This window comes from Burkholderia sp. Bp8992, from assembly GCF_003853705.1.
Classification (GTDB): Bacteria; Pseudomonadota; Gammaproteobacteria; order Burkholderiales; family Burkholderiaceae; genus Burkholderia.
Genome location: NZ_QTQI01000002.1, coordinates 286,546 through 343,488 on the forward strand (window position 1 = coordinate 286,546; position 56,943 = coordinate 343,488).

General features: G+C 68.6%; 49 protein-coding genes (1 of these 49 only partly in view). 27 read left to right on the forward strand and 22 right to left on the reverse strand.

All coding sequences use genetic code 11. The features are described from left to right. On the forward strand, positions 1-63 hold the final stretch of the coding sequence (locus DIE03_RS04150) for a hypothetical protein (protein ID WP_124447755.1). Its footprint begins 312 nt before the window's first position; 63 of the gene's 375 nt are visible here — the last part of the coding sequence; its start codon lies off the left edge, out of view; it ends in the stop codon at positions 61-63. Positions 64-174: 111 nt separating this feature from the next. Here DIE03_RS04150 and DIE03_RS04155 read toward each other — a convergent pair whose 3' ends face one another. After that, complete coding sequence (locus tag DIE03_RS04155) at positions 175-1,692, reverse strand: CoA-acylating methylmalonate-semialdehyde dehydrogenase (RefSeq protein ID WP_124447757.1); 1,518 nt, start codon at positions 1,690-1,692, stop codon at positions 175-177. Between the two features lie 49 nt (positions 1,693-1,741). After that, positions 1,742-3,097, reverse strand: a complete 1,356-nt coding sequence (locus tag DIE03_RS04160; RefSeq protein ID WP_124447759.1) for an aspartate aminotransferase family protein — start codon at positions 3,095-3,097, stop codon at positions 1,742-1,744. A gap of 105 nt (positions 3,098-3,202) precedes the next feature. On the opposite strand from DIE03_RS04160, the gene DIE03_RS04165 reads away from it, so the two are divergent. Further along, a complete protein-coding gene (locus tag DIE03_RS04165; protein WP_124447761.1) occupies positions 3,203-4,153 on the forward strand; it encodes a LysR family transcriptional regulator in 951 nt (316 codons plus the stop codon). Between the two features lie 17 nt (positions 4,154-4,170). On the opposite strand, the gene DIE03_RS04170 is transcribed toward DIE03_RS04165, so the two are convergent. Genes DIE03_RS04170 through DIE03_RS04180 form a run of 3 tightly spaced genes read right to left on the reverse strand, consistent with a single transcriptional unit; the run spans position 4,171 to position 6,252 of the window. Beyond that, the gene (locus DIE03_RS04170; protein ID WP_124447763.1) at positions 4,171-5,412 is read right to left on the reverse strand and encodes an MFS transporter; all 1,242 of its coding nucleotides are present in this window, start codon (positions 5,410-5,412) and stop codon (positions 4,171-4,173) included. After that, positions 5,409-5,744: a hypothetical protein gene (locus DIE03_RS04175; RefSeq protein ID WP_124447765.1), complete on the reverse strand. Its 336-nt coding sequence runs from the start codon at positions 5,742-5,744 to the stop codon at positions 5,409-5,411. The genes DIE03_RS04170 and DIE03_RS04175 overlap by 4 nt, the downstream gene beginning before the upstream one ends. Before the next feature lie 37 nt (positions 5,745-5,781). Next, on the reverse strand, positions 5,782-6,252 hold the full coding sequence (locus DIE03_RS04180) for a MarR family winged helix-turn-helix transcriptional regulator (protein WP_124447767.1): 471 nt from the start codon (positions 6,250-6,252) through the stop codon (positions 5,782-5,784). Positions 6,253-6,420: 168 nt separating this feature from the next. On the opposite strand from DIE03_RS04180, the gene DIE03_RS04185 reads away from it, so the two are divergent. Then, positions 6,421-6,912, forward strand: coding sequence for a 2,4'-dihydroxyacetophenone dioxygenase family protein (locus DIE03_RS04185; RefSeq protein ID WP_124447769.1), 492 nt, complete (start codon positions 6,421-6,423; stop codon positions 6,910-6,912). A gap of 102 nt (positions 6,913-7,014) precedes the next feature. Here DIE03_RS04185 and DIE03_RS04190 read toward each other — a convergent pair whose 3' ends face one another. Continuing rightward, positions 7,015-8,163 (reverse strand): epoxide hydrolase family protein, encoded by a 1,149-nt coding sequence (locus DIE03_RS04190; protein WP_124447771.1) that lies wholly within the window; start codon positions 8,161-8,163, stop codon positions 7,015-7,017. Between the two features lie 76 nt (positions 8,164-8,239). Continuing rightward, on the reverse strand, positions 8,240-9,199 hold the full coding sequence (locus DIE03_RS04195; protein WP_124447773.1) for a GlxA family transcriptional regulator: 960 nt from the start codon (positions 9,197-9,199) through the stop codon (positions 8,240-8,242). Positions 9,200-9,334: 135 nt separating this feature from the next. Here DIE03_RS04195 and DIE03_RS04200 point away from each other — a divergent pair, with 135 nt between their 5' ends. Continuing rightward, the gene (locus DIE03_RS04200) at positions 9,335-10,135 is read left to right on the forward strand and encodes an SDR family oxidoreductase (RefSeq protein WP_124447775.1); all 801 of its coding nucleotides are present in this window, start codon (positions 9,335-9,337) and stop codon (positions 10,133-10,135) included. Here DIE03_RS04200 and DIE03_RS04205 read toward each other — a convergent pair. The 3 genes from DIE03_RS04205 to DIE03_RS04215 form a co-directional block, all read right to left on the reverse strand. Then, positions 10,132-11,490, reverse strand: coding sequence for an MFS transporter (locus DIE03_RS04205; protein ID WP_124447777.1), 1,359 nt, complete (start codon positions 11,488-11,490; stop codon positions 10,132-10,134). The two genes, DIE03_RS04200 and DIE03_RS04205, sit on opposite strands and share 4 nt — an antisense overlap. Positions 11,491-11,576: 86 nt before the next feature. After that, complete coding sequence (locus tag DIE03_RS04210; RefSeq protein WP_124447779.1) at positions 11,577-12,929, reverse strand: MFS transporter; 1,353 nt, start codon at positions 12,927-12,929, stop codon at positions 11,577-11,579. 182 nt (positions 12,930-13,111) lie between these two features. Further along, on the reverse strand, positions 13,112-14,071 hold the full coding sequence (locus DIE03_RS04215; protein WP_124447781.1) for an MBL fold metallo-hydrolase: 960 nt from the start codon (positions 14,069-14,071) through the stop codon (positions 13,112-13,114). A gap of 177 nt (positions 14,072-14,248) precedes the next feature. Here DIE03_RS04215 and DIE03_RS04220 point away from each other — a divergent pair, with 177 nt between their 5' ends. Continuing rightward, positions 14,249-15,919 carry an IclR family transcriptional regulator gene (locus DIE03_RS04220; protein WP_124447783.1) on the forward strand — a complete coding sequence of 557 codons (1,671 nt, stop codon included), beginning with the start codon at positions 14,249-14,251 and terminating at the stop codon, positions 15,917-15,919. 229 nt (positions 15,920-16,148) lie between these two features. Beyond that, entirely contained in the window at positions 16,149-16,292 is a 144-nt protein-coding gene (locus DIE03_RS04225) for a hypothetical protein (protein ID WP_162999171.1), read from the forward strand. Positions 16,293-16,397: 105 nt separating this feature from the next. Here the strand turns inward: DIE03_RS04225 and DIE03_RS04230 are convergent, their stop codons facing one another. Continuing rightward, complete coding sequence (locus DIE03_RS04230) at positions 16,398-19,271, reverse strand: bifunctional YncE family protein/alkaline phosphatase family protein (RefSeq protein ID WP_124447787.1); 2,874 nt, start codon at positions 19,269-19,271, stop codon at positions 16,398-16,400. A gap of 209 nt (positions 19,272-19,480) precedes the next feature. After that, the gene (locus DIE03_RS04235) at positions 19,481-19,963 is read right to left on the reverse strand and encodes an Lrp/AsnC family transcriptional regulator (RefSeq protein WP_059240672.1); all 483 of its coding nucleotides are present in this window, start codon (positions 19,961-19,963) and stop codon (positions 19,481-19,483) included. 283 nt (positions 19,964-20,246) lie between these two features. On the opposite strand from DIE03_RS04235, the gene DIE03_RS04240 reads away from it, so the two are divergent. The 3 genes from DIE03_RS04240 to DIE03_RS04250 all read left to right on the forward strand — a co-directional run bounded on the left by DIE03_RS04240 (position 20,247) and on the right by DIE03_RS04250 (position 23,539). Then, positions 20,247-20,909, forward strand: coding sequence for a LysE family translocator (locus DIE03_RS04240; protein ID WP_124447789.1), 663 nt, complete (start codon positions 20,247-20,249; stop codon positions 20,907-20,909). Positions 20,910-20,984: 75 nt separating this feature from the next. Beyond that, entirely contained in the window at positions 20,985-21,416 is a 432-nt protein-coding gene (locus DIE03_RS04245) for a YqaA family protein (RefSeq protein WP_124447791.1), read from the forward strand. A 140-nt stretch (positions 21,417-21,556) separates the two neighbouring features. Then, positions 21,557-23,539, forward strand: coding sequence for a methyl-accepting chemotaxis protein (locus DIE03_RS04250; RefSeq protein WP_124447793.1), 1,983 nt, complete (start codon positions 21,557-21,559; stop codon positions 23,537-23,539). Positions 23,540-23,576: 37 nt separating this feature from the next. On the opposite strand, the gene DIE03_RS04255 is transcribed toward DIE03_RS04250, so the two are convergent. Continuing rightward, positions 23,577-25,229: an acyl-CoA synthetase gene (locus DIE03_RS04255; protein ID WP_124447795.1), complete on the reverse strand. Its 1,653-nt coding sequence runs from the start codon at positions 25,227-25,229 to the stop codon at positions 23,577-23,579. Positions 25,230-25,397: 168 nt separating this feature from the next. On the opposite strand from DIE03_RS04255, the gene DIE03_RS04260 reads away from it, so the two are divergent. The 7 genes from DIE03_RS04260 (at position 25,398) to DIE03_RS04290 (ending at position 35,150) form a co-directional block, all read left to right on the forward strand. Continuing rightward, positions 25,398-26,153, forward strand: coding sequence for a Crp/Fnr family transcriptional regulator (locus DIE03_RS04260; protein WP_124447797.1), 756 nt, complete (start codon positions 25,398-25,400; stop codon positions 26,151-26,153). A 186-nt stretch (positions 26,154-26,339) separates the two neighbouring features. After that, positions 26,340-29,507 carry an efflux RND transporter permease subunit gene (locus DIE03_RS04265; RefSeq protein ID WP_124447800.1) on the forward strand — a complete coding sequence of 1,056 codons (3,168 nt, stop codon included), beginning with the start codon at positions 26,340-26,342 and terminating at the stop codon, positions 29,505-29,507. Positions 29,508-29,543: 36 nt separating this feature from the next. Continuing rightward, on the forward strand, positions 29,544-30,773 hold the full coding sequence (locus DIE03_RS04270; protein WP_124447802.1) for an efflux RND transporter periplasmic adaptor subunit: 1,230 nt from the start codon (positions 29,544-29,546) through the stop codon (positions 30,771-30,773). A gap of 5 nt (positions 30,774-30,778) precedes the next feature. Then, the gene (locus DIE03_RS04275) at positions 30,779-32,284 is read left to right on the forward strand and encodes an efflux transporter outer membrane subunit (RefSeq protein WP_124448136.1); all 1,506 of its coding nucleotides are present in this window, start codon (positions 30,779-30,781) and stop codon (positions 32,282-32,284) included. A gap of 21 nt (positions 32,285-32,305) precedes the next feature. After that, positions 32,306-33,001 carry a heavy metal response regulator transcription factor gene (locus tag DIE03_RS04280; RefSeq protein WP_009688307.1) on the forward strand — a complete coding sequence of 232 codons (696 nt, stop codon included), beginning with the start codon at positions 32,306-32,308 and terminating at the stop codon, positions 32,999-33,001. Further along, positions 32,998-34,464 carry a heavy metal sensor histidine kinase gene (locus tag DIE03_RS04285; protein ID WP_124447804.1) on the forward strand — a complete coding sequence of 489 codons (1,467 nt, stop codon included), beginning with the start codon at positions 32,998-33,000 and terminating at the stop codon, positions 34,462-34,464. The genes DIE03_RS04280 and DIE03_RS04285 overlap by 4 nt, the downstream gene beginning before the upstream one ends. Positions 34,465-34,562: 98 nt before the next feature. Then, positions 34,563-35,150, forward strand: a complete 588-nt coding sequence (locus DIE03_RS04290; protein ID WP_124447806.1) for a LysE family translocator — start codon at positions 34,563-34,565, stop codon at positions 35,148-35,150. A 12-nt stretch (positions 35,151-35,162) separates the two neighbouring features. Here DIE03_RS04290 and DIE03_RS04295 read toward each other — a convergent pair whose 3' ends face one another. Next, entirely contained in the window at positions 35,163-36,008 is an 846-nt protein-coding gene (locus DIE03_RS04295) for an AraC family transcriptional regulator (RefSeq protein ID WP_124447808.1), read from the reverse strand. Positions 36,009-36,178: 170 nt separating this feature from the next. Here DIE03_RS04295 and DIE03_RS04300 point away from each other — a divergent pair, with 170 nt between their 5' ends. Then, a complete protein-coding gene (locus DIE03_RS04300; protein WP_124447810.1) occupies positions 36,179-36,973 on the forward strand; it encodes an SDR family NAD(P)-dependent oxidoreductase in 795 nt (264 codons plus the stop codon). A 39-nt stretch (positions 36,974-37,012) separates the two neighbouring features. Here the strand turns inward: DIE03_RS04300 and DIE03_RS04305 are convergent, their stop codons facing one another. The 5 genes from DIE03_RS04305 to DIE03_RS04325 all read right to left on the reverse strand — a co-directional run bounded on the left by DIE03_RS04305 (position 37,013) and on the right by DIE03_RS04325 (position 42,200). Further along, positions 37,013-37,387, reverse strand: coding sequence for a hypothetical protein (locus DIE03_RS04305; protein ID WP_124447812.1), 375 nt, complete (start codon positions 37,385-37,387; stop codon positions 37,013-37,015). Positions 37,388-37,609: 222 nt separating this feature from the next. Continuing rightward, complete coding sequence (locus DIE03_RS04310) at positions 37,610-38,680, reverse strand: AI-2E family transporter (RefSeq protein ID WP_124447814.1); 1,071 nt, start codon at positions 38,678-38,680, stop codon at positions 37,610-37,612. A gap of 138 nt (positions 38,681-38,818) precedes the next feature. Further along, positions 38,819-39,928, reverse strand: a complete 1,110-nt coding sequence (locus DIE03_RS04315) for an NADH:flavin oxidoreductase/NADH oxidase (RefSeq protein ID WP_124447816.1) — start codon at positions 39,926-39,928, stop codon at positions 38,819-38,821. A gap of 145 nt (positions 39,929-40,073) precedes the next feature. Beyond that, on the reverse strand, positions 40,074-40,760 hold the full coding sequence (locus tag DIE03_RS04320) for a type 1 glutamine amidotransferase domain-containing protein (RefSeq protein ID WP_124447818.1): 687 nt from the start codon (positions 40,758-40,760) through the stop codon (positions 40,074-40,076). Between the two features lie 411 nt (positions 40,761-41,171). Continuing rightward, the gene (locus DIE03_RS04325) at positions 41,172-42,200 is read right to left on the reverse strand and encodes a substrate-binding domain-containing protein (RefSeq protein ID WP_124447820.1); all 1,029 of its coding nucleotides are present in this window, start codon (positions 42,198-42,200) and stop codon (positions 41,172-41,174) included. A 187-nt stretch (positions 42,201-42,387) separates the two neighbouring features. Here DIE03_RS04325 and DIE03_RS04330 point away from each other — a divergent pair, with 187 nt between their 5' ends. Further along, a complete protein-coding gene (locus tag DIE03_RS04330) occupies positions 42,388-43,950 on the forward strand; it encodes a glycoside hydrolase family 68 protein (RefSeq protein ID WP_124447822.1) in 1,563 nt (520 codons plus the stop codon). Between the two features lie 194 nt (positions 43,951-44,144). Here DIE03_RS04330 and DIE03_RS04335 read toward each other — a convergent pair whose 3' ends face one another. Further along, positions 44,145-45,197, reverse strand: coding sequence for an RNA-guided endonuclease TnpB family protein (locus DIE03_RS04335; RefSeq protein ID WP_124448138.1), 1,053 nt, complete (start codon positions 45,195-45,197; stop codon positions 44,145-44,147). An 89-nt stretch (positions 45,198-45,286) separates the two neighbouring features. Between DIE03_RS04335 and DIE03_RS04340 the strand changes: the two genes are divergently transcribed. Next, entirely contained in the window at positions 45,287-46,909 is a 1,623-nt protein-coding gene (locus DIE03_RS04340; protein ID WP_124447824.1) for a glycoside hydrolase family 32 protein, read from the forward strand. A gap of 89 nt (positions 46,910-46,998) precedes the next feature. Here the strand turns inward: DIE03_RS04340 and DIE03_RS04345 are convergent, their stop codons facing one another. After that, positions 46,999-47,748, reverse strand: a complete 750-nt coding sequence (locus DIE03_RS04345) for an SDR family oxidoreductase (protein ID WP_124447826.1) — start codon at positions 47,746-47,748, stop codon at positions 46,999-47,001. Positions 47,749-47,870: 122 nt separating this feature from the next. Next, on the reverse strand, positions 47,871-48,788 hold the full coding sequence (locus tag DIE03_RS04350) for a LysR family transcriptional regulator (RefSeq protein WP_124447828.1): 918 nt from the start codon (positions 48,786-48,788) through the stop codon (positions 47,871-47,873). A 163-nt stretch (positions 48,789-48,951) separates the two neighbouring features. Between DIE03_RS04350 and DIE03_RS04355 the strand changes: the two genes are divergently transcribed. The 8 genes from DIE03_RS04355 (at position 48,952) to DIE03_RS04390 (ending at position 56,907) form a co-directional block, all read left to right on the forward strand. After that, positions 48,952-50,436: a PLP-dependent aminotransferase family protein gene (locus DIE03_RS04355; protein WP_124448140.1), complete on the forward strand. Its 1,485-nt coding sequence runs from the start codon at positions 48,952-48,954 to the stop codon at positions 50,434-50,436. Positions 50,437-50,531: 95 nt separating this feature from the next. Beyond that, a complete protein-coding gene (locus tag DIE03_RS04360) occupies positions 50,532-50,969 on the forward strand; it encodes a carboxymuconolactone decarboxylase family protein (protein WP_124447830.1) in 438 nt (145 codons plus the stop codon). A gap of 10 nt (positions 50,970-50,979) precedes the next feature. Beyond that, positions 50,980-51,405, forward strand: coding sequence for a cupin domain-containing protein (locus DIE03_RS04365; RefSeq protein WP_124447832.1), 426 nt, complete (start codon positions 50,980-50,982; stop codon positions 51,403-51,405). A gap of 245 nt (positions 51,406-51,650) precedes the next feature. Then, a complete protein-coding gene (locus DIE03_RS04370; RefSeq protein ID WP_124448142.1) occupies positions 51,651-52,349 on the forward strand; it encodes a TetR/AcrR family transcriptional regulator in 699 nt (232 codons plus the stop codon). After that, entirely contained in the window at positions 52,346-53,311 is a 966-nt protein-coding gene (locus DIE03_RS04375; protein WP_124447834.1) for an HlyD family secretion protein, read from the forward strand. Before DIE03_RS04370 ends, DIE03_RS04375 begins: the two co-directional genes overlap by 4 nt. After that, positions 53,308-54,255, forward strand: coding sequence for an ABC transporter ATP-binding protein (locus DIE03_RS04380; protein ID WP_124447837.1), 948 nt, complete (start codon positions 53,308-53,310; stop codon positions 54,253-54,255). Before DIE03_RS04375 ends, DIE03_RS04380 begins: the two co-directional genes overlap by 4 nt. Then, positions 54,252-55,406 carry an ABC transporter permease gene (locus DIE03_RS04385; RefSeq protein WP_124447839.1) on the forward strand — a complete coding sequence of 385 codons (1,155 nt, stop codon included), beginning with the start codon at positions 54,252-54,254 and terminating at the stop codon, positions 55,404-55,406. The genes DIE03_RS04380 and DIE03_RS04385 overlap by 4 nt, the downstream gene beginning before the upstream one ends. A gap of 22 nt (positions 55,407-55,428) precedes the next feature. Next, positions 55,429-56,907, forward strand: a complete 1,479-nt coding sequence (locus DIE03_RS04390; RefSeq protein ID WP_409364409.1) for an efflux transporter outer membrane subunit — start codon at positions 55,429-55,431, stop codon at positions 56,905-56,907. Positions 56,908-56,943 lie beyond the last annotated feature (36 nt).

The window sequence follows — 56,943 nt, forward strand, 5'->3', positions numbered from 1 at the left end:
ATGAAACAGGGCGACCGCAACGGCGACAACTTCAAGAACATGTGGCACGTGGTGGCGCCGTAAGCGTTCCGCTGCCTTCCGCCCCATCCGTGCAGACATGAAAAAACCCGCTCCGATCGACGATCGGAGCGGGCCTTTGCACGTCCCGCCGGCAGCACGCGGCCGGCTTGCGCGTCAGCGGCTCGACGGGAAGCTGAACACCGTCCCTTCGCGCACGCCGGCCGACGGCCAGCGCTGCGTGATCGTCTTGCGCTTCGTGTAGAAACGCACGGCGTCCGGGCCATACGCGTGCAGGTCGCCGAACAGCGAACGCTTCCAGCCGCCGAACGAGTGGTATGCGACCGGCACCGGCAGCGGCACGTTGATGCCGACCATGCCGATCTGGATGTTGTCGCTGAAGTAGCGCGCAGCCTCGCCGTCGCGCGTGAACAGGCACGTGCCGTTGCCGTATTCGTGCGCGTCGATCAGCGCCATCGCCTCGTCGAGCGACTTCAGGCGGATCACGCCGAGCACGGGCCCGAAGATTTCATGCTGGTAGATCGGCATGCCGGGCTTCACGTTGTCGAACAGGCACGGGCCGAGGTAGTAGCCGTCGTCGTGGCCGTCGACCTTCACGCCGCGGCCATCGACCACGAGCGTCGCACCGGCTTGCACGCCGGCTTCGACGAAACCCGTCACCTTCTCGAAATGCTGCTGCGTGACGAGCGGGCCCATGTCGACACCCGCGCCGTTGCCCGGGCCGACCTTCATCTTCTCGATCTCGGCCTTCAGCCCGGCGACGACCTGGTCGCCCGTTTCGTCGCCGATCGCGACGACCAGCGGAATCGCCATGCAGCGTTCGCCGCACGAGCCGTACGCGGCGCCCATCAGCGCATTCACCGCGTTGGGGATATCGGCGTCAGGCATCACGACCGCGAAGTTCTTCGCGCCGCCGAGCGCCTGCACGCGCTTGCCGTGCGCGCAGCCGGTCGAATAGATGTATTCGGCGATCGGCGTCGAGCCGACGAAGCTCACGGCCTTCACGCGCGGATCGGTCAGGATCGTGTCGACCGCCTCCTTGTCGCCGTTCACGACGTTCAGCACGCCAGGCGGCAGGCCGGCTTCGAGCGCGAGCTCGGCCATGCGCAGCGTCGACGACGGCGTGCGCTCGGACGGCTTCAGCACGAACGTGTTGCCGCACGCGACGGCCATCGGCCACATCCACAACGGCACCATCACCGGGAAGTTGAACGGCGTGATGCCGGCGGCAACGCCCAGCGCCTGGAACTCGCTCCACGAATCGATCGCGGGGCCGACGTTCTTGCTGTGCTCGCCCTTCAGCAGCTCGGGCACGTAGGTCGCGTATTCGACGTTCTCGATCCCGCGCTGCAGCTCGCCCATCGCATCGGCGAGCACCTTGCCGTGCTCGGCCGTGATCAGCGCGCACAGCTCGTCGGCATGCTCTTCGAGCAGCGTCTTGAAGCGGCTCATCACGCGGGCGCGCTTCAGCGGCGGCGTGTTGCGCCACGCCGGGAACGCGGCCTGCGCGGACGCGATCGCGGCTTCGACGGTCAGCTTGTCGGCGAGCGCGACGCTCTTGTTCGATTCGCCGGTGGCCGGGTCGAACACCGGCTGGACGCGGCTGCCGCCGTCGACGCGCTTGCCGTCGATCAGGTGGCCGATGGTGGAGGTCACATTGCTGTCGTGTTTCATCGTTGAGGCTCTTTCGTGAATTCGGTGATCGCGGGGAACGAGCGGCGGCTCAGTCCACTTCGTTCAGTGCGTCGGACAGCGCGTTGACGAGATTGTCGATCTCGCGCTTCTCGGCGATGAACGGCGGCGCGAGCTGGATCGTGTCGCCGCCGTAGCGCACGTAGAAGCCCTTCGCCCAGCAGCGCATCGCGATCTCGTACGGACGCCGTGCCGGTTCGCCCGGCAGCGCCGCGATCGTCAGGCCGGCAGCCAGCCCGTAGTTGCGGATGTCCGCGATGTGGCGCTGGCCCTTCAGCCCGTGCACGGCCGCCTCGAAATGCGGCGCGAGATCGCGCACGCGGGCCACCGCATCCTCCTTCACCAGCAGGTCGAGCGCTGCGACGCCGGCCGCGCACGCGACCGGGTGCGCCGAATACGTGTAGCCGTGCGGGAACTCGAGCATGTACTCGGGGCCGCCCGCGGCCATGAACGTGTCGTAGATCTCCTTGGTCGCGATCACGCCGCCGAGCGGCTGCGTGCCGTTCGTCACCTGCTTCGCGAAGTTCATGATGTCCGGCACCACGCCGAACGCGTCGGCGCCCGTCATCGCGCCGGCCCGGCCGAAGCCCGTGATGACCTCGTCGAAAATCAGCAGGATGTCGTGCGCGGTACAGATGTCGCGCAGGCGCTTCAGATAGCCCTTCGGCGGCACGACCACGCCCGCCGAGCCGGAGAACGGCTCGACGATCACGGCCGCGATGTTCGACGCGTCGTGCAGCGCGATCAGCTCGAGCAGGCGGTCGGCCAGCTCGGCGCCGTGCTCGGGCATCCCGCGCGAGAACTTGTTCTCGGCGAGTTGCGTGTGCGGCAGGAAATCGGCGTCGAGACCCTGGCCGAACAGCTTGCGGTTCGGCCCGATCCCGCCGACCGAGATGCCGCCGAAGTTCACGCCGTGGTAACCCTTCTCGCGGCCGATCAGGCGCGTCTTCGTGCCCTTGCCCTTCGCACGCCAGTACGCGCGGGCCAGCTTCAGCGACGTGTCGGCCGCTTCCGAGCCCGAGCCCGTGAAGAACACGTAGTCGAGGCCGGCCGGCGTCAGTTCCTTGATCTTGTTCGCGAGTTCGAACGATTTCGGATGGCCGAACTGGAAGGCCGGCGCGTAGTCGAGCTGCGCGACCTGGCGGCTCACGGCTTCGACGATTTCCGTGCGGCCGTGGCCGAGGCCCGTGCACCAGAGGCCCGACAGGCCGTCGAAGATCTTGCGGCCTTCGCCATCCGTGTAATACGCGCCCTTGCCCGACACGATCATGCGCGGATCGGCCTTGAACTGGCGGTTGGCCGTGAACGGCATCCAGTGCGCGTCGAGCCACGCGGCGTCGGTGCGGAGGTTGGTGTCGTCCTGCTGGGCGGTGGTGATGTCGGTCATGTCGGTCGGCGCGGCGCGCCCCTCCTCCTTGTGATGATGTTGCACATTGTCGGGACGCCAATTAGTCTTTTGAATATCGCAATATCAATGTTCACTTGCTCAACTATGCAAGCAAAGAAACCGAAGAGCCGTGCGCTGCTCGGGCAGCTCAGCGACATGGATCTCCGCCTGCTGCGGGTCTTCAAGGGCGTCGTGCAGTGCGGCGGGATGGCGGCGGCCGAACTGGAACTGAATATCGGCATCTCGACGATCAGCCGGCACGTGAAGGATCTGGAAACGCGCCTCGGCCTCGTGCTGTGCCGGCGCGGCCGCGCGGGCTTCACGCTGACGCCGGAAGGCCAGACGGTCTACGAGGAGACGCTGCGCCTGCTCGCGTCGATGGAAGCATTTCGCAGCAGGATCGACGGCATTCACGACAAGATGGGCGGCGAACTGCACGTCGCCGTGTTCGACAAGACGGCCACCAACCCGAACGCGCGCCTGGGCGACGCGATCCGCCAGTTCGCGGACGAGGCGCCCGACGTCGCGCTGAACCTGCATGTCGCCTCGATCAACGAGGTCGAGCGCGGGATCATCGACGGCAGCTACCAGGTCGGGATCATTCCCGCGCACCGCAACTCGGGCAGCCTCGAGTATGCGGAGCTGTTCGACGAACGGATGCTGCTCTACTGCGGCCGGCAACATCCGCTCTTCGATGCGCCGCACGGCAAGCTCACGTGGACGACGATCCGCAACCACGCGTTCGCGGGGCTCGGCTTCCATTCGCCGAACATGGAGCTGAGCCATCGCGCGAAGCTCACGCGCAGCGCGACCGCGTCGGACCAGGAATCGATCGCGACGCTGATCCTGTCCGGCCGCTATCTCGGCTTCCTGCCCGATCACTATGCGGAAAGCTTCGAGAACAAGGGGTTGATGCAGCCGGTCGCGCCGCACCGGTTCAATTACCGGTGCCGGTTCGTGAGCCTGTTGCGGCGCTCGCCGCGGCCGTCGCGGGCCGCGCTGCTGTTCCAGTCGTGCCTGGAAGCCGCGCATGCGGCGGCCCGGCCGGCGGCATAGCGCGGGCTTCGGGTCGGTCAGGCGCCGTCGCCGCCGGTGCGCGGTTGCGCGCGCTGGCGCGCGACGAAACGGGTCGCGACGAGTGCCGCGGCAAAGCCGGACGCCGCACCGACGCCGAGCGCCCAGCGCGGGCCGAGATGGTTCGCGACCCAGCCGGCCACCGGCGCGCCGATCGGCGTGCCGCCGAGCGCGACTGCAAGGCGCAGCGCCATCACGCGGCCACGCATCGCCGGCTCGGTAGACAGCTGCATCAGGCTGTTGGTGGAGTTCATGAAGGTGATCGCGGCAATCCCGGTCAGCACCAGCGCCGCGGCGAACGACCAGTAGCCGGGCGCCAGCGCGGCGAACGTGCAACCGAGCCCGAACAGCGTCGCGCCGATCCACAGATGACGGAACCGCGGCTGCTCGCGGCGCGCGGCGAGCAGCGCGCCCGAGATCGTGCCGACCGCCATCATCGACGAAAGAAACCCGAACCCGCGCGCATCGACATGGAACACGCTGGCGGCCATCGTCGAGATGTACAGCTGGAAATTGAGCCCGAACGTGCCGATCAGGAACAGCATCACGAGGATCGCCGTCAGGTCCGGGCGGTGCCATACATAGCGGAACCCGTCGAGCAGGCTGCCGCGCGAGCGGCCTGCCCGCATGTTCGCGCGCAGTTCGTCTTCCCGAAGCTGCGACAGCGACGCCAGCACCGCGAAGAAGCTGAGCCCGTTCGCGAGAAACGCCCAGCCGGTGCCGACCGACGCGATCAGGAAGCCGGCCGCCGCCGGGCCGACCATCCGCGCGGCGTTGAACGACGTCGAGTTGAGCGCGACCGCATTCGCGAGTTCGCGATCGCCGACCAGTTCGGCGACGAAGGTCTGCCGCACCGGCGCGTCGAACGCCGACGCGCAGCCGAACAGGAACGCGAATATGTACACGTGCTCGAGCCGCACGACGCCCGTGACCGTCATCACGCCGAGCACCAGCGCCAGCACGCCCATCAGCGCCTGCGTGGCCATCAGCAGCTTGCGCTGGTCGAAGCGGTCGGCCGCATAGCCGGTCCACGGCAACAGCAGCAGTTGCGGCCCGAACTGCAGCGCCATCACCGTGCCGACGGCCGACGCGTCGTGATGCGTGAGCTGCGTGAGCACGAGCCAGTCCTGCGCGGTGCGCTGGATCCACGTGCCGATGTTCGACACCAGCGAGCCGATCGCCCATACGCGATAGTTGAAACTGCGAAGCGAGCGGAACACGCCAGCTGCCGGCACGCTCATGGCCGCTTCCGATCGGGCGCGTTGCCGCCGTGCAGTGCGCCGAAGTGCCGCGCGAGGAACAGGCCGAGCATCAGGATGCCGAGACCGAGCGCTGCCGCGTCGGGCAAGCGCTTCAGGTCGAAATCGCCGACGCGGCACACGAGCGCATAAGCGATCGCGAGGTTCACGACACCCCACACGACATTCACCGCGGACGACGACAGCCCGCGGCCCGGCGGATTCGCGAACGGCGTCTGGAACGGCTCGCCGCGCAACCCGCTGACGAGATGCGGCACGGCGTTCGCGAGAAACGCGCCGCCGAAGAAATACGACACGAGAGGCAGGAGGTTCATGGGCGGGTTGTCCATTCGGCGTGCGGGTCGATGAGGTTCACGGGCGGGCGGGATCCTGGAATTCGGCAAGCCGCTGCAGCAGTTTCACGGCGGCGGCGAGCTCGGCCTGTTCCGCCTCCGACAACTGCGCGTGCAGCGCACGGAACAGCCAGTCGTCCTTGGCCGCGCGATTGGCCTGCAGCACCTTGCGGAAACCGGGCGTGAGCGCGATCAGCGTCTGCCGGCCGTCGGTCGGATCGGGCTCGCCGCTGACGGCACCGAGCGCCTCCAGCGTCGCAACCGTCACGCGCATCGACTGCGGGCGCACGCTTTCGGCACGGGCGAGCGCCGATACGGTCGCCGGACCGTCGCGGTCGAGCCGCAACAGCACCGACTTCTGCGACGAAGTAAGGTCGTTCGGATGGGTCTGCTCCCGCATCCGCCGGATCAGCTTGCCGACCGAGATACGGAGTTCGCCGGCGAGACCGGCGAGCGGGAGTGCGTCAGAGGGAGACGATGGCGTGTTCATGAAGCCACGATAGCATATCGACAGTTTAACTGTACAGTTTAGCTGCACATTTCGAGCTGTAAGGATCGGGGGTTCAGACTCGCCTGCCTCGATGAGTACAGCCGTGTTCGGCCGCGCGACCGGCCTCTGCGATAATGCGGGCTCCCCATTTCCGCTTCGCCTCCCGCCATGACGCAGCCGTCCGCCCCGCTCTCCACCGACCTGCCGCCGATCTCGTGCCTGCCCGGCGACGCGCTGCCGTGGCTGCCGATGAGCGCCGACCTGCCGGGGCTCGCGATCAAGTATCTGCACATCAATGCGGCCGAGGACACGCTGACCGCGCTGCTGAAGATGCCGGCCGGCGGCACGCTGCCGCGCCATCGGCACGACGGCGAGGTGTTCGTCCATACGTTGCAGGGTGCGTGGCGTTACCGCGAATACGACTGGGTCGCGCACGCCGGCTCGACGGTGCTCGAGCCGGCCGGCTCGGTGCATACGCCGGAAACGCTCGGCGCGCCGGGCGAGGATGTCATCACGCTGAACGTGATGCGCGGCGATCTCGTGCTGCTCGACGACGACGGCCGCGAGACCGCGCGCGAGAATTGCCGCGTCGCGCTGCTGCGCCAGCGCAAGCATGCGCGTACCGCGCCGGACGCCGCCGCGCCGTTCGTCACGCGATAACGCAGGCGACGTCGGCTCGGCGCGCTCCGCGTGGTGCGGGCGCGCGCCGTCGCCCTGATGGCCGGCGGTGCACGTCGCCCGCTTCGCAGGCCGACCCGCGCGTTACCGAAAGCGCCGGAAAAAACGCCGAATGTCGTCCGCCAGCCGATCCGGCTCTTCCATCGCCGCGAAATGGCCGCCGGCCGGCATGTCGGTCCATTGCACGACGTCGAACACGCGTTCGACCCAGCTGCGCGGCGGGCGGCCGATTTCCTTCGGAAAACGCGCGAACGCGACGGGCACCGCCACGCGTTGGCCGGCCGCGAAACGCATGGGCTGCAGCCGGTTTTCCCAATACATCTGCATGGACGAGCCGATGCAGCCGGTGAACCAGTAGAGCGAGATGCCGGTCAGCAGCGTGTCGTGCGAAAACCGCCGTGCGACGTCGCCGTCGCAATCGCTCCACGCGCGGAATTTCTCGGCGATCCATGCGGCCAGCCCGGCCGGCGAATCGTTGAGCGCGACGGCCAGCGTCTGCGGTTTCGTCATGTGCATATGCGCGTAGCCGCCTTCCAGCGCGGCCCACTCGCCGCGCTGCGTCACGAAGGCCCGTTCGTCCTCGGTCAGCGGCAACGCCGCGTCGGCCGGCGGCTCGTAGCTGCCGGGCAGGAAGTTCAGGTGGATGCCGTCCAGCCGGTCCGCATGTCGCGCGCCGAGCGCGATCGACACGCCTGCGCCGAGATCGCCGCCTTGCGCGCCGAAGCGTCGATAGCCGAGGCCGGACATCAACGCCGCCCAGCGGTCGGCGACCTGAAACGCCGACATGCCGGGTGCCGCGGGCGCGGGCGAGAACAGGAAGCCGGGCAGCGACGGCACGACGACGTCGAACGCGTCGTCAGGATCGCCGCCGAACGCCGCCGGATCGCAGAGGCGCTCGATCAGCGCGTCGAATTCGAACACGGAGCCCGGCCAGCCGTGCGTGATGACGAGCGGATAAGGGTTCGGTCCCGCCCCGCGCCGATGGATGAAATGCACGCGCTGCCCGCCTGCCTCCGCGACGAACTGCGGCAGCCGGTTCAGCCGACGCTCCACCGCACGCCAGTCGAAGCGCTCGGCCCAGTATTCGGCCAGGTCGCGCAGCCACGCGCCGTCCACGCCCTGCTGCCACGGCTCGGCGGGCGTGAGCGTCGGCGGGCGGTTGCCGCGCAGGCGCCGGCGCAGGTCATCCAGTGCGTGATCGGGTATCGCAATCTCGAACGGCTCGGCGTGCATGGTGTCTCCTCGCGACGAATGCCGGAGATTCTGCGCGATTTTTCCGCCCCGCGCTGGCGTCGCGCGCCGGTGGGCGTCAGCCCGTTTCGCGTTCGTCCGCCCGCGCGTCGCGCCGCATCGCCTGCGGCGGCACGCCGAATCCGCGCACGAACGCCTCGCGCATGTGCCGCCGGTCGCGAAAGCCGTTCTCCTTCGCGATCACGTCGAGCGGATGACGGCTCTGCTCGATCATCAGCCGGGCGGATTCGAGCCGCAGCCGCTCGATCGCCTTCGCCGGCGACTGCCCCGTTTCGAGCGTGAACACGCGGCTGAACTGGCGCGGGCTCAGGTGGACGGCTTCGGCCAGGTCCTCGACGGTCAGCGCGCGGCCGAGGTTCCGCCGCGCATAGTTCAGCGCGTTCTGGATCCGGTCGGATTTCGGCGCGAGGTCGAGCATTTCGGAATGCTGCGACTGGCCGCCGGCCCGGCGCTGGTGCATCACGAGCTTGTGCGCGACCGAGCGCGCGGCATCGGCGCCCAGATCCTTTTCCACCATCGCGAGCGCCAGGTCGAGCCCCGCCGTCATGCCGGCCGAGGTCCAGATCGGACCGTCGACGATGTAGATCCGGTCGTCCTCGACGCGAATCTCCGGGTGCTGCCGCTGCATGTCGCGGCCGAACGCCCAATGCGTGGTCGCGCGGCGCTGCGCGAGCAATCCGGCCTCGGCCAGCACGAACGCACCCGTGCAGATACCGGCGATCCGCCGCGCACGCGCATTCGCACGCCGCAGATAGGTGACGACGCCGGCCGGCGCCGGCGTGGCGAGCGGATCGTTGACGCCCGCGACGATCCACGTATCGACGTCGATCCGCCCGCGCAGCGCACGCGTGGCGACCGACAGCCCGAGCGACGAGCGCACGTCGCCGCCGTCGACCGAATAGCTGTCCATCGCGTAGAACGGCTCGCGCATGCCCATGTTCGCGTACTCGAACACCGACTGCGCGGCGAGCGCCATGATCTGGAAGCCGTCGCTGATCAGAAAGCCGATTCGGTGCATGGGGGTCTCCGGTCCCGGGCGCGGTGGTCGGCCCGATGTCCTGAATCATACCCATCTACGTCATTTGTGTCGCGGCGCTTCGGCGCCAGAATGGCTTCACGCCATCCGGCCATTCCCACCGAAACGGAGCACATCATGACGCAAGCACATCGCGGTACCGCCCTCATTACCGGCGCATCGTCGGGCATCGGCGCCGTCTATGCGGACCGCCTCGCGCGGCGCGGCTACGACCTGATCCTGGTCGCGCGCAACCGCGACCGGCTGAGCGCACTCGCCGAGCGCATCACGAACGACACGCAGCGCAGCGTCGAGATCGTCGACGCGGACCTCAACGACCGCACGGCGCTCGCCGCCGTCGAGGCGAAGCTGAAGCAGGACGCGAGCATCACGCTGCTCGTGAACAACGCGGGCATCGGCACGCATGCGCCGCTGCTCGACAGCGACGTCGACGCGATGACGCGGATGATCGACCTGAACGTGACCGCGCTCACGCGCCTGACCTACGCGGCCGTGCCGGGCTTCGTCGCGCGCGGCGGCGGCGCCGTGATCAACATTTCGTCGATCGTCGCGATCTCGCCGGAAACGCTGAACGGCGTGTACGGCGGCAGCAAGGCGTTCGTGCTCGCGTTCAGCCAGTCGCTGCATCACGAACTCGCCGACAAGGGCGTGCAGGTGCAGGCCGTGCTGCCGGGCGCAACCGCGACCGATTTCTGGCAGACGGGCGGCCTGCCGCTCGAACACCTGCCGAAGGAAATCGTGATGACGGCGACGGACATGGTCGATGCCGCGCTGATCGGCTTCGATCGCGGCGAACTCGTGACGATCCCGTCGCTGCACGCGGGCCACGAATGGGACGCTTACGAGACGGCACGCCGCACGATGGCGCCGCACCTGTCGGCCGATACGCCGGCGCCGCGCTACACCGCGGCGCGCTAGTTGCCGGCGGCGCCCGCGCCGTGCGGTGCGGCGCGCACGCCCAGCAGCATCGCGACCGCGCACGCGGCCAGCAGCGCGGCGATCATCCACATCGCCGGATCCATGCTGCCGGTTCGCGTGCGGATCAACCCGACGAGCCAGGGCGTGATCATCCCGCTCGACACGCCGATGCTGCTGATCAGCGCGATTCCGCCCGCCGCGCCGGCGCCCGAGAAATACGCGGACGGCACGGCCCAGAACACCGGATGCGCGGCGAAGATCAGCATCGCCGCGATCGACAGCAGCGCCATCATCGCGACGATGCTCGGCAGGTGCAGCGTCAGCAGCGCGAGCGCCACCGCGCCGCCGAACGCGCACGCGGCGAAGTGCCGGCGCCGTTCGCGCTGGCGGTCCGAGCGCCGCGCGATCGCGATCAGGCCGGCCGCGCCGATCGCGTTCGGCACGACCGACAGCAGGCTGATCTGCACGACGTCGTGGATGCCGAATTCGCGGATCATCAGCGGCATCCAGAACAGCAGCATCAACAGCGCGGTGGTCAGCGAGAAATAGATGAACGCGAACAGGTACGTGCGCGGTTCGGCCAGCACCTGCCGCAGCGAATGCGGCGCCTGCGTGCCCGCGCCGGTGCGGTCGGCGGCCAGGTCGGCCGCGAGCTGCCGGCGATCGGCGTCGGACAGCCAGCGCGCGTGCTCGGGGCGATCGCACAGCCGGAACCACGCGATCACGCCGAGCAGGATCGCGGGCGCGCCTTCGATCGCGAACATCCATTGCCAGCCATGCAGCCCCATCACGCCGGACATCCCGCGCATGATCCAGCCCGACAGCAGCCCGCCGACCATCCCCGCCACCGCGACGCCCGCGTAGAAGATCGACAGCACCGACGCGCGCCGCCGAGCCGGATACCAGTACGTCAGGTAGAACACCACGCCCGGGAAGAACCCGGCCTCGAACACGCCGAGCAGGAAGCGCAGCACGTAGAAGTGCCGCGCGCTGTCGACGCTGATCATCGCGACCGACACCGCGCCCCACAGGAACATGATCCGCGCGAACGTGCGGCGCGCGCCGAAGCGGCGCAGCAGCGCGTTGCTCGGCACTTCGAACAGCACGTAGCCGACGAAGAACAGCACCGCGCCGAGGCTGTACATCGCGTCGGTCAGGCCGAGATCCTGCCGCATCTGCAGCTGCGCGAAGCCGATGTTGCTGCGGTCGAGGATCGACACGATGTAGCAAATGAACAGGAACGGCACGATTCGCCTGCCGATGCGGCGGTAGAGCGCGTCGTCGCCGGTCGCGTCCGTCGTACCGGCGCCTGGCGCGACGGCCGGCGCGGCGTGTGCTTGAAGCGGGGCTGACATCGATCGTCTCCTCGATGGATTCGGGTGCGGGGCGGACACGAAGCGCCGGTCGCCGCGCCCGCGGGCAGCGACCGGCCGGTGCTCGTTCAGCCGCGCTGCGCGGCCTCGCCCTTCACGCCGAGCATCAGCGCGGCGCCGCTGGCCACCAGCAGCGCGGCCAGCAGGTACACGGCGAGATCCATGCTGCCCGTGCGCGTGCGGATCATCCCGATCACCCACGGGCTGACGATGCCGCTCGTGATCCCGATGCTGCTGATCAGCGCGATCCCGGCCGCGGCCGCGTTGCCCGACAGGTAGCGGGTCGGCACGGCCCAGAAGATCGGCAGCGCGGCGAAGATCAGCGTCGCCGCGATCGACAGGCACGCGAGCATCGCCGCGAAGCTGTGCAGGTGCAGCGTCAGCGCCGCGAGCGCGAGCCCGCCGCCGATCGTGCAGCACGCGAAGTGCTTGCGGCGCTCGCCGGTGCGGTCCGAGCGGCGTGCGATCAGGACCAGCCCGAGCGCGCCGACCGCGTTCGGCACGACCGTGTACAGGCTCACCGCGACGACGTCGGTCACGCCGAAGTCGCGGATCATCAGCGGCATCCAGAAGTTGAGCGTCAGCGACGCGCAGGTCAGCGAGAAATAGATGAACGCGAACAGGTACACGCGCGGGTTCGCCAGTGCGGCCAGCACACTGCGCCCGTCGTGTGCGCTGCCGTGCCCGCGGCCTTCGGCGCACAGCGCGGCGACCCGCGCCTTTTCATCGGACGTGAGCCACGCGGCGTCCTGCGGCCGGTCGACGAGGAACGTGAAGGCGGCAAACGCGAGCAGGATCGCCGGCGCGCCCTCGATCGCGAACATCCACTGCCAGCCGTGCAGCCCCATCACGCCGCTCATGTCGCGCATGATCCAGCCCGACAGCAGGCCGCCGAGCACGCCGGCCACCGCGACGCCCGCGAAGAACACCGAGATCGCCGCCGCGCGCCGGTTCGCGGGAAACCAGTAGGTCAGGTACAGCACGATGCCGGGGAAGAAGCCGGCCTCGAACACGCCGAGCAGGAAGCGCAGCACGTAGAAATGCGACGGCTGTGACACGAACATCATCCCGGTCGACGCGATGCCCCACAGCAGCATGATCCGCGTGAACGTGCGGCGCGCGCCGAACCGCGCGAGCAGCATGTTGCTCGGCACTTCGCAGAACACGTAGCCGACGTAGAACACCGCGGCGCCGAGGCCGTACATCGCATCGCTGAAGCCGAGGTCGTGCTTCATCTGCAACTGCGCGAAGCCGATGTTGATGCGGTCGAGAAACGACACGACGTAGCAGAGGAACAGGAACGGGACGATCCGCCACGCGATCTTGCGGAACAGCTGCGCGTCGCTGAATTCGGATACGGAAGCCGGCGCCGAGGCACGCGCGTGCGCGTGCGCCGCTTCGGCGGGAAGCGATTGGGACATGTCTCTCTCCAAACGCGCGCGTATCGAGCGCGCGGCAGTCTCCGAGGGCGTGCACGCGCCCTGCTTTCTTGTGAGACCGGATACGGCTGCCGGCACCGCGGCGCACTGCCGCCGCGGAAGCCGCAGCCCTCAGGGCAACGACGAGGCGATCATGAGAACGCCGCCCCGCCGCCGCGTGCCGCTCAGTCCTGCAGCGCGGCCCACATTTCCTTGTCGCGCTGCGCGGTCCAGATGCGCGGATGCGTGATGCCGCTCGCTTCGTCGAACGCGCGCGACACGTCGAACGGCAGACAGTGTTCGTAGATGAACACGTGGCCGAACTTCGGGTCCATCGCTTCGCGCGTGAGCGCCATCGACGCCTTCAGGTCGAGATTGCGCTCGACGGCCTTGCGGCCCTGCGCGAGCAGCGTCGTCACGAAATCCTTCGTGTAATCGAGGCCCTTGTTCACGTCGGCCGGATTCAGCAGCGCGGGGCCGCGGCCGGGCACCAGCTTCTCGGCGCCGAGCGCGCGCAGCGCCTCGAGCGTGGCCGGCCACTGTTCGAGCTGCGCATCGCCGCAGTAGCACGCGGCGTCGTATTCGACGAGATCGCCCGAAAACAGCACCTTCTGCGACGGCAGCCACACGATCGTGTCGCCCTTCGTATGGCCCGAGCCGACGTGCATGATCTTCACTTCGAGCTTGCCGAGGAACAGCGTGATCTCGCGCTCGAACACGAGCGTCGGCCAGGTCAGGCCCGGCACCGTCTCGACGCCGGCGAACAGGCGCGGGAAGCGTTCGATCTCCGACTTCATGTCGGCCTCGCCGCGCTCGACGATCATCTCGTAGGTGCCGCGGCTCGCGATGACGTGCTGCGCGCCTTCGTCGAAATACGCGGACGCGCCGAGCACGCGCACCGCGTGGTAGTGCGACAGCACCACGTGCTTGATCGGCTTGTCGGTCACGCTGCGGATCTTCGCGATCAGGTCCTGCGCCATCGCGGGCGTCGCGGTCGTGTCGACGATCAGCACGCTATCGTCGCCAATGATCACGCCCGAGTTCGGGTCGCCTTCGGCGGTGTACGCGTACGCGTTCTCGGACAGCTTCGTCCAGGTGACTTTCTTCTCTTCCAGATCGGCTTGGGAGGCGAATGCTTTGGCCATTGTGCGTTCCGTGGCTGCGAGCCATGTGTTGAGGGGAATGAGCGGATCATCTTCCCGCCTCGAATATTTGTCAATGACAAAGTCGCTTGCTATTGTTTAATTCTGGTAAACCTGCGGGCTGGCGCGAGAAATGGCGTCGGATACCATGCGGGGTTTCGTCAACGGAAGAATCATCGCGTGCAGAACCACGAAGTCAGCGCAGACGACGCGCCGCCCAAGGCGCAGCGCGGGATCCAGAGCGTCGAGGTCGGCGGCCGGCTGCTCGACGCGCTCGCGCGCCGGCGCAAGCCGCTCGGGCTGTCGGAGCTGGCCGCGGCGGCCGACCTGTCGACCGCGCAGGCGCACACCTATCTCGTCAGCCTGACGCGGCTCGCGCTCGTGAAGCGCGATGCGATCACCGGCAACTACGAGCCGGGCCCGCTGTCGCTGCGGCTGGGGCTGATGTCGATCGAGCGCCAGCCGGCCTATCGCGCGGCGCTGCCGCACGCGGCGCAGCTCGCCGAAGCCGTCGGCCTGAGCGTCGCGCTGTCAGTGCCGGGCGCGCTCGGCCCGACGATCGTGCGCATCGAGCACGGCGGCTATCCGTTGCACGTGAACCTGCACGTCGGTTCGGTGATGTCGCTCGACACGACGGCGACCGGCCGCGTGTTCCACGCGTTCGGCGACGCCGCGCAACTCGACGCGATGGCTGCGAGCCAGGCCGGCGCGGGTGCGACGCTCGCCGGCGCCGAAACCGCGCAAGCCGCACCGGACGCCGAGGCGCAACAGGCCGAACGCGAAGCGATCCGCGCGCGCGGCATCGAACGCAGCATCGACCGGCCGAGCCCCGGCGTCAGCGCGATGTGCGTGCCCGTATGCGACGCGCACGGGCATCTGCAGCTTGCGTTGACGGTGATCGGTTCGAGCGGGTCGATCGACGTCGACTGGGACGGCCCGATCGCGACGGCCTTGCGCGAAACGGCGCGGCAGGCCACCGCGTCGCTCGGCGCGCAAGGGTCGAGCGCGGCCGAATCGCCGCCCGCGTCCGCGCCCGTGCCGGCAGCTGGCGCGGCGCGCGTGCCGCCGGCCCTGGCCGACGACGCGAAGGCGCAGCGCGGGATCAACGCGCTCGACAGCACCGGCGAACTGCTGCTCGCGCTGGTGTCGGCGGGCCGCGCGCTGCCGCTGCGCGATCTCGCGGCGGCGGCCGGCATGCCGGCCGCGAAGGCGTTTCCGCATCTGGTCAGCCTGCAGAAGATCGGCCTGCTGGGCCGCGACGACGCCGGCTGCTTCGACGGCGGCCCGCTCGCGCAGGCGCTCGGCCTGATCGCGATGCAGCGCGTGTCGCCGACGCGCGACGCGGAAGCCGAGATCGTCGCGCTGGCCGCCGCGACCGACATGAGTGTCGCCGCCGCGACGCTCGGCCCGCTCGGCCCGACCGTGATCCGGCTCGAGGAATCGGCGCGGCCGCAGCACGTGAGCCTGCAAGTCGGCACCGTGATGTCGCTCGTCAATACGGCGATCGGCCGGATCTTCGCATCGGGCATGTCCGACGACGTGCTGGCCGACCTGCTCGCCAACGAGCCCGTGCGTCTCGCGGGCACCCGCGCCGCGCCGGACGACGCCGCATTCCGCGCGCGGCTCGCGGCGATCCGCGCGGACGAACTCGATTTCGCGTTCGATGCGCCGGTGCCGGGCATCGGCACGGTCGCCGCGCCCGTGTTCGATCACACCGGCAGCATCCGGCTCGTGATCGCGATCATCGGCTCGTCGCGCGGCTTTCCGCGCGGGCCGGACAGCGACCTCGCGCAGACGCTGCGCGCCGCGACGCGGCGGCTGTCCTGGCGCTTCGGGTGGATTGGCCGGTAATCGCGCCCTTTTCCCCGACGTTCGACTCCCCCTGTTTTTCTTCCCGCGAGGCCGTGCCGGCACGGCCTCGGCACGCCTGCGCGTCACACGACGGCGCCGATATTCATGTTGCGTGGCAGCAACATAAAATGTCAGTAATTCTCATATAACGAAATCGAATTTCACAAGGCGGTGACGTTTCGCTATGATTAGGGTTATCCCTAACTCGCCACCTATATGGGGCTTCGTCATGCAAACGTCTAATGTCTCCGATCGTTCCACCCAATCCACTGGCTGGCTCGCACGTGTGAGCGAGCTGCTTGCGGAAGCGTGGGCGCTCCACCTCGAGAACTGCGAAGTCATCGCTGAAGCACACGCGCGCCTGCCGCGCTGAGCGGAACGGCCAGGGCGGACTTGAAACGAACGACGGTCCGTCGAGCGGCCCGCCGTTCGTATGCCGGCGGCCCGTTCGCCGCCGGTTTTTCGTCAAGCGAGGGCGTCAGCCCTTCACCGCGTGCTTCGCGGGCGCCGTCGCGGGCACGTCGTCATCGTCGTCATGCCGGCGCGTCGCCTGCTGCGTGTCGCCCGGCCGCACCGGATACGCCTTCGCGCCCATCAGCCCCTTCCACAGCACCTTGTTGTAAGCGACCGCATCGAGCCGGTCCTCGACCGAGAAATCCATCCCGCGCGTGACCGCCGCCCAGTAGCGCATCCCGTGCGTCGGCTTCAGCGCGGCCGTCTTGATGTCGCCCGCCGGAATCGGCAGCTGGGTGTTCGCGAGCAGCCCGGACGCGACCGCCTTGTACGTCCACTTCGCCTGGCTCAGGTCGAACACGTCGGTCATCGGCCCTTGTGTCGCATCGAACAATCCAAGGTGATCGAGATTCAACACCTCGGTGATCGTGCGGATCATGTTGACCGTCGTGTAATGCGTACTGACGACCGCGTTCTGCTTCACGTACGGCCCGATCACGAATGCCGTGCTGCGATGTGCGTCGACGTGGTCCGGTCCGTCCTGCGCATCGTCCTCGACGACGAAGATCAGCGTGTCCGACGCATACGGGCTGTTCGCGAGCGCCTGCGCAACGCGGCCGACCGCATAGTCGTTGTCGGCCATGTCGAGCTCCGGCGTGTTGACGCCGTCCAGCGACGACGCGAAGCTGCCGGTATGGTCATGCGGCAGGCGCAGCAGCGTCAGCGCGGGCAACTGGCCGTTGCCGACGAACTGGTTGAATTCGCGCTCCCACTCCAGCTCGCGGTACAAGTCCGGATACGCGTTGTCATAGCCGCGGAAGTACGGATCCGTGCGATCGACGAGCGCGGGCGTCACGCTGTACCCCTGCACCTTGTTGTCGGCGAACGGCGCCCGGTCCATCGGAATCGCGTTCGGGCCGCTGTTGCGCGAGATATCCATGAAGAAGCCGTAGTTGCGCACCGTCAGGCCCGCACGCAACGCGGCGTTCCAGATATAGCCCTGCTGTACGGCATCCGACGGGCCGTCCGGTGCCGACACGTCGGCCGTGCCGGGCAGCAGATCGGGGTCGCTCGGCGTGAGCGGGTTCGCCGCCGTGCGTTGCGCGCCGGTGAGGCCGACGTCGACGTTCCGATTCTGGCCTTCCCAGTCGTAAGAGCCGCCGCGCGCGCCGCTGCGCGCCGGGCTGCTCGCATAGTTGACGGGCAGCATCTTCGCGCCGGCATCGGACTCGCGTGCACCGGTCGACCACGGCCAGCCGTTGCCGCTCACGTCGCCGGAATCGTGGAAGTTGTCGAGCGTGACGAACGTCTTCGCGAGCGCGTGCATGCTCGGCGTCGTCGCGTCCGGAAACTCGGCCAGCGACGGGTCGCCGTTCCCGCGGCCCAGATCGCCGAGGATCTGGTCATACGTGCGGTTCTCCTTGACGATATAGATCACGTGCCTGATCTTCTGCCGCAGCGCGTTCATCGTCGCGACGTCGGCGGCGGAGAGCGCCGCATTGAAGCTGTTGTTGTCGGCGACCTGCTTCGTCAACAGATCGAGCGTCGCGCTGTCCGGCGCGGGCATCCACATGAATCCGCCCTTGCTCAACTGCTCGATGTACTGGTTCTCCACCAGGTGCACGGGCGAGTTCTTGACCGGGCACGGTACGGTCCTGCCGCTGTCCTTGCAGTTGCCTGGATTCGGCCCCGGCATGTTCTTCGTGTAGACCACGTAGAGCGCGTTGTTCGCGCCGACCGCGACATCGGACGGATACCATCCGGTTGGAATCAGTCCGCTCACTTTCGCCGTATCGCCGGACAGCGAGACGACCGCGACGTCGTTGGTGCCGCGATTGGTCACGTACAGTGCGGTTTCGTCAGGCGACAAAGCAAGCCCGTTCGGCGACGCGCCGCGATACTGCATTTCCGTGACGAGCCCGGTGGGTGCGACCGTCGACACGCTCGACACGACCTTGTTCGATGTCGTATCGATCACCGACACGATGTCGGCGTTGTCGGACGCGACGTAGAGGCGAGTCTGCGCCCGGTTCAACACCATCTTGTTCGGGTTGCCCTTGACCGCGATACGCGTGACGATCTGCGGCGCATCGGTCGAGATGTCGACGACGACGATCTCGCGATCGCGTTCGCTCGACACGTAGGCCGTCTTGTTGCCGACGATGCGCACCGCGTTCGGATATTCGCCGCCCGGCGTGCCCGACGCGCCGCCGCTCTTGCCAGGACGGAGATCGCGTTCGGCCAGCACCGCGCGCCCGGCCAGATCGACCAGCGTGACGCTGTCGTGATAGCGGTTCGCCACGACCGCGCGCTTGCCGTCGGCCGTTACGTCGACGCCGGTCGCGAGCGGCGCGCTGCCGAGGCCGTTACCGCCCTTGTGACTCAGCGCGATCGACGCGCCGGCTTCACCCCAGGCGCCCTGCGACAACGCGAATACGTGCAGGTTGTCGTCGCCGCCGCCGGTCACGTAGAAATGCTGGCCGTCCGGCGCGAATGCGATACCGACGTAGGTATCGGGCACCGGCAGCACCTGCTTCTTCACCGGCGTGCCGCCCGACACGTCGAATACGAACACGTACTCGTTCGAATCGGCATTGATCAGCTTGCCGCCGGCGTCCAGCCTGTTGTTGTAGCCGCTCGTCAGCACCAGCAGCGTCTTGCGGTCCGGGCTGAGGGCCTCCGACACCGGCTGGCCGGCGATCAGGTCCGGCACGTCCTGCAGCCCGGGATTCAGCGCGACGAGCGTCGTGCCGGGCGCGGCCAACGGCGTGATGCGCTGCCCGGTCGACAGCAGCGTCGATGTCGTGTCGCCGAGCGTCGCAGCGGTATTGACGGAATCGCTGTTGCACGCGGTCAGGGTCGCGGCAATCGCAGCGGCAAGGACGAGAATCTTGTACACGGATGCTCCTGTTCGTCGGACAAAAACGTTTCCATGCGCCACCGTAATGAGGCGTAATGATTCGTAACGAACGGGAGAATAGTGACCGGCAGTGAATCGCCGGTGACGGCAACCTTGCTAAAGGCGCTGCATTTCCTTTCTTATTGCTTTCGATTTTCGGTCGACCGCACGCGCGGGCGACCAACAGCGAACCGTGGCAGCCCGCGCCGTCACACCTGGATCGAAGGCACATCCTTCATGCACCGCAGCGCGAACATCGAGCGGCTGTGACGGATGCTCGAAATCCGGTACAGCTTTTCGCGCAGGAAGCGTTCGTAGCCGGCCGTGCCGTCCACCGCCACCTTGATCCAGTAGTCATACTCGCCCGACACCAGGTACGCCTCGAGCACTTCCGGCAGCGCCGCCAGTTCCGAGCCGAAACGCGCGAGCGCGTCGTCCTCATGGCGATCGAGCGTGACTTCGAGGATCACGATGTCCGCATAGCCGAGCATGCGCTGGTTGACCAGCGCGACGTAACCGTCGATGTAGCCGTCGAGTTCGAGTTGCCGCGTGCGGTTCCAGCAGGCGGTGGTCGACATGCCGATCTGTTCGGCGAGTTCGGCGTTCGACAGGCGCGCATTTTTCTGCAATGCACCCAGGATCTTGCGGTCCTGGTTGTCGAGCGTTTTGGGCGTGCGTTCGCGGGTAGCCATGGCGAGAAGAATCTTCTACTGAAAATCGGCATTCTATCTGAACAGGATTCCGGTTTCAGGCCCGTTTTGCTGGAAAACAGGAAGCCTTTTAACCGAGCCGCTTGATACATTTTCTCCATGCCTGCTGCCCGGCACGCTCCCCGCGACACCCCTTCGCACCGGGACGCACGGCCGCAATCACGAGTTGCGGTGCCGGGCGGCAGGCATGCGATTCCCCGCCGCCCCGCACGCCTATCCGACCGCGTGCGGGGCCGGTGCCTGCGGCCCTGTTCCTGCTTCCGTCATGTCGTTCAAGCTTTATCTGTCGTTCCTCGCTGCTTCCGTCGTCCTGATCTACGCTCCCGGTCCCGTCAACCTGCTCACGATGAACCAGGCGCTGCGCACCGGCTGGCGCCGCGCGCTGCCGTGCGTCTGGGGCGGCACGCTCGCCGTGCTGCTGCAACTCGCGCTGACCGCGCTGTGCCTGAATTCGCTGGTGCATCTCAACGAACACGCGCTGACCGTGCTGCGCTGGGCCGGCGCCGCGTATCTCGTGTGGCTCGGGGCCAGGCAATGGCTCAGCCGTGCGCCGGCCGGCGCTCCCGCCGCCACGACCGCAGCCGGCACCGGGGCCGCGGCCGCCGTGGCCCCGGCGGACACCGACACCGGCCGCGCGCTGTTCTGGCGCGGTGTCGCGACCTCCGGCCTGAATCCGAAAACGCTGCTGTTCTTTCCGTCGTTCTTTCCGCAGTTCATCAGCCCGGATTCCGACTGGAGCCTGAACCTGCAATTCCTGCTGCTCGCGACGACGTTCGCGCTGCTGTTCGCGGGCGGCGTCGCGTCGATGGCGCTGTTCTCGCACCGGCTGAGCCGGGCGTTGCAGCGGCCGGCGCGGATGCGCGCGATGAATCGCGTGACGGGCGGGCTGCTCGTCGGGATGGGCGCGATCATGGCCGGCTGGAACTGAGGACACCGACGCTTTCCGTTCCGCGCGACCGCCACGCCCCCGCGCCGACGGCGACGCCGCCGGTACAATCGCGCGATGTCCGAATTGCTCACTTACGGCGGCCTGTTCGCCGTGTCGATGGTCGCCGCGACCCTGTTCCCGCTCCAGTCCGAAGCCGTGCTCGCCGGCCTGCTGCTCGCCGGGCGCGAACCCGTATGGGCGCTGGTGCTCGTCGCGAGCATCGGCAACGTCGGCGGCTCGGCGATCAACTGGGCGCTCGGGCGCGGCATCGAGCACTTCCGCGAGCGCCGCTGGTTTCCGGTCAAGCCGTCCGCGCTCGCACGCGCCGAGCGCTGGTACAGCCGCTACGGCCGCTGGTCGCTGCTGCTCAGCTGGGCGCCGGTGATCGGCGATCCGCTGACGATGATCGCCGGCGTGCTGCGCGAGCCGCTGCCGACCTTCCTCGTCATCGTGACGATCGCGAAGGTCGGCCGCTACCTGGCCGTCGCGTGGCTCGTGACGCACTGACATCCGCTGTCCTTCGCACGCCTGCCGGCCCGCCGGCGACGACGCTCCGCTAAAGATTTCGCCAGAGTTGCCGTATTTAACGGACGACTAGCGGTGACGCGTGCGTTCCGCCCCCTCTCCCTCCCCACTCAGGATGCTTCATGAGATTGACCCAATTGGGCCGGGTGAGCGTCGGCGCGCGTCTCGCCGCGCTGGCGTGCGTGCTCGTCGCCCTGCTGTTTACCGTGTTCGCATGGACGCTCGCCCATTTCGCCGGCCGGCAGCTCGCCGAAGAAGCGCACATGCGGATCGTCGACAAGGAGCAGTCGATCCGCGCGATGGTCGACCTGTTCGACAAGGCCCTGACCGCCGAAGCCAACCGCTCGATGTCGCTGTTCGCGAGTTTCCTGCCGGCCGATTTCGCGCTCGACCCGGCACGACCGGTCGACATCGGCGGCGTGGCCGCGCCGACGCTCCTCGCGGGCGGCCAGCCGCTCGACCTCGATTACTCGATTCCCGACCAGTTCCTGAAGAAAAGCGGCGCGATCGCGACGATCTTCGCGCGCGACGGCGACGATTTCGTGCGCATCACGACGTCGCTGAAGAAGCAGGACGGCGCGCGCGCCGTCGGCACCAAGCTCGACCGCGCGGGCCCCGCATATGCGCCGCTCGTCGCCGGGCGCAGCTATACGGGCCTCGCGAAGCTGTTCGGCCGGTCGTACATCACGCAGTACAAGCCGGTGACCGACGCGACCGGCCGCGTGATCGGCGCGCTGTTCGTCGGCCTCGACATCGGCGCCGAACTCAAGCTCGTCGAAGACGGCATCCGCGCGCTGAAGATCGGCGACAACGGCTACTACTTCGTGCTCGACGCGTCGCAGGGCCCGTCGCGCGGCACCTTCGTCGTGCATCCCGATGCGGCCGGCCGACCCGCCGACGACACGCGTGCGCCCTATGCGCAGATGCTCGCGGCCGGCCAGGGCCGGCTCGCGTACACGTCGACCGACCCGGCCGCGCACGACGGCGGGCCGACCGCGAAATTCGTGTCGTTCACGACGATTCCGCAGTGGCAGTGGCTCGTCGGCGGCATCGCGCTCGACGACGAGCTGCTCGCCAGCATGCGCGCCACCCGCAACCGTTTCCTGATGATCGGCGCCGTGCTCGTCGCGGCGTTCGCGACGCTGTTCGTCATCGTGGTGCGCCGCGTCGTGAGCCGGCCGCTGGAAGCCGCTGCGCGGGCCTCCGAGCGCTATGCGGCAGGCGATCTCAGCGTGCGCATCCGCGACGGTGCGCCCGCGCAAGGCAGCGCGGGCAACGACGAGATCGGCCGGCTCGTGCAGGCGGTCGACGGGATCGGCGACGGCCTTGCGCGAATCGTCGCGCAGGTGCGCAACAGCTCGGCCGACATCGCGCACGGCACGGTCGGCATCGCGGCCGGCAGCGGCGACATCGCCGCGCGGATCGCGACGCAGGCGAGCAGCGTCGAACAGACGGCCGCCAGCATGGAGCAGATCACTGCCGCCGTGCAGCAAAGCGCCGAGCACGCGGCGCAGGCCAACGCGCTGGTCGCCGACGCGTCGGCCGCCGCGACGAACGGTGACGCCGCGGTGCAGCGCGTGGTCGCGACGATGGACGACATCGGCCGCGCGACGCGCCGGATCGCCGAAATCACCGGCGCGATCGAAGGCATCGCCTTCCAGACCAACATCCTCGCGCTGAACGCGGCCGTCGAAGCCGCACGCGCGGGCGAACACGGCAAGGGTTTCGCCGTGGTCGCGGCCGAGGTGCGCGCGCTCGCGCAGCGCAGCGCGGCCGCCGTCAAGGAGATCGATGCACTGAGCGCCGAATCGTCGGCGACCGTCGAACAGGGTTACCGGATCGCGGACGCCGCACGCGGCACGATGCGCGACATCGTCGCGCGGGTCGACCAGGTCCGCACGCTGATCGGCGAGATCAGCGCCGCGTCGCGCGAGCAATCGACCGGCATCGAGCAGGTGAACCTGGCCGTCACGCAGATCGGCGAAGCGACGCAGCAGAATGCGACGCTGATCTCCGACGCCGAACGCGCGGCCGTCGCGCTGCGCGACCAGGCCGCGCAGCTGTCGGACGCGGTCAGCGTGTTCCGGCTCGAACGCACCGCGTGACAGGCACCGGACGATCGGCCAGGGCCGGGCGACTCGCCTACTTCTTGTCGCCCGCCAGGTCGATCGCCTTGTCCGAGCCGACCGCATTGCGCAGCTGGAACTTCTGGATCTTGCCGGTCGACGTCTTCGGCAGCTCGCCGAAGCGCACGGCCTTCGGCACCTTGAAGCCCGCGAGCAGTTGCCGGCAGTGCGCGACGATCTCCTCCTCGGTCGCGCTCGCGCCTTCGCGCAGCTCGACGAACGCACAGGGCACTTCGCCCCATTTCGGATCGGGCATCGCGACGACGGCCGCGACGGCGACGGCCGGATGACGGTACAGCGCGTCCTCGACCTCGATGCTCGAGATGTTCTCGCCGCCGGAGATGATGATGTCCTTCTTGCGATCCTTGATGCGGATATAGCCGTCCGGCATCAGCACCGCGAGATCGCCGGTATGGAACCAGCCGCCGTGGAACGCCTCGTCGGTCGCCTTCGGGTTCTTCAGGTAGCCCTTCATGCAGATGTTGCCGCGGAACATGATCTCGCCGAGCGTCTCGCCGTCGGCCGGCACCGGCGCCATCGTGTCGGGATCGAGCACCGTGGCACCCGCTTCGAGGTGGTAGCGCACGCCCTGCCGCGCATTCAATCGCGCGCGTTCCTCGTCGGACACCGCGTCCCAGTGCGCCTGCTTCGCGCAGACGGTCGCCGGGCCGTAGACCTCGGTTAGCCCGTACACGTGCAGCAGGTCGAAGCCGATCTCCTTCATCTTCGCGATCACGGCCGGCGCGGGCGCCGCGCCCGCGACCATCGCGTGCACCGTGTGGTCGATCCCCGCGCGGAATTCGGCCGGTGCATTCGCGATCGCGCTCTGCACGATCGGCGCGCCGCAGTAATGCGTGATGCGTTCGCGGCGGATCAGGTCGAACACGGTCTTCGCGTCGAACTTGCGCAGGCACACGTTCACGCCCGCACGCGCCGCGACGGCCCACGGGAAGCACCAGCCGTTGCAGTGGAACATCGGCAGCGTCCACAGATACACCGCGTGCTTCGGCATGTCCCATTCGAGGATATTGCTGATCGCCGCGAGATACGCGCCGCGATGGTGGTAGACGACGCCCTTCGGGTCGCCGGTCGTACCGGACGTGTAGTTCAGCGCGATCGCCTCCCATTCGTCGGCGGGCGGCGTCCACGCGTAGTCGGCGTCGCCGCCGGCCACGAACGCCTCGTAGTCGGTCGCGCCCGCGAAACGGTCGGGATCGGCCGGCATCGCGTCGGCGACGCTGACGATCTTCAGGCCCGGCACCTCGAGCGCCGCGCGATGCGCGAGCTCCGCGTATTCGGTATCGACGATCAGCACCTTCGCCTCGCCGTGACGGAGCATGAACAGCACCGACGGCACGTCGAGCCGCGTGTTGATCGTGTTGAGCACCGCGCCGGCCATCGGCACGCCGAAGTGCGCCTCGACCATCGCCGGGATGTTCGGCAGCATCGCCGCGACCGTGTCGCCGCGCTCGACGCCGGCCTGCGCGAGCGCGCTCGCCAGCTGCTTCGCACGCGTGTAGGTCTCGCCCCACGTGCGCCGCACGTCGCCGTGCACGATCGCAAGGCGCTCGCCATAGACTTCGGCCGTGCGGACCAGGAAATCGATCGGGGTGAGCGGTACGTAATTGGCGTCGCGGCGGCCGAGTCCGGCCTCGAACATCTGCGTCATGATCCTGTCTCCCGTTTACTGTCGACCGGCGTGCATGCACCCCGGATCGTTTTGATGTGGTTCAATTGCCGACAGCCTAACGGGCGCTATTGTGAGCCGTCTGTCATCGAAACGACAGAGTGCCGCTCCAGCGCTGCGCGTTATCCCTATCCTCGCAAACCCGCACCCATGCACGACGACTCCGTTGCGCCGCCCGACGCGGCCGCCCGCCCGGCCGACACGCTTCCCGAACCGGGCCCGCTGCCGCCGCTCGCGACGCTGTTCGCCCAGTGCGCGTGGTTCCGCACGCTCGCGCCCGAGCACCAGGCGCTCGTGCTCGCGCAGTCGCGCGTCGAGCAGTGCGAGGCCGGCGACGTGATCGCGCACCGGCTCGCGCCGTCCGAGTACTGGATCGGCGTGCACCAGGGGCTGCTGAAGCTCGCGATCTTCAACGTGTCGGGGCGCGGCTGCACGTTTTCCGGCGTGCCGTCGGGCGGCTGGTTCGGCGAAGGCAGCGTAATCAAGCGCGAGCTGCGCAAGTACGAAGTCGTCGCGATCCAGCGCTCGACCGTGCTGTTCGTGCCGGTCGACACCTTCCATGCGCTGCTCGATACCAGCCTGCCGTTCACGCGCTTCGTGATCCATCAGTTGAACAACCGGATGGGCGAATTCATCGCATCGATCCAGAACAGCCGGCTGCTCGATGTCGACGCGCGCGTCGCGCAGGCGCTCGCGCAGCTCTTCAACCCCGACCTGTATCCGGATACCGGCCCGTCGCTGTCGATTTCCCAGGAGGAACTCGGCATGCTCGTCGGTGTGTCGCGGCAGCGGATCAACCAGGCGCTGCAGCAGCTGGAAAAGCTCGGCGCGTTGCGGCTCGCGTACAACCAGATCGAGGTCGTCGATCTGCAGGCGCTCGCGCGCTTCGGAATGGAACAGCTGTGAGCGCCGCACGATCGGCACAACCGTCGCCATCGCGACACGTGCATTCCGTCTGCGGAATCGGCGCGCAGCGCGCGCGCCTCAACCTGACCGTTCCGCCAGTTTCGCGACAGTAACCCGTTCCACGCCGACGCCTATCATTCGGGTTCCCTTCACCGACGCCTGATCACCGCCCGTCCCGCTGCCTCCATGTGGATCGTCAATCTCGCGCTCAAGCGCCCCTACACGTTCATCGTCATGGCCATCATGATCGTGCTGGCCACCCCGCTTGCGCTGATGCGCACACCGGTGGACGTGCTGCCCGCGATCAACATCCCCGTGATCAGCGTGATCTGGAATTACAGCGGCTTCTCCGCGACGGAGATGACCAATCGCATCACGTCCGTCCATGAGCGGATCCTGACGACGACCGTCAACAACATCCAGCACGTCGAATCGACGTCGCTGCCGGGCATCGCCGTCGTGAAGGTGTTCCTGCAACCGGGCGCGAACGTGCAGACGGCGATCGCGCAGACGGTCTCCTCCGCGCAGGCGATCGTGCGGCAGATGCCGCAGGGCGCGACGCCGCCGCTCGTGATCACCTATTCGGCGTCGAGCATCCCGGTGATCCAGCTCGGGCTGTCGAGCACGACGCTCAGCGAACAGTCGCTCGCCGACATCGCGCTCAACTTCCTGCGCCCGCAGCTGATCACGGTGCCGGGCGCGCAGATCCCGTTCCCGTACGGCGGCCGCACGCGCGTGGTCGCGATCGACCTCGACCCGCAGGCGCTGCAAGCGAAGGGGCTCACGCCGGCCGACATCGTCAACGCGGTCAACGCGCAAAACCTCGTGCTGCCGACCGGCACCGCGAAGATGGGCCAGACCGAATACCGGATCGACACGAACGCATCGGCCGACACCGTCGCCGACATCAACAACCTGCCGGTCCAGACCGTCAACGGCGCGACGACCTACCTGCGCGAGGTGGCAGCGGTGCGCGACGGTTTCGCGCCGCAGACCAACGTCGTGCGCCAGAACGGCCAGCGCGGCGTGCTCATCTCGATCCTGAAAAGCGGCGACGCGTCGACGCTCAAGGTCGTGTCGGACCTGAAGGCGCTGCTGCCGAAGGTGATCCCGACGCTGCCCGAGGGGCTCACGATCACGCCGCTGTTCGACCAGTCGGTGTTCGTCGACGCGGCCGTCCAGGGCGTGATCCACGAGGCGCTGATCGCCGCCGTGCTGACCGCGATGATGATCCTGCTGTTCCTCGGCAACTGGCGCAGCACGCTGATCATCGCGATCTCGATCCCGCTGTCGATCTTCACGTCGCTGATCGCGCTGTCCGCGCTCGGCGAAACCATCAACATCATGACGCTCGGCGGCCTCGCGCTCGCGGTCGGCATTCTCGTCGACGATGCGACCGTCACGATCGAGAACATCGAGCGGCACCTGCACCTCGGTACCAACCTGCACGACGCGATCCTCGAGGGCGCCGGCGAAATCGCGGTGCCCGCGCTCGTGTCGACACTGTGCATCTGCATCGTGTTCGTGCCGATGTTCTTCCTGACGGGCGTCGCGCGCTTCCTGTTCGTGCCGCTCGCGGAAGCCGTCGTGTTCGCGATGCTCGCGTCGTACGTGCTGTCGCGCACGCTGGTGCCGACGCTCGCGATGCTGCTGTTCCGCCCGCAGCAGGCGAACACCGGCCCCGAGCATTCGATGTCGCGCTTCGCGCGCCTGCATCACGCGTTCAACCATGCGTTCGAACGGCTGCGCGCGTGGTACATCGTGCTGCTCAGCATCCTGCTCGTGCGCCGCCGCTTCTACGCGATGTGCTTCCTCGGCTTCTGCGTGCTGTCGACGGGGCTGGTGTTCGTGCTCGGCCGCGACTTCTTCCCGAACGCCGATTCCGGCAACATCCGGCTGCACATGCGCGCGCCGACCGGCTACCGGATCGAGGAAACCGCGCGCCTCGCCGACCGGGTCGAGCGCGTGATCCGCGAAACCGTGCCGCCCGACGAGCTCGGCGCGATCGTCGACAACCTCGGCCTGCCGGTGAGCGGCATCAACCTGTCGTACAGCAACGCCGGCACGATCGGCACGCTCGACGGCGAGCTGCTGATCGCGCTGAAACCCGGCCACCGCGCGACCCGGCACTACGTGCAGACGCTGCGCACGCTGCTGCCGCAACGCTTCCCGGGCGTCGAGTTCTTCTTCCAGCCGTCGGACATCGTCACGCAGATCCTCAACTTCGGCCAGCCGGCCGCGATCGACGTGCAGGTGCTCGGCAACGATCTCGCGAGTAACATGACCATTGCGAGCAGCCTGATGAAAAAGATCAGGCAAATCCCCGGTGCCGTCGACGTGCACGTGCTGCAACGGAACGACGAGCCGACCCTGCTGGCCGACATGGACCGTACGCGCATGCAGCAGCTCAACCTCTCCGCGCAGAACGTCGCGCAGAACATGCTGATCTCGCTGTCCGGCAGTTCTCAGACCACGCCCTCGTTCTGGATCAACCCGCGCACCGGCGTGCAGTACCCGCTGCAGATCCAGACCCCGCAATACAGCATCGCGTCGGTCGACGACCTGCTCGGCACGCCGATCTCGGCGAGCGGCCGCACGGGCGTGCCGCTGCAATTGCTCGGCAACCTCGTGCAGGTGCGCAGCACCGTGAACCCGGCCGTGATCACCCACTACAACATCCGCCCGGCGGTCGACGTGTACGTGAGCGTCGAAGGCCGCGACCTCGGCGCGGTCGCGGGCGAGATCGACCGCATCGTGTCCGGCGCGCGCGCGACGTTGCCGCGCGGCACCGACCTGACGATGCGCGGCCAGGTCGAGACGATGCGCACGTCGTACATCGGCCTCGGCGCGGGTGTCGCGATGGCGATCGTGCTCGTCTACCTGCTGATCGTCGTCAATTTCCAGTCGTGGCTCGACCCGCTGATCATCATCAGCGCGATGCCCGCTGCGCTCGCCGGCATCGCGTGGATGCTGTTCATCACCGGCACGCACCTGAGCGTGCCCGCGCTGACGGGCGCGATCATGACGGTGGGCGTCGCGACCGCGAACAGCATTCTGGTCGTGTCGTTCGCGCGCCAGCGCCTCGCGGCCGGCGCGCCGCCGCTCACGGCCGCGCTGGAGGCCGGCGCGACGCGGATCCGGCCGGTGCTGATGACGGCGCTCGCGATGATCATCGGGATGGTGCCGATGGCGCTCGGTCTCGGCGAAGGCGCCGAGCAGAATGCGCCGCTCGGCCGCGCGGTGATCGGCGGGCTGCTGTTCGCGACCGTTTCGACGTTGCTGTTCGTGCCGCTCGTGTTCGGCGGCGTGCATGCGCGGCTGGCCCGCCGGCGCGCGCGCCAGGCCGGACACTGACTTTCGCCCCACTACCCGGTTGAATTGGTTGAATTCATGGAAGAGAAACATCACAGCGCCGTCGGCATCCAGGTGGACGAACACGGCATGCACCTGCCGACGCGCACGTCGGTGTCGCGGCGCGGGCGCATCGTCCTGGTCGTGATCGGCGTGCTGCTCGCCGCCGGCGCCGCGCGCACGATCGTCGTCAACGTGCTGAACGGCAACCGGCTCGCCGCGGTCGCCGAGCAGAACACGCGCCAGTACGTGAGCGTCGTGCATCCGGTCGACGCGGCCACCGGCGGCAAGCTGACGCTGCCCGGCACGCTGCGCGGCTTCGTCGAGGCGCCGATCTACGCGCGGGCGAGCGGCTACGTGCTGCGCTGGCAGGCCGACATCGGCGCGCACGTGAAACAGGGGCAGACGCTCGCCGAACTCGACACGCCCGAACTGAACCAGGAACTCGCGCAGGCCACCGCGCAACGCCAGCAGGCGCAGGCCGCGCTCGCGCTCGCGAAGACGTCGTTCGACCGCGCGCAGCAGCTGCGCCAGCGCGATGCCGTCTCGCAGCAGGAACTCGACGACCGGCAAGGCGCGTTCAGCCAGGGCACCGCGAACCTCGCCGCGGCCGACGCGAACATGCGCCGGCTCACCGAGCTGAAGGGTTTCCAGCGGATCGTCGCGCCGATCGACGGAATCGTCACGCAGCGCAACGTCGACGTCGGCGATCTCGTCAATTCCGGCAACGCCGGCCGTTCGCTGTTCACCGTCGTGCAGGCCGACCGGCTGCGCCTCTACGTGCAGGTGCCGCAGGCCAACGCGCAGCAGGTGAAGATCGGCCAGCACGTGAGCGTCGCGCAGGCCGAGCTGCCGGGCCGGACCTTCGACGGCACGATCACGCGCACGTCCGAGGCGATCGACGTCGCGACGCGCTCGCTGCAGATCGAGATCACGCTGCCGAACCCGGACGGACGGCTGCTGCCCGGCGCTTACGTGCAGGCCACGCTGCCGATGACGCCGGTCGGCCGCCTGCAGGTGCCCGCCAATACGCTGCTGTTCCGCGGCGAAGGCCCGACGGTCGCGACCGTCGACGCGAACGGCCAGGTCCACCTGAAGCAGGTGACGGTCGTGCGCACGATCGGCCAGACGCTCGAAGTCGATGGCCCGCTCACGCCGAGCGACCGCCTCGTCGCGAACCCGAGCGACGCGCTCGCGAACGGCGACAAGGTCGTCGTGCAGGCGCCGGCCGCGCAACCGGCGTCCGCGGTTGCCGGAGCGAAGTCGTGAGCGCGATGCACGCCCGCCTGCGGCCCGCGGCGCTCGCCGCCGTCGTCGCGGCAACCGCCGTCGCCGGCTGCGCCGTCGGCCCGGACTACCAGCGCCCGGCCGTCGACACGCCGGCCGCGTGGCGGCTCGCCCCGGCCGATGCGTACTGGCATCCGGCCGCGCCGGCCCGCGCGCCGCTCGATCCCGCGTGGTGGACCGCGTTCGGCGATCCGCAACTCGACGCACTCGAAACCGACGCCCTGCGCAACAACCAGAACCTGAAGGCCGTGGCCGCGCGCTACGACCAGGCGAAGGCGACGCTCTCGTCGGTCGCGTCCGCGCAGTATCCGGCCGTCGGCCTGACCGCGAGCGGCCAGCGCTTCAAGATCTCCGCCGACCGGCCGCAGACCAACTACGCGACGAAGAGCATGTCGACCGTGCAGAACGAGATCCAGGTCGGCGCGGCCGTCAGCTACGAGCTCGACCTGTTCGGCCGCGTGCGGCGCAGCGTCGAATCCGCGCAGGCCACCACCGAGCAGGCGCGCGACGATTTCGCGAACGCGCGCCTCGTGCTGACCGCCAATCTCGCGTCGAGCTATTTCGCGCTGCGCGAGCTCGACAGCGAAATCGACGTCGTCAAGCGTTCGATCGACCTGCAGCAGAAGGCGCTCGACTACGTGAGCGCGCGCCACGACCTCGGCGCGGTGTCGGGCCTCGATCTGTTGCAGCAGCGCTCACAGCTCGACGCGACCCGCACGCAGGCGCAGTTGCTGCTCCAGCAGCGCGCGCAGGTCGAAACCGCGCTCGCGACGCTGGTCGGCGCGCCGGCCCCCGAATTCTCGCTGCCGCCGCGCGTGGTGCCGATCAACGCGCCCGCGCTGCCGACCGGCATGCCGAGCGACCTGCTGCAGCGGCGGCCCGACGTCGCGTCGGCCGAACGCGCGATGGCCGCCGCGAACGCGCAGATCGGCGTCGCGCGCGCCGCGTATTTCCCGCGCATCACGCTGTCGCCCGACATCGGCTGGGATGCGACGCGCTTCGCGGGCCTGTTCACCGTGCCGGCGCTGCTGTGGTCGGTCGGCGGGTCGCTCAGCCAGCCGCTGTTCGAAGGCGGCCGCCTGAAGGCCGGCGTCGATTTCGCGCAGGCCGGCTACGTCGCCGCGCAGGCCAGCTACCGGCAGACCGTGCTCACCGCGTTCCAGGAAGTGCAAAATGCGGTCACGGGCCTGTCGATCCTCGCCGACGCCGCGCAGCAGGCAGCGGCGGCCGTCGACGACGCGCGCAAGCTCGTGTCGCTCGCGCAGGACCGCTACGCGGGCGGCCTGACGCCGTTCATCGACGTGCTGACGGCCCAGCAGCAACTGTTGACGAGCGAACGCCAGGCCGTGCAGATCCAGGGCCAGCGCGCGGCGCTCGTCGTGTTTCTCGCGAAGGCGCTCGGCGGCGGCTGGGACGGCGCCGCGACGAACGGCGCCCCGCCATCCGACGTCGCGGCGGCGGCCCCGCAGCGCACCGCGGGCGTCGGCCCTTAACCCGGTTAGCGGAAGACAAACATGAAAGTGCTGATCGTCGAAGACGAACCGAAAGTCGTCGAATACCTGAAGAGCGGCCTGACCGAGGAAGGCTGGGTCGTCGACACCGCGCTCGACGGCGAGGACGGCGCCTGGAAAGCCGTCGAATTCGACTACGACGTGGTCGTGCTCGACGTGATGCTGCCGAAGCTCGACGGCTTCGGCGTGCTGCGTGCGTTGCGCGCGCAGAAGCAGACGCCCGTCATCATGCTGACCGCGCGCGACCGCGTCGACGATCGCGTGCGGGGCTTGCGCGGCGGCGCCGACGACTACCTGACCAAGCCCTTCTCGTTCCTCGAGCTGATCGAACGGCTGCGCGCGCTCACGCGCCGCGCACGCGTGCAGGAATCGACGCTGATCTCGATCGGCGACCTGCGCGTCGACCTGATCGGCCGCCGCGCGACGCGCGACGGCACGCGGCTCGACCTGACCGCGCAGGAATTCCAGCTGCTCGGCGTGCTCGCGCGGCGCAGCGGCGAGGTGCTGTCGAAGACGACGATCGCCGAACTCGTGTGGGACGTGAACTTCGACAGCAACGCAAACGTCGTCGAGACGGCGATCAAGCGACTGCGCGCGAAGCTCGACGGCCCGTTCGCGGACAAGCTGCTGCACACGATCCGCGGCATGGGCTACGTGCTCGAGGCACGCGAGGACGGCGACACGGAGCGGCGGGCATGAAACGCTCGATCATCCTGCGGCTCTCGGCGATGTTCGGCATCGTGTCGCTGCTCGTGTTCACGCTGGTCGGCTGCGGGCTGTTCGTGATGATGGAGCGCCAGCTGTTCGCCGAATTGCGCGCGACGCTCGACACGCGCGCCAAGGTCGCCGCGATGATCGTGTCGCACGCGACCACGGCCGAGCGCGGCCGCCTGATGCAGGAAAAGCTCGCCGACCTCGAACCGCCCGACGGCTCGACGCACTACCAGGTCGTCAGCGACAACCCGGCGTTCCGCTTCGGCAAACCCGTCAACGGCGTGCCGCTCGACCCGCCGTTCGGCGCGTTCCAGCGCTACCAGCTCAACGACAGCAGCTATGCGGTGATGACGAAGACCGTCACGCTGGCCGGCGCCGGCGAGCGGCCGGAGCTGCAGCTGGTCGTCGCGTCGTCTTGCGAGCGCACGCAGCGGATGCTGCGCCGCTTCGGCTGGACGCTCGCCGCGCTGATCGCGACGGCCACCGTCATCACGCTGCTGCTGAGCCGCGCGGTCGCGCGCTTCGGGCTCGCGCCGCTCGACCGGCTGTCGCAGGATGCGGCGAGCGTGAGCGCGACGAACCGCCGCCAGCGGCTGCACACCGACGCGCTGCCGACCGAGCTGCGCGATCTCGCCACGTCGTTCAACGGCGCGCTCGAGCGCATCCAGCAAACCTACGCGCGGCTCGAGGCGTTCAACGCGGACGTCGCGCACGAGCTGCGTACGCCGATCAGCATCCTGATCGGCCAGACCCAGGTCGCGCTGACGAGCCGCGACCGCTCGGTCGACCGGATGCGCCAGACGCTGCAGTCGAACCTCGAGGAATTCGAGCGGCTTCGCGTGATCATCAACGACATGCTGTTCCTGTCGCGCAGCGATCGCGGCGAACGCGCGACCGACCTGAAGGACGTGTCGCTCGCCGACGAGGTGCGGCGCATGCTCGACTTCCTCGAAATCCCGCTCGACGAGGCGCAATTGCGCGCCGAATTGCACGGCGATGCGCGTGCGGCCGTCGATCCGTCGCTGTTCCGCCGCGCGATGACGAACCTGCTGATCAACGCGATCCAGCATTCGGCGCCCGGCGCGACGGTGAACGTGACGATCACGCGCCGCGACACGCTCGTCGAGATGGCCGTGTCGAACCCCGGCGAGCCGATCGATCCGGTGCAGCGCTCGCACGTGTTCGAGCGCTTCTACCGGCTCGAGGAAGCGCGCGCGAACAGCAAGGAGAACCACGGGCTCGGGCTGTCGATCGTCAAGGCCGTGGCCGAGATGCACGGCGGCGGCGTGTTCGTCGCGTGCGTGGGCGGCATCAATACGTTCGGCTTCTCGGTATCGACGGAACCCTGCGCGAGCGGACCGCTGCGCGCGGCCGACGCAGCCGGATCGGACGGTTCGGGCGAGTCGGCGGAGCCGCGTCCGGCCCACGCGCCGCGCGCGCTGCACTGACGGCGGCCGCGCCAGCCGAGGGCAGTTTTCTTCAATACGGGCCGAAACGGCTCCCGTAGTCTCGATGCGACTTTCGACATTTCGCATGGAGACACCTGATGAGCATGCTGGTTTCGATGGCCGCGTTCGCGCTGGCCTCGTCGATCACCCCCGGTCCCGTCAACATCGTCGCGCTCGGCGCGGGCGCCCGTCACGGCCTGGGCGCCGGCCTGCGCTACGCGGCCGGCGCGACGCTCGGCTTCGTCGCGCTCTTTCTGCTGATCGGCCTCGGCCTGCACGCGGCGCTCGCGCGCTGGCCCGTGCTGACGACGGCCACGCAGTGGTCGGGGATCGCGTTCCTGCTGTTCATGGCGTTGCGGCTCGCGCTCGACGACGGCCGGCTGTCGGCCGACCCGGACGTGGCCGGCCCGTCGGCGGCATCCGGCGCCGCGATGCAGTGGCTCAATCCGAAGGCATGGCTCGCATGCGTGGCCGCGATGGGCGCGTATGCGGCCGACGGCGACCGCGCGCAGGTCTGGCAATTCGCCGCGCTGTATCTGGTGATCTGCTTCGCGTCGATCGCCTGCTGGGCGTATGCGGGCGCGTCGCTGCGGCATCGGCTCGCGAACGCGCGGCGCATGCGCGTGTTCAACCGGCTGATGGCGCTGCTGCTGGCAGGCAGCGCGTTGCTCCTGCTCGACGTCTAGCCGCGTTGCCGCTCAGCGCATCGCGCTGCGGTACTGCCCGGGCGTCGCGGCCGCGATGCGCCGGAATGCGCGCTGGAAATGCGCCTGGTCGGCAAAGCCCGCATCGAGCGCGACTTCCGCGATCGGCCGGCCGCGGCGCAGCTCGGTGCGGCCGTACTGCACGCGGCGATCGACCAGGAATGCGTGCGGCGTCATCCCGTAGCGCGCGTTGAACGCACGGATCAGGTATGACGGCGACAGGTCGGCCGCCGCGCAGATCGCATCGAGCGTCACGCCCTCGCGGCAATGCGCGGCGATGTAGTCGGCCGCGCGCGCGAGCTTCGCGTTGTCGTCGCCCGGCCGCGGGTCGGGCAGTTCGCGATCGAGCGCGCCGTGCAGTTGCGTGAAGAACTCGACCGCCGCGCTTTCCTTGCCGAGCGGATCGACCGAAGGCGAAACAAGCGTGCGATAGAACCCGCCAAATTGCGCGAACAGGTCGCCGCGCTCCGTCAACTTCGGCGAAAACCCGTGAAAATCGCCGTTCGGATCGCGCCCCAGCGCATGCTGCAGCCGCGCGAGCCACGGCACGTCGACATAGACCATCCGGTACGCCCATGCATCGGGGCCGTACGGGTTGCACGCATGGACCTGTTCCGGATCGATGATCACGAGCACGCCGCGCCCGACATGTTCGTTCGTCGCGCCGTTCACGTAGGTGCTCGTGCCGCCGACGATCGCGCCCACCGAGAACGTATCGTGCGTGTGCTTCGCGTAGCAGATCTCGCGGCCGTCGTCGACGGTGCGCGCCTCGATGAACGGCAGCGCGGCGTCGCGCCAGAACGGCGACGGGTCGATCGATCGGTTGGCGGTACGGCTCACGCGGCGGGCTCCCGGTTCGGACGGCGAACGCTCACCGTACAAGACTGTGCGCCGGCGCGCAACCGGGCCTGCCCGCGTCGACGCGGGATCGCGCCATTTCGCCTAAGCTTTGAATTCCGGCCGCCGCGGCACGCGCGGCGGATCCCGTTCACTCCTCTCCCGTCACGCTCATGCACATCGATCTGAAAGGCAAGACCGCGGTCGTCACCGCCTCCACCGCCGGCATCGGGCTCGCGATCGCCGAAGGGCTCGCGCGCGCCGGTGCGCACGTCGTCGTCAACGGCCGCAGCGACACGTCGGTTCAGTCTGCGCTCGCGCAGTTGCGCACGGCCGTGCCCGGCGCGAGCTTCGACGGCGTCGCCGCCGACCTGTCCGATGCGGCCGGCGTCGCGCGCATCACGCAGCACACGCCGGATGCCGACATCCTCGTCAACAATGCGGGCATCTACGGCCTGAAGGCGTTCTTCGAGATCGACGACGCCGAGTGGGAACATTACTTCCAGATGAACGTGATGTCCGGCGTGCGGCTCGCGCGGCATTACCTGAAGGGGATGATCGAACGCAATGCCGGGCGCATCGTGTTCATTTCGTCGGAATCGGGCCTGAACATCCCGGTCGACATGATTCATTACGGCTTCACGAAAACCGCGCAGCTGTCGATCGCGCGCGGCCTCGCGAAGCTCGCGGCCGGCACCAGCGTGACGGTCAACTCGGTGCTGCCGGGGCCGACGATGTCGGAAGGCGTGCGCGCGCTGCTGAAGGCGCAGGCCGAGGAAACGGGCCGCAGCATCGACGACATCGCGGTGGAGTTCGTGCGCAGCGCGCGCGCGAGTTCGATCATCCAGCGGCCTGCGACGACGGAGGAAGTGGCGAACCTGGTCGTATACGTGTGCTCGCCGCAGGCATCGGCCACGACCGGCGCGGCGTTGCGCGTCGACGGCGGCGTGGTCGACACGATAGCGTGACAGCCGCATGACGCGCGCTTGCCGCGCGTGGCGGCCGCACTATCGCGACGCGCTCTTGCCCGGCTGAAGCGTGCCCTTGCGGTCGGCGTCCATGCAGGAATCGAAGCCGTATTGCGTGACGACGCCGGCCCGGTCGAACACGACGAAATACTCGCGGTGATCGTTGCCGTGCTCGATGAAGTAGTTGTAGCAGACGCCGCTGCCGTTGCGGACCATCCACACGCTGCGCGGGTTGCCGCCGGCGCGGACGACGTCGGCGCGCGTCGCGCCATGCCGCGAGGCGGCGCGTGCGAGCGGCGTGCGCGAATACGAGAACGGCAGCCACGAGTCGAACCACGCGCAGCCGTGCAACATCAGGCAGCCCGCGGCCAGGGACAGCATCGCCGCGGGTCGGGACATCGGAATCAATCGCATGCTTGGGGAAATCTGCTGCGCCATGCCGGCGTGATCGAAAGCCCCATGCTACTAGACCTTTGGGTCCGGATCGAAAAGAAATGTAGAGATCTTTATACGAATCCCTGCGTGGCAGGCCCGCGCGCAAGCCAGATGGTGGCCGAGCGTTGCGGCCGGCGCATGCTTGCGCGCGCATCGAATCCGTTGCGCCGCTCCGTCAAATCGGCGCAACGGCGTGCATCGTCACGCAATCCATTCGGCCCACAGCATCGTCAGCACCGTCATCAGCGCGGGGCCGACGAACAGCCCGATCAGGCCGAACGTCTCGGCGCCGCCGAGGATGCCGAACAGCACGAGCAGGAACGGCAGCCGCGCCGAGCTGCCAATCAACACCGGCCGCACGAAATGCTCGGCGACGAACACGACGATGAAACCGAGCACGGCCACCACGACGGCCCACACGGTCGCGCCCTGCACGAACAGCCAGAGCGCCGCGCCGCAGAACACGAGCGGCGCGCAGAACGGCAGCATCGCGGCAATCGCCGTGACGAGGCCGAGCAGCGCCGCGTGCGGGACGCCGGCCAGCGCATACGCGATGCCGAGCAGCGCGCCCTCGCCGAGCCCGACGACGACGAGCCCCGTCACCGTGCCGTACACGGCCTTGACCATTCGGTCGATCAGTTCCGCTCCGTTGTGCCCGAACGCACGCCGCGCGCCCTGCAACAACGCGCCCGACAGCTTGTGGCCCGCGCGCAGGATCACGAACAGCGTGACGAGCATGAAGCCGAATTCGAGCAGCGCATGCGCGAGCCTGGTGCCGAACTGACGACCGAACGCGAGGAATTTCTCGCTGTTCACGCCATGCATCGCGGTGGACGCATGCAACGGATGGCCGAGATTGGCTTGCCACCATTCGGTGACCTGCGCCGAGCCGTAAGGCAGCCGGGCGACGACGTCCGGCAATGGAATGCCGTTGTCCTGGACCGTCCGCAGCCACTCGCGCAGGTCGTGCGCCTGGCCGATCGCCTGGGTGGCCGCGACCGCGACCGGCAGCACGACGAGCAGCGAGATCGCGGCCGTGATGACGGTGGCGATGAGCGTCGGCCGGTCACGGAACAGCCGGTGCGATTCGAAGCATTTGAGCAGCGGCCACATCGCGATGGCGGTCACGCAGGCCCATGCAATGGCGGGAATGAAGTCGCGGATCACCCACAGCGCGAGCACCAGCAGCGCCGCATACAGCACGATGCGGGCGATCTGCTGCGCGCGCGGCCGTGCGGCGGAATCGTGAGACGACGGGACATGTGCGCCCATGGCACCTCTGTCGAAATGAAAAAATGGCGGGTCGCGCAGGCAACCGGCCTGCACGAACCGCCATTCTATCCATCGGCGCCGGATCGGCGGCGCGCATCATGCGCGGGCCGCGCCGGCACGCCATGCCGCCACGGCCGCTCAGGCCACCTTGTCGGCGATCCGGTAACGCTCGAGCCAGTGCGCGTACGGCGCGGGCAGCGTCCACGACGGACGCTCGACGCCGAGCTGCTTGGCCGCATAGTACGGCCAGTGCGGATCGGCCAGGTGCGCGCGGCCGACCATCACGAGATCGAGCTGCCCTTCGGCCACCACGCGGTTCGCCAGTTGCGGCGTGTCGATCCCCCATGCGGACGACACCGGCAGTCCGGCCTCGCGGCGCACGCGCTCGGCGATCGGTGCAAGGAACGCCGGGCCCCACGGAATCCGTGCGGTGGGCGTCGAGAAGCCGACCGACACGCTCAGCATGTCGAGCCCTTCCCGCTTCATCCGCTGCGTGAGCGCGATCGACTCGGCGAGCGTCTCTTCGTCGCGGCCGTCGTATTCGATCACGCCGAGCCGCGCGGTCAGCGGCAGATGCTCGGGCCAGACCTTGCGGACGGCCGCGAGCGTATCGACGAGGAAGCGGCCGCGATTCTCGGCCGAGCCGCCGTATTCGTCGGTGCGCTGGTTCGCATGCACCGAGAAGAAGCTCTGGCCGAGATAGCCGTGCGCGAAATGCAGTTCGAGCCATTCGAACCCGAGATCGCGCGCGCGCTTCGCCGACGCGACGAAGTCGGCCTGCACGCGGGCGATGTCGTCGTGCGTCATTTCACGCGGCACCTTCGGCAGGTGCGCGCCGAACGGCACGGCCGACGGGGCGATGGTCTGCCAGCCGCGCGGATCGCCGTCGGCGATATGGTCGTCGCCTTCCCACGGGCGGTTCGCGCTCGCCTTGCGGCCGGCGTGCGCGATCTGGATGCCGGGCACCGCGCCGGCCGCCTTGATCGCCGCGACCGACGGCGCGAACGCTTCGGCCTGCGCGTCGTTCCACAGCCCGGCGCAGCCCGGCGTGATGCGCCCTTCCGGCGACACGGCCGTGGCCTCCGCGATCACGAGGCCCGCGCCGCCACGCGCGATGCCGGCCAGATGCACGTGATGCCAGTCGTTGACGACGCCGTCCTCGGCGACGTACTGGCACATCGGCGGCACCGCGATGCGGTTGCGCAGCGTGACATCCTTGAGTTTGAACGGTTCGAACAAGGCAGACATCCACGACTCCTTTGCTTGGTTCTGCAAAACGACTGGGGATTCGCCGCGCGGTGCGCGCGGCGGAGCGATCGGGGCCGTCGACGGGCCGGCCATGCCCGGCGACGGAGCGGGAACGGCGCCGGCCCCGCCGGCGCCATGCCATCAATTACCGGCGGCCGAGCTTCGCGAGCAGTGCCTCGGCAGCGGGCTCCGACGACGCGGGGTTCTGCCCCGTGATCAGCAGCCCGTCGGTGACGACATGCGGCGCCCAATCGGCGCTGCGCTCGAATTCCGCGCCGTTGGTCTTCAGCATGTCCTCGACGAGGAACGGCACGACTTCCGTCAGTTCGACGGCGGCTTCCTCGCTGTTGGTGAAGCCCGTCGCACGCTTGCCGCGCACGACCGATTCGCCGGTCTGCGAGTTCTTCACGTGGCGCAGCACGCCGGGTGCGTGGCAGACGGCCGCGACCGGCTTGCCGGCGGCGAGCGTGCGCTCGATCAGGCCGATCGAGTGCAGATCCTCGGCGAGATCCCACAGCGGGCCGTGGCCGCCCGGATAGAACACGGCGTCGTAGTCGTCCGCCGACACATCGGCCAGCTTGCGCGTCGACGCGAGTTCGGCCTTCGCCGCCGCATCGGCCTCGAAGCGGCGCGTCGCATCGGTCTGCGCGGCCGGATCGCTGCTTTTCGGGTCGAGCGGCGGCTGGCCGCCCTTCGGCGACGCGAGCGTCAACTCGACGCCCGCATCCTTGAACGTGTAGTACGGCGCGGCCAGTTCCTCGAGCCAGAAGCCGGTTTTCTTGCCGGTGTCGCCGAGCGTGTCGTGCGAGGTCAGGACAACCAGAATCTTCATGATCGGACACTCCTTCGAAAATGGACGGGGGGAACGGGGCCGCGCAACCGGGGCGCCCGGTCGGCGCGGCACGCCTGTCGGTTAGTCAGCGTTGGCGCGTCAACGTGCGATTCGTTGCACCGAATGCCGCGCGCATCTATTAGACCAGTCGTCTAGAAACCGGCCAAATAAAACGACGGCGCCTCGCTGCCCGAACAGCATCGCAGCGCGAAATGGCATTTTCGCGTCCTTGTTGTCCAGGCCCGAATACGTCGTCGCATTCACGGAACGGATGATAGCGCTGGATTAGACCGGTCGTCTAGTAAAACGGGCATTCGCCCCTGTCGACGTCATGGCCTTTTCGTCGCTACGACGCGGGGCACGATCCGGCAACGTCCGCGGCCGAGCGCGCCCCTTCCGCTGGCGCGCCGGCTAGTCGCGCAGCGGGCCATCCGTGTCGCCGGCCTCGATGGCCGGCGCCTCGAGCCGATGCTCGCGCACGCCATCGCCCAGCAGCCGCAGCATCAGCTCCGCTAGCGCGCGGCCCGACGCATGCCCGGTCGGCTGTACGACAGCCGTGACGCGATACGGATGCGCGATGTCCGGCGGCACGCCGTCGTAGACGATCAGCGACATGTCGTCGCCGAGGCGCAGGCCGCTGTCCACGAGCGCGCGGAACGCCCCGCCGCCCGCGATGTTGTTGTCGACCAGCAGCGCGGTCGGCCGCGCATCGCGCGCGAGCAAGGCCCGCACCGCCTGCTGCCCGCCGTCGTGCGTAAACGGGCACTCGACGAGCAGCGCCGGATCGGGCTCGATGCCGGCTTCGCGCAACGCCGACAGGAAGCCGGCGCGCCGCTGGGCGGCGAAATTCAGCGCCAGCGGCGCGCTGATCATCGCGATGCGCCGATGCCCGAAGCCGAGCAGGCGGCGCACCGCGTCGCGCGCCCCGGCCTCGTTGTCGAAATCGAACCACGCATACGGTTCGGCGCACTGCGTGCGGCCGTACGCGACGTACGGAAACGCGCTCGATTGCAGGTACGCGATGCGCGGATCGTCGACGAGCGTGCGCGCGACGATCAGCCCGTCGGCGAGCTTGCCGTCGACGATCCGCCGATAGGTGTCCAGTTCCGCGTTCGGTCGCGCAGACGCGATGATGAAATCGAGATTGCGCTCGGCAAGCCGCTCGGTGATGCCCGCGACGACCTCGCCGAAGCGCGGATCGCCGAGATCGCCCGCGCCGAACGGATAGACGATCCCGATCATGTCCGCCCGACCGGTCGCCAGCCGGCGCGCGGTCGGATCGGCCACATAGCCCATTTCCCGCGCCGCCCGCGCCACGCGTTCGCGCGTGGCCTCGCTGACGTCGTCGTAACCGTTCAACGCGCGACTGACCGTCGTCCGCGACAGCCCGAGCGCGTCCGATAGCGCCTTCAGATTCACCTTCACCATCGTTCCTCGCATTCGCCGATCCCCCCGGCCGCCCGACGTCCGCGACGCGCCGACCGGGTAATTATTTCCATTGAGTAACGATTACCGTCAAATAAATATCTTTTGCGTTCCAAACCGGTTTGAAATAGCATCCAAACCGGTTTGGACATCGATGCCCACTCAGCCGTTCAATTTCACCTTTCCAGGAAACGACGACGAGATGACATACTTTCCCCTTTTCCGCCCGGCGACGACCCGGCGGTTGCTGCTCGCTGGCGGCGCACTTGCCGCCTTCGCGTCCGTCGCGCACGCGCAGTCCAGCGGCACGGGCGCGCCCATGCCCACCGCTCACTCCCAGCAAGCCTACGATCCCGAAGGCAACTTCACGATGCGCTGGACGCGCGCGGACATCCGCCAGATCGTCGCGCAGTCGCACACCGCCGGCGCCGACAAGAACTCGCTGCCGCAAGCGTTGACGATGCCGGACATCCCGCAGGATTTCCCGCTCATCAACTCGAACGTGTGGGTGTGGGACACCTGGCCGCTGGCCGACCTGCGCGCGAACCAGCTCAGCTACAAGGGCTGGGAGGTGATCTTCTCGCTCACCGCCGATCCGCACGCGGGCTACACGTTCGACGACCGTCACGTCCATGCGCGCATCGGCTTCTTCTACCGCCGCGCGGGCATCCCCGCGTCGCAACGCCCCGCGAACGGCGGCTGGACCTGGGGCGGCCACCTGTTCCCGGACGGCGCGAGCGCCAGGGTATTCGGCACCGCGCCGATGACCAACAACGCCGAATGGTCCGGCTCGGCACGCCTCACGCAGGGCGACAACGTCAGCCTCTACTACACGGCGACGTCGTTCAACCGCTCGGCCCCCGGCGGCGCCGACATCACGCCGCCGCAGGCGATCATCACGCGCGCCGACGGCCACATCCACGCGGACGACAAGCACGTGTGGTTCAGCGGCTTCGACGATCACAAGGCGCTGCTGCAGCCGGACGGCAACTACTACCAGACCGGCCAGCAGAATACCTACTTCTCGTTCCGCGATCCGTTCGTGTTCACCGACCCCGCGCACCCGGGCAAGACCTACATGGTCTTCGAAGGCAACACGGGCGGCCCGCGCGGCGCACGCACCTGCACCGACGCCGACCTCGGCTACGCGGCGAACGATCCGTACAAGGAAGATCTCAACGCGGTGATGAATTCGGGCGCAGTGTATCAAAAGGCCAATGTCGGCCTCGCGATCGCCACGAACCCGCAACTGACCGAATGGAAGTTCCTGCCGCCGATCCTGTCGGCGAATTGCGTCGACGACCAGACCGAGCGCCCGCAGATCTACCTGAAGGACGGCAAGTACTACCTGTTCACGATCAGCCACCGCACGACGATGGCGGCCGGCGTCGACGGCCCGGACGGCGTGTACGGCTTCGTCGGCAACGGCATCCGCAGCGACTTCCTGCCGCTGAACGGCGGCAGCGGCCTCGTGCTCGGCAACCCGACCGACTTCTCCGCGCTGGCCGGCGCGCCGTATTCGCAGGATCCGAACCAGAATCCGCGCGAATTCCAGTCGTACTCGCACTACGTGATGCCGGGCGGGCTCGTCGAGTCGTTCATCGATGCGATCGGCCCGCGCCGCGGCGGCACGCTCGCGCCGACGGTGAAGGTGAACATCAACGGCACGTCGACGGCGGTCGACCGCACGTATGGACGCAGCGGGCTCGGCGGCTACGGCGACATTCCGGCGAACCTGCCTGCCACGGGAGCCGGCCACAACTGACGGCAAACAGCGTAACCAACCATAACGAAAGCCGGTAAAGGCACGGGGTTGAGGAGGCGCACATCGCGCGTGTCGTGTGTGTGCCTCCCTTTTTTCTTTGGACCATCGCGCATGCCGCCGTTGAAAACGGCATGCGCCCTCCTTTCCCGCTTCGCCCGACGAAGCACGGGGCCGCGCTTGACGTCCTCCTCTCCCTAAAGGGAGAGGATTCCCACACCTGGCGATGCACGTCCGCATCGGAGAATGTTCAACGCAGCGTTGGTATCTCGATCATGCTCGACACCACAGTCACTGCAGGCCCACTCTCTTATTCTCAGTCCTGCGATACCTTTCGGCCGCGTCGTGCTGTCTTGCGACCCGCACGCCGAACAGGACTGGGTGGAACCGCTTTCGTCCACTTCCTCGAACGTGGCTCCGTGCGCGATCGCTTTGTAACGGAGTTTGTCCCGGAAAGACGACCAGGATGCGTCGTAGACGCTCTTCGCCATCCTGGTTCTAGCGAGTTTCGCGGCCGACACGTTGCCGACCGCGATGTAATCGAACCGCCGCACCAGATCAAACGCGAGCTTATGCTGGAAATCGGCACGGGCATTGGCCACCTTGGCGTGCAACTTCGCGATATGCCGCTTGTGCTTTCGCGCCCGTTGCGCTTTCGCCAGCTTTTCCGCCGCTCGTCGACCGAACCGATCGTTAGGCAGCTTCTCGCCGGTCGAAAGTGTGGCGAAGTCTTTCAGGCCGAGATCGACGCCGACGCCGGAACGAATCGGGCGGGCCTGCACATCGGGCATCTCGTTCACGATGTTGAGAAACCAGTTGCCGCGTGCATCCTGCGCAAAGTTGGTGCCGTCCTTGATCTTGCCTTCGGGAAGCGGCCGGCTGTTGAACACGCGAAACGTGTTGCCGGCGAAACGGAACGCGTCACCCTCGCGCTTCAGGTCACGCCCCTTCAGCGGCACCCAGCCGAGCGACTTTCTGCCGCGATAGCGCAGGTAGGGCCGACGGTGCTGACTGCGCGACTTCGCATATTGCTCGCACGTGGCGTTGACCGTGCCGGAGTGAATACCGAGTTCCTTGCTGCTGCCGGTCGTCAGCACATTCAAGTCGAATCCTGTAGGCCACTTCTTGCCCCACTTGAGCGCGTGCTTCTGCGTGTCATTGCAGAAGTTCCAGACGTAGTTCACCACGCAGCTCTGCTTGTTAAGCAGTCCGTTGAGCGATTTCACCCGGTAGCGACAGACAAGGATCATGCCGGCCATTTTAACGGTGGAATACCGCTGTCAAACAGCGGCGCTCCTTTCCTTCCCGTCCTGAAGGACGGGGTTTCTCGGGGCAACTGATGAATTCAACGTCTTTCCGCTTTTCCTTCCTGATCGCCCGGCTGCTGCTCGCCTGCCTGGCGTGCACGCAGGCCGCCGCCGCACCGTGCGGCGCACCGGCCGCCCCAGGCACGCCGCAATGGCGGCCCGCGCTCCACTACACGCCGCAGCGCAACTGGATGAACGATCCCAACGGGCTCGTCTACGACAACGGCCGCTATCACCTGTTCTATCAATACAATCCGCTCGGCAACGACTGGGGCAACATGTCGTGGGGCCATGCGACGAGCACCGATCTCGTCCACTGGCAAGAGCAGCCGGTTGCCATGCGCGCGAACGCCAGCGAGGAAATCTTCTCCGGCTCGATCGTCGCCGACACGCTGAACACGTCCGGCCTCGGCGAACCGGGCCGCACGCCGCTGGTCGCGCTTTACACGAGCGTCTACAAGCCGGGCTCGGGTCACGCACCCGGCGTCCAGGCCCAGTCGCTCGCGTACAGCCTCGATCAGGGCACGACCTGGCAGCCGTATGCGCACAACCCGGTGCTCACGCTCGATCCGGAATCGAAGCAATTTCGCGACCCGAAAGTGTCGTGGTATGCGCCGGGCGGCTACTGGCTGATGACGACGGTCGTCGCCGACGCGCAGGTCGTGAAGCTCTATCGTTCCGACGACCTGATCCACTGGAATTTCCTGAGCGACTTCACGCGGCCGGGCGTGCCGCACGACGGCGCGCTGTGGGAGATGCCGGACCTCGTGCCGCTGCCGCTCGACGACGATCCGGCACGAATCAGGTGGGTCATGATCGTCAACGTCAACCCGTGGTCGATCGCGGGCGGTTCCGGGGCGATGTATTTCGTCGGCGACTTCGACGGCCGCACGTTCGTGCCCGACCATATTGCGCCCGCCGGCTCCGATCCCGCGCAATTCCGCTGGGTCGACCATGGCGCGGACTTCTACGCGGCCGGCACGTTCTCGGGCGCGCCCGGCGCACGGCCCGTCGCGATCGCGTGGATGAGCAACTGGGATTACGCGGCGAAAGCGCCGACCGCACCGTGGCGCGGCGCGACCACCCTGCCGCGCGAACTGTCGCTGAAGACGATCGACGGCGAACCGACACTCGTCGTCGCGCCTGCCGCCGCATTCGGCGCGTGGGCGGACAGCCGGCCCGCCGTGCACGAAGGCGACCTCACGATCGATTCCGCGACGCGCGTGCTGCCGGCCGCGACGCGCGGCGTGGCCCAGCGGATCACGGTGACGATCACGCCCCGGCAAGCGGCGCGCGCGGGCCTGATCGTCAGGGGTTCGGCCGACGGGTCGACCGGCACCCGGATCGTCTACGACACGGCGAAACGCACGCTGACGCTCGACCGTTCCCGCTCCGGCGACACGCATTTCGCAGGCACGTTCAGCCGCGAGCACATCGTGAACCTGCCGCTCGAGCGCGGGCAGGTGCGGCTCGAGATCGTCGTCGATCGCGGGTCGGTCGAGGTGTTCGCGAACGGCGGCCGCGTGGCGCTGACCGACCTGGTCTTTCCGCCGCTCGACGCGGACCGCGTCGCCGTGTTCGCCGAGCAAGGCCGCGCGACGTTCTCCGGGCTCACGGTGACGCAACTCGAAGCCGGCGCCTGCGCGTCCCGATAGGCACGGTTCGCGTGCGCCGTCGTGCAGGCGACTGGGACCGCTTTCCCGGCGTGGCTTCGCCCGGCGACGGTCCCCGTCGGTCGCGCGGATCAGAGCAGGCCCATCCCGCCCGACGCGATGATTTCCGCGCCGACGATGAACGCCGATTCCGCCGCGCTCAGGTGCAGCACCGTCGACGCGATTTCTTCCGGCGTACCGAAGCGGCCGACCGGAACGAGGCCCTTGATCTTGTCGGCCGTCGCGTCGAGCGTCGCCGCATCGAGCCCGAGCTTGCCGTACAGCGGCGTCTGCACCGGGCCCGGGCTGACGACGTTCACGCGCACGCCGTGCGGCAGCAGTTCCGTCGACAGCGTCTTCGCGAACGAATTGACGGCCGCCTTGCTCGCGGCGTACACCGACGAACCGGGCATCCCGATGTGCGCGTTGATCGAGCCGTTGATCACGATCGACGCGCCGCGGTTCAGCAGCGGCACCAGCGACTGGATCTGGAAATACGCGCCCTTCACGTTGGTGTTGAACACGAGGTCCCACATGGCCTCGTCGCTGTCGGCGAACGGCGCGAGCTTTGCGACGCCCGCGTTGATGAATACCGCGTCGAGCCGGGCGCCGGCCGTCGCGATCGCGTCCGCCAGCGCGCGGGCCGACGCGACGCTGCCGGCTTCGTTGCGGATCGCCAGCGCGCCTTCGCCGAGCGTCTGGCGGGCGGCTTCCAGTGTCTCGGCGTCGCGCCCGGTGATGATGACTCGCGCGCCTTCGGCCGCGAATGCCCTGGCGGCCGCCAGGCCGATGCCGCTGTTGCCGCCCGTGACGAGGACCGTCTTTCCTTCGAAGCGTTGCATGATGTTCTCCTGTGAACCGGTGAGTTGACCGTGAACACAGGATGCGCGCGGCGCGCGGCGTTGCCGTACGACGGGCACGACGGACATGTTCGAAAACATCGAACATGTCGGGGCGGCCGCTTTCAGTCGGTCACGTCGATCCCGTCGAGCAGCCGCTGTGCGAGGCGCGGCTCGCGCAGTTGCTCCAGCCACCATTGCAGCGCGCGGCCGTCGCGGTCGCCGTGCCACGCAACGTAAAGCCGGTTCGGCTCGCGCGGATCGGCCGTCTGTTTCTCGACCAGTTCGCCGCGCGCGAGCAGCGAAGCGACGCGCCGGCGCGGCACCCAGCCGACGCCGAGCGCATCGCGCTGCGCGAGGATCTTCGCGCGCATCGACGGCACCGCGAGCACGGCCTGCCCGCCGAGCAGCCCGTAGGCGCGGCCGGCCGCGCGCCGCGACGAATCGGCGACGACGACCGCGCGATGCGCGCCGATCGCGTCGCGCGTCAGTACGCCGCTCGCGGCTGCCAGCGGATGGCGCGGCGACACCGCGAACACCCACTCCATCGCACCGAGTTCGAACCATTTGAAGCCGGGAATCGCAGGGGGCTCGTTGGTCGCGCCGACCACGAGGTCCGCGCGGCCGTCGCGCAGCGCTTCCCAGGTGCCGCCGAGCACTTCGTGCGTGAAGCGCAACGACACGCCGGAGTCGAGCGCGTCGAACGCTCGCACGACCGGCAGCAGCGTGTCGAACTCCAGCACCTCGTCGCTGACGATCCACAGCCGGTCCTCCCAGCCGCTCGCGACCTGCCGCACGCGCTGCGTGAGCCGCGCGACATCCAGCGCCAGCCGTGCCGCCTCGTCGGCGAGCAGTTGCCCGGCCGGGGTGAGTTGCAGCCGGTAGCCGCGCCGGTCGAACAGCAGCGCGTCGAATCGCGTTTCGAGCTGGCGCGCCGCGTGCGACACCGTCGACGGCGCCTTGCCCATCCGCGCGGCCGCGCGCGACAGGCTGCCGGTGGCACGGATCGCGTCGAGCAGCGCCAGTTCGTCTTCGGACAGCATGAGATCGCTCCGGTATGAGGTTGTCGTGGATCGTAAGGCAGCGGCGGGCTGCGGTCCAATCGCCCGACGCAGGCGGCGGCGTCTTCCGCAAGCCGCCGATCCGGCCGACGACTTCCGGTATCCTCACCGGCATCGAATCATCATGATCGAGGTAACCACTGCGATGGACATCGCGATCCGCATCGAAGGCCGTCACGACCTGACGGGACAGATCTTCCGGCAGCTGCGCACCGCGATCGTCGACGGGCGCCTCGCAGGCGGCGCGCGGCTGCCATCGACGCGCGATCTCGCGAAACAGCTCGGCGTGTCGCGCAAGACGACGCTCGACGCGTTCGAGCGTCTCGTCGCCGAGGGCTACCTGAACACGCGCGCGGGCGACGGTACGTTCGTCGCCGACGGCCTCGCGCGCGTGCCGCACGCCGCGGCGATGTCGGCACCGTCGATCGTCGAGGACACGCCGCGCGTCAGCGCGGTCGACGCACGCGCGCTGTGGAACGACCTGCCCGACGCGCTCGCGATGCCCGCGCCGCAGGATTCGCCGGGCTTCGACTTCCGCGGCGGCGTGACCGACAAGGCACTGTTCCCGTTCGACGCGTGGCGGCGCTGCCTGCATCACGCATTGCGCCAGCAGGCGCGCGGCCCCGGCCAGTACCACGACCCGGCCGGCGACCCGCAGCTGCGCGGCGCGATCGCGCGCTACGTCGGGTTCAGCCGCGCGGTCGCGTGCAGCTGGGACGACGTGCTCGTCACGCAAGGCGCGCAACAGGCGCTCGACCTGCTCGCGCGTGTCGTCGTGCGGCCCGGCGACGTCGTCGCGGTCGAGGATCCCGGCTATCCGCCCGCCCGCGCCGCGTTCGCGTCGCTCGGCGCGACGGTGATCGGCGTGCCGGTCGATGCGCATGGCCTCGTCACCGAACGGCTGCCCGACGAAGCGCGGCTCGTCTACGTGACGCCGTCGCACCAGTTCCCGCTCGGGATGCCGATGACGCTCGATCGCCGCGTCGCGCTGCTCGAGTGGGCGCAGCGCCGCCGCGCGGTGATCATCGAGGACGACTACGACGGCGAGTTCCGCTTCGAAGGCCGCCCGGTCGAATCGCTGAAGAGCCTCGACCGCACTGGCCTCGTCGCCTACGTCGGCACGTTCTCGAAGACGATCTTTCCCGAGCTGCGGATCGGTTACGCGATTCCGCCGCGCGCGCTGCGCGGCGCACTGGCCAAGGCGAAGCAGATCGTCGACTGGCACACCTGCACGCTGACGCAGGCGGCGCTCGCGCGCTTCATGCTCGAAGGCGATTTCGCGCGGCACCTGAAACGTGTACAGAAACACTACGACGCGCGCCGCAGGATGCTGATCGCGCACCTGCGCGGCGAACTCGCGCCGTGGTTCGACGCGATCGTGCCGACGGCCGGCATCCACCTCGCCGCGCACCTGAAGCGGGGCCTCGACGAAGCGGCGCTGGTCCGCGCGGCGCGTGCGCAGGACATCGGCCTGTACGGGATCTCGGCGTTCCACGTCGGCGTGCCGGTCCGCGCGGGGCTGCTGTTCGGCTATGGCGGGATCGACGCGCCGCGCATCGACACGGCGCTCGCGAAGCTGGCCGGGCTGCTCCGCTCGGGTATCATCGGCGAATCGCCACTGGTTACCTGAATTTCCACAGAATTGGCTATTCAAGCAGGCCAGTCGACTGCTTAAAGTGGGTCCTGTCGCGCCAACCGGGCGCTACCAACCGAAAAGGACCTGCCATGCAACCGCGCCTGAACTTCTATGCCGCCAGCCCGAATGCGATCAAGGTGATGCGCAACGCCGAGGAATTCCTCGCGAAAAGCTCGATCGAGAAGCCGCTCGCCGAACTCGTCCGCCTGCGCGCGTCGCAGATCAACGGCTGTGCGTTCTGCGTCGACATGCACACGACCGACGCACGCAAGGGCGGCGAAACCGACCGTCGCCTGGCGACCGTCGTCACGTGGCGCGAAACGCCGTTCTTCACCGAGCGCGAACGCGCGGCACTCGAATGGACCGAGGCGCTGACGCTGGTGGCCGACAACCACGTGCCGGACGCCGTCTGGGAAGCCGTGAAGCCGCACTTCACCGACGAGGAGCTGTTCGACCTGTCGATGCTGATCGCGACGATCAACTCGTGGAACCGCTTCGCGATCGCGTTCCGCAAGATGCCCGAGTAAGGAGGCGACGATGACCGGCTCCCCGCTCCGTCGCGCCGCCTCGTGCGTCGCGCTCCCGCTCGCACTCGGTGCCGCGCTGCCGGCCGCCGCCGATGCGCACGACGCTGGCAGCACCGTGCACGCGATCATGCAGCAGGCCGTGCCCGAAGCGCCCGGCAAGCTTGCCGTCGTCGCGACCGTCGACTATGCGCCCGGCCAGGCGTCCGAAGCGCACCGGCACCTCGGCTCGGTGTTTGCCGTCGTGTCGAAAGGCGAAGTGCTGTCGCAGGTGAACGGCGGCCCGCTGCGCCGCTACCGCGCCGGCGAAGGCTGGTACGAGGCGCCCGGTTCGCGCCATCAGGTGTCGCGCAACGCGAGCGCGACCGAGCCGGCCCAGCTCGTCGTGTTCGGGCTGACGGGCGAACACGAACCGCTGAAGTCGCCGATCGACCAGTAATCCGCTTGCGGGGCGCGTGCGCGGGATACCGCGTGCGCACCTCGCATCGCAACCGGCTCGCCTGCCGGTTCTTCACCGATTCTCCGTTAACAGCTCCCTACACGACACCGGCTGCGCACTGCCCGCCGCCTCGTCGCGCCCCGCACCGCTCGTCCGCGCCCCGCTTCGACGCTCGCCCGATCGCGATCGATGACGGCGAAAACCCTTCCTTGAAATTAACTAACTCGTCAATTAGCGTCGATTGCATGAACGCGAAATCCACCGTCGCCAGGCCGCGCGGGCGCCGCCCGTCGGTGGACGACTTCGACCTGCGCGACCACATGCTGGACGTCGCGATCCGGTTGTTCGCCGAGCGCGGCATCGCCGCGACGACGGTCGCGCAGATCGCCGCCGCCGCCGGCGTCACGTCGGCGATGGTCCACTACTACTTCACGAACCGCGAACAGCTGCTCGACGCGATCGTCGAGGAGCGACTCGTGCAGGTGATCGCGTTCGTGTGGCGGCCGACCGAGCCGCGGATCGAGAATGATCCGTTCGCGCTCGTCGCCGAACTCGTCGACCGCTTCTTCGACGTCACGCACCGCATGCCGTGGCTGCCGTCGATCTGGCTGCGCGAGATCGTCCACGAAGGCGGGCTGCTGCGCGAGCGCATGGTCCGGCGCATTCCGCTCGAACACATCGGCCGCTTCGCCGAACGCATCCGCGCCGCACAGCAGGCCGGCACGCTGAATCCCGCGCTCGAACCGGCGTTCCTGTTCCACTCGATCATCGCGCTCGTGATGCTGCCGCTCGCCACCGCGAAACTGTGGCAAAGCGCGCGCGGCCTGCCGCCGATCGACCGCGACGCATTGCACCGGCACGTCCGTGCGCTGCTCGGCTCGGGCCTGCAGCCGCCCACCGCCGCGCCGCATGCGCGGGCTCCGTCGCCACGGAGGCCATCGTGAACGCGGCCCGCGCGCTGCCGTTCGCGCTGACCGCCGCCGCCATGCTGCTCGCCGGGTGCGGGCGGTCGACAGGCAACGGCACGACCTACCAAGGCTACGTCGAAGGCGAGTTCGTGTACCTGTCGTCGTCGCAATCGGGCACGCTGGCGCAATTGCCGGTCGAACGCGGTCAAGCCATCGCCGCCGGCATGCCGGCATTCTCGCTCGAAGCCGTCAGCGAAACGGCCGCGCTCCTGCAGGCGCAGCATCAGCTCGCCGCCGCCCGCGCGCAGCTTGCCGACCTGCAGACCGGCAAGCGCCCGCCGGAAATCGCGGTCACGCAGGCGCAGCTCGCGCAGGCCAGCGCGCAGGCCGCACGGGCCGCCGCGCAACGCGCGCGCGATGAACGCCAGTACGCGGCCGGCGGCCTGTCGAAGCAGCAGCTCGACGATTCGCGCACGTCCGCGCAGACCACCGCCGCGCAGATGCGCGAACTGCAGAAACAGGTCGACGTCGCACGCCTGCCGGGCCGCGCACAACAAATCGCCGCCCAGGCCGCGCAGGTCGACGCCGCGCAGGCCGCGGTAGCCGAAGCGCAATGGAAGCTCGACCAGAAACGCGTCGCCGCGCCGGCGGCCGGGCGCGTGTACGACACGCTGTACCGCGTCGGCGAATGGGTGCAGGCCGGCAACCCGGTCGTGCAGATGCTGCCGCCGCAGAACCTGAAGGTGCGCTTCTTCGTGCCGGAGGCCGCCATTGCGTCGCTCGCGCCGGGGCGCGCGGTCGCGATCCATTGCGACGGCTGCGCGACCGACGTGCCTGCACGCATCACCTACGTGTCGAGCGAAGCCGAATACACGCCGCCCGTGATCTACAGCAACGAGAGCCGGACCAAGCTCGTGTTCATGATCGAGGCGCGCCCGGCCGTGGCCGATGCGTCGAAGCTGCATCCGGGCCAGCCCGTCGCCGTGAGCGTGCGATGAACGTGCCGCCCGCCCCGTACGCGATCGACGTCGACCGGCTGAACAAGCGGTTCGGCGACAAGCACGTCGTGAAGGACGTATCGCTGCGCGTCGCGCGCGGCGAGATCTTCGGCTTTCTCGGGCCGAACGGCAGCGGCAAGACGACGTCGATCAGGATGATGTGCGGGCTGCTCACGCCCGATTCCGGCAGCGGCACCTGCCTCGGCTACGACATCGTGCGCGACAGCGCACAGATCAAGCGGCGCGTCGGCTACATGACGCAGCGCTTCTCGTACTGGGAAGACCTGTCGATCCGCGAGAACCTCGACTTCGTCGCGCGCGTGTACGGGATGCGCGACCGCCAGGCGGCCGTCGCACGCGCGCTCGACGGGCTCGGCCTCGCGAGCCGCGCGGACCAGCTCACGGGCGCGCTGTCGGGCGGCTGGAAGCAGCGCCTCGCGCTGGCCGCGTGCATGCTGCACGAGCCCGAGCTGCTGCTGCTCGACGAGCCGACGGCCGGCGTCGACCCGGCCGCACGGCGCGACTTCTGGGAGGAACTGCACCGGCTCGCCGCGCAGGGAATCTCGGTGCTCGTCAGCACGCACTACATGGACGAAGCCGAGCGCTGCCACAAGCTCGCGTACATCGCGTACGGCGAACTGCTCGCGCAGGGCACGTCGGCGGAGATCGTCGCGTCCCAGCACCTGGCGACGCGCGCGATCACCGGCGAGCGCCTGACCGAACTGTCCGCGCGGCTGCGCACGATGCCGGGCGTCGAGCAGACCGTCGTATTCGGGTCGGCGCTGCACGTGAGCGGCCGCGACCGCGCGCAGCTCGACGCGACGCTTCGGCAGGTTGCCCGCGACACGCCGCTGCAGGTCATGCCGATCGACACCGCGCTCGAGGACGTGTTCATCTACATGATGGGCCGCGCGTCCCGGCCGCCCGGCGGGGTGTCGCCATGAACGCGTGGGCGGGCCTGCGCGAATCGTTCTCGGTCGCGCGCTGGTGGAGCATCGTGCTGAAGGAGTTTCTGCAGCTGCGACGCGACCGCGTGACGTTCGCGATGATCGTCGGCGTGCCGATCATCCAGCTCGCGCTGTTCGGCTTCGCGATCAACACCGATCCGAAGCACCTGCCGACCGCCGTGATCGTCGCCGACGCGAGCCCGTTCACGCGCAGCTTCATCGCCGCGATGCGCCACTCCGCATACTTCGACATCGTCGAGACGCTGCCCGACGAAGCGGCCGGCCGCCATGCGCTCGCACGCGGCGACGTGCAGTTCGTGCTGAGCGTGCCGGCCGATTTCTCGCGGCGGCTGCTGCGCGGCGAGCGTCCGGCGCTGCTCGTCGAGGCGGACGCGACCGATCCCGTGGCCACGGCGTCGGCGATCGGCGCGCTGCCGGGCCTCGTGCAGCCCGTCGCGGACAAGGACCTGACGGGCCCGCTCGCGCACCTGAACGGCCGCCCGGCCGCGTTCGACGTCGTGCTGCACCGGCTGTACAACCCCGAAGGCATCACGCAGTACAACGTCGTGCCGGGCCTGATGGGCGTGATCCTGACGATGACGATGGTGATGATGACGGGCCTCGCGATCACGCGCGAACGCGAGCGCGGCACGATGGAGAACCTGCTCGCGACGCCCGTGCGGCCGCTCGAGGTGATGACGGGCAAGATCGTGCCGTACGTGTTCATCGGGCTGATCCAGGTGTCGATCATCCTCGCGGCCGCCCGCTTCGTGTTCGCCGTGCCGTTCGTCGGCGGCGTGTTCGCGATCTACCTGTCCGCGCTGCTGTTCATCGCCGCGAACCTGACGGTCGGCATCACGCTGTCGTCGCTCGCGCAGAACCAGTTGCAGGCGATGCAGCTCGCGGTGTTCTACTTCCTGCCGAACATCCTGCTGTCGGGCTTCATGTTCCCGTTCGCCGGGATGCCGAAATGGGCGCAGTACATCGGCAACCTGCTGCCGCTCACCTACTTCAACCGCCTCGTGCGCGGCATCCTGCTGAAAGGCAACGGCTGGGCCGACCTGTGGCCGTCCGTGTGGCCGGTCGCGCTGTTCACCGTCGTCGTGATGGGCGTCGCGTTGCGCTTCTACCGGCGCACGCTCGATTAGGCGGCACGCGATGAATCCGGCCATGCATCGCGCGTCCCTCGCTGCCCGCGGCTTCACATTGGCCGCTGCCGCGCTGCTCGCCGCAGGTTGCGTGGTCGGGCCGGATTTCCGCACGCCTGATGCGCCGGCCACGCAGCAATACACGCGTGGCGAGCCGCCTGCGACCACGGCCGCCGCGACCGGCCCGGCCGGCGGCATGCAGACTTTCTCTGCGGCCACGCACACGCCGCAACGCTGGTGGACGCAGTTCGACTCGGAACCGTTGAACCGGCTCGTCGACACCGCGTGGCAGAACAGCCCGACGCTCGCCGAAACCCGCGCGCGGCTCGACGAAGCGCGGCAGAACCATGCGGCCGAGACCGGCGCGACGATGCTGCCGCGCGTCGACGCGAACCTGTCCGCCACGCGCGAGCAAGTCGATACCGCCGCGTTCGGGCTGCCGGCCAGCGTGCCGAGCCCCGGGCCGTTCACGCTGTACGACGCATCGGTGAGCGTGTCGTACGTGCTCGACGTATTCGGCGGCAACCGGCGCGCGCTCGAAGCGCTGCGTGCGCAGGTCGACTATCGGGCGTACACGCTCGACGCCGCGCGGCTGACGCTTGCAGGCAACGTCGTCGCCACCGCGATCCTGCGCGCGTCGCTCGCGCAACAGGTCGCGCTCACGCGGCAGCTCGTCGACGCGCAAGCACGGCAGTTGCGCATCGTCAAGGCGCGCTACGCGGCGGGCGGCGTCGCGCAGGCCGACGTGCACGCGCAACGCGCGCTGCTCGCGCAAACGCAGGCGTCGTTGCCGCCGCTGCTGGCCCGCCTCGCGCAGGCCGGCCACCGGCTCGCGATCCTGCTGGGCGTGCCGCCGTCCGACGCCGCGCTGCCGGACCTTTCGCTCGATGCGCTCGCACTGCCGCGCACGCTGCCCGTCGCACTGCCGTCGACGCTCGCGCGCGAACGGCCCGACATCCGCGCGGCGGAAGCCGTGCTGCACCAGGCGAGCGCGAACGTCGGCGTGGCCACCGCGAACCTGTATCCGCGATTTTCGATTTCGGCGGGGATCGGCTCGGAGCGCACGCGCATCGCGGATATCGTCAGCGGGCTCAATGTGTGGAATGTCGGTCTCGGTCTCACGCAGCCGCTCTTTCACGGCGGCGAGCTGCGCGCGAAGAAACGCGCGGCCGAAGCGGCGTACGACGCCGCGTTCGCGAGCTATCGGGAAACCGTGCTGCAGGCGCTGCAGCAGGTGGCCGACGCGCTGCGCGCGGTCGAGCACGATGCGGCCGCATTGCAAGCCAGAGAGACCGCCGCGCAGGAAGCGGCAGCAAGCAACGCGATCGCCGGCGACCGCTACGCGGCGGGCGGCATCAGCACGTTCGACCTGCTCGACGCGCAACGGCAGGCGTTGCAGACGGCGCTCGACCGTACCCGCGCGCAGGCCGACCGGCTCGCCGATACGGCGGCGCTGTTCCAGGCACTGGCGGGGAGCTGGGCGGACGATACGACCCGGTGACCGGACGGCCGCTTCGGCGCGCGCCGGTACGGGCTC

What these genes read in the sequence shown, in the direction of transcription:
- DIE03_RS04195 (WP_124447773.1), bottom strand. Translation starts at nt 9,199, where the DNA reads ATGCACCGAATCGGCTTTCTGATCAGCGACGGCTTCCAGATCATGGCG.
- DIE03_RS04260 (WP_124447797.1), top strand. Translation starts at nt 25,398, where the DNA reads ATGCACGACGACTCCGTTGCGCCGCCCGACGCGGCCGCCCGCCCGGCC.
- DIE03_RS04235 (WP_059240672.1), bottom strand. Translation starts at nt 19,963, where the DNA reads ATGGCTACCCGCGAACGCACGCCCAAAACGCTCGACAACCAGGACCGC.
- DIE03_RS04205 (WP_124447777.1), bottom strand. Translation starts at nt 11,490, where the DNA reads ATGTCAGCCCCGCTTCAAGCACACGCCGCGCCGGCCGTCGCGCCAGGC.
- DIE03_RS04345 (WP_124447826.1), bottom strand. Translation starts at nt 47,748, where the DNA reads ATGCAACGCTTCGAAGGAAAGACGGTCCTCGTCACGGGCGGCAACAGC.
- DIE03_RS04380 (WP_124447837.1), top strand. Translation starts at nt 53,308, where the DNA reads ATGAACGTGCCGCCCGCCCCGTACGCGATCGACGTCGACCGGCTGAAC.
- DIE03_RS04245 (WP_124447791.1), top strand. Translation starts at nt 20,985, where the DNA reads ATGTCCGAATTGCTCACTTACGGCGGCCTGTTCGCCGTGTCGATGGTC.
- DIE03_RS04385 (WP_124447839.1), top strand. Translation starts at nt 54,252, where the DNA reads ATGAACGCGTGGGCGGGCCTGCGCGAATCGTTCTCGGTCGCGCGCTGG.
- DIE03_RS04250 (WP_124447793.1), top strand. Translation starts at nt 21,557, where the DNA reads ATGAGATTGACCCAATTGGGCCGGGTGAGCGTCGGCGCGCGTCTCGCC.
- DIE03_RS04280 (WP_009688307.1), top strand. Translation starts at nt 32,306, where the DNA reads ATGAAAGTGCTGATCGTCGAAGACGAACCGAAAGTCGTCGAATACCTG.
- DIE03_RS04240 (WP_124447789.1), top strand. Translation starts at nt 20,247, where the DNA reads ATGTCGTTCAAGCTTTATCTGTCGTTCCTCGCTGCTTCCGTCGTCCTG.
- DIE03_RS04310 (WP_124447814.1), bottom strand. Translation starts at nt 38,680, where the DNA reads ATGGGCGCACATGTCCCGTCGTCTCACGATTCCGCCGCACGGCCGCGC.
- DIE03_RS04360 (WP_124447830.1), top strand. Translation starts at nt 50,532, where the DNA reads ATGCAACCGCGCCTGAACTTCTATGCCGCCAGCCCGAATGCGATCAAG.
- DIE03_RS04305 (WP_124447812.1), bottom strand. Translation starts at nt 37,387, where the DNA reads ATGCGATTGATTCCGATGTCCCGACCCGCGGCGATGCTGTCCCTGGCC.
- DIE03_RS04270 (WP_124447802.1), top strand. Translation starts at nt 29,544, where the DNA reads ATGGAAGAGAAACATCACAGCGCCGTCGGCATCCAGGTGGACGAACAC.
- DIE03_RS04315 (WP_124447816.1), bottom strand. Translation starts at nt 39,928, where the DNA reads ATGTCTGCCTTGTTCGAACCGTTCAAACTCAAGGATGTCACGCTGCGC.
- DIE03_RS04390 (WP_409364409.1), top strand. Translation starts at nt 55,429, where the DNA reads ATGCATCGCGCGTCCCTCGCTGCCCGCGGCTTCACATTGGCCGCTGCC.
- DIE03_RS04300 (WP_124447810.1), top strand. Translation starts at nt 36,179, where the DNA reads ATGCACATCGATCTGAAAGGCAAGACCGCGGTCGTCACCGCCTCCACC.
- DIE03_RS04210 (WP_124447779.1), bottom strand. Translation starts at nt 12,929, where the DNA reads ATGTCCCAATCGCTTCCCGCCGAAGCGGCGCACGCGCACGCGCGTGCC.
- DIE03_RS04365 (WP_124447832.1), top strand. Translation starts at nt 50,980, where the DNA reads ATGACCGGCTCCCCGCTCCGTCGCGCCGCCTCGTGCGTCGCGCTCCCG.
- DIE03_RS04335 (WP_124448138.1), bottom strand. Translation starts at nt 45,197, where the DNA reads ATGATCCTTGTCTGTCGCTACCGGGTGAAATCGCTCAACGGACTGCTT.
- DIE03_RS04165 (WP_124447761.1), top strand. Translation starts at nt 3,203, where the DNA reads ATGCAAGCAAAGAAACCGAAGAGCCGTGCGCTGCTCGGGCAGCTCAGC.
- DIE03_RS04155 (WP_124447757.1), bottom strand. Translation starts at nt 1,692, where the DNA reads ATGAAACACGACAGCAATGTGACCTCCACCATCGGCCACCTGATCGAC.
- DIE03_RS04185 (WP_124447769.1), top strand. Translation starts at nt 6,421, where the DNA reads ATGACGCAGCCGTCCGCCCCGCTCTCCACCGACCTGCCGCCGATCTCG.
- DIE03_RS04255 (WP_124447795.1), bottom strand. Translation starts at nt 25,229, where the DNA reads ATGACGCAGATGTTCGAGGCCGGACTCGGCCGCCGCGACGCCAATTAC.
- DIE03_RS04370 (WP_124448142.1), top strand. Translation starts at nt 51,651, where the DNA reads ATGAACGCGAAATCCACCGTCGCCAGGCCGCGCGGGCGCCGCCCGTCG.
- DIE03_RS04355 (WP_124448140.1), top strand. Translation starts at nt 48,952, where the DNA reads ATGGACATCGCGATCCGCATCGAAGGCCGTCACGACCTGACGGGACAG.
- DIE03_RS04180 (WP_124447767.1), bottom strand. Translation starts at nt 6,252, where the DNA reads ATGAACACGCCATCGTCTCCCTCTGACGCACTCCCGCTCGCCGGTCTC.
- DIE03_RS04325 (WP_124447820.1), bottom strand. Translation starts at nt 42,200, where the DNA reads ATGCGAGGAACGATGGTGAAGGTGAATCTGAAGGCGCTATCGGACGCG.
- DIE03_RS04275 (WP_124448136.1), top strand. Translation starts at nt 30,779, where the DNA reads ATGCACGCCCGCCTGCGGCCCGCGGCGCTCGCCGCCGTCGTCGCGGCA.
- DIE03_RS04330 (WP_124447822.1), top strand. Translation starts at nt 42,388, where the DNA reads ATGACATACTTTCCCCTTTTCCGCCCGGCGACGACCCGGCGGTTGCTG.
- DIE03_RS04200 (WP_124447775.1), top strand. Translation starts at nt 9,335, where the DNA reads ATGACGCAAGCACATCGCGGTACCGCCCTCATTACCGGCGCATCGTCG.
- DIE03_RS04225 (WP_162999171.1), top strand. Translation starts at nt 16,149, where the DNA reads ATGCAAACGTCTAATGTCTCCGATCGTTCCACCCAATCCACTGGCTGG.
- DIE03_RS04170 (WP_124447763.1), bottom strand. Translation starts at nt 5,412, where the DNA reads ATGAGCGTGCCGGCAGCTGGCGTGTTCCGCTCGCTTCGCAGTTTCAAC.
- DIE03_RS04285 (WP_124447804.1), top strand. Translation starts at nt 32,998, where the DNA reads ATGAAACGCTCGATCATCCTGCGGCTCTCGGCGATGTTCGGCATCGTG.
- DIE03_RS04175 (WP_124447765.1), bottom strand. Translation starts at nt 5,744, where the DNA reads ATGAACCTCCTGCCTCTCGTGTCGTATTTCTTCGGCGGCGCGTTTCTC.
- DIE03_RS04340 (WP_124447824.1), top strand. Translation starts at nt 45,287, where the DNA reads ATGAATTCAACGTCTTTCCGCTTTTCCTTCCTGATCGCCCGGCTGCTG.
- DIE03_RS04215 (WP_124447781.1), bottom strand. Translation starts at nt 14,071, where the DNA reads ATGGCCAAAGCATTCGCCTCCCAAGCCGATCTGGAAGAGAAGAAAGTC.
- DIE03_RS04190 (WP_124447771.1), bottom strand. Translation starts at nt 8,163, where the DNA reads ATGCACGCCGAGCCGTTCGAGATTGCGATACCCGATCACGCACTGGAT.
- DIE03_RS04350 (WP_124447828.1), bottom strand. Translation starts at nt 48,788, where the DNA reads ATGCTGTCCGAAGACGAACTGGCGCTGCTCGACGCGATCCGTGCCACC.
- DIE03_RS04160 (WP_124447759.1), bottom strand. Translation starts at nt 3,097, where the DNA reads ATGACCGACATCACCACCGCCCAGCAGGACGACACCAACCTCCGCACC.
- DIE03_RS04265 (WP_124447800.1), top strand. Translation starts at nt 26,340, where the DNA reads ATGTGGATCGTCAATCTCGCGCTCAAGCGCCCCTACACGTTCATCGTC.
- DIE03_RS04320 (WP_124447818.1), bottom strand. Translation starts at nt 40,760, where the DNA reads ATGAAGATTCTGGTTGTCCTGACCTCGCACGACACGCTCGGCGACACC.
- DIE03_RS04290 (WP_124447806.1), top strand. Translation starts at nt 34,563, where the DNA reads ATGAGCATGCTGGTTTCGATGGCCGCGTTCGCGCTGGCCTCGTCGATC.